52 protein-coding genes (1 of these 52 only partly in view) are annotated in these 47,903 nt (G+C 58.5%); 10 read left to right on the top strand and 42 right to left on the bottom strand.

Going from position 1 to position 47,903, the window contains the following annotated elements; translation table 11 throughout:
* Window positions 1-47 precede the first annotated feature (47 nt).
* Genes TSACC_RS21125 through TSACC_RS21100 form a run of 6 tightly spaced genes read right to left on the bottom strand, consistent with a single transcriptional unit; the run spans window position 48 to window position 10,527 of the window.
* Window positions 48-851 (bottom strand): hypothetical protein, encoded by an 804-nt coding sequence (locus tag TSACC_RS21125; protein WP_153811364.1) that lies wholly within the window; start codon window positions 849-851, stop codon window positions 48-50.
* Entirely contained in the window at window positions 851-1,330 is a 480-nt protein-coding gene (locus TSACC_RS21120) for a hypothetical protein (RefSeq protein ID WP_075079055.1), read from the bottom strand. The genes TSACC_RS21125 and TSACC_RS21120 overlap by 1 nt, the downstream gene beginning before the upstream one ends.
* Window positions 1,327-1,746 (bottom strand): hypothetical protein, encoded by a 420-nt coding sequence (locus TSACC_RS21115; RefSeq protein ID WP_075081422.1) that lies wholly within the window; start codon window positions 1,744-1,746, stop codon window positions 1,327-1,329. Before TSACC_RS21115 ends, TSACC_RS21120 begins: the two co-directional genes overlap by 4 nt.
* Window positions 1,743-3,077: a virulence factor Pgp3 gene (pgp3, locus tag TSACC_RS21110; RefSeq protein WP_075081421.1), complete on the bottom strand. Its 1,335-nt coding sequence runs from the start codon at window positions 3,075-3,077 to the stop codon at window positions 1,743-1,745. Before pgp3 ends, TSACC_RS21115 begins: the two co-directional genes overlap by 4 nt.
* A 53-nt stretch (window positions 3,078-3,130) precedes the next feature.
* The gene (locus TSACC_RS21105; protein ID WP_075081420.1) at window positions 3,131-8,914 is read right to left on the bottom strand and encodes a hypothetical protein; all 5,784 of its coding nucleotides are present in this window, start codon (window positions 8,912-8,914) and stop codon (window positions 3,131-3,133) included.
* Window positions 8,911-10,527, bottom strand: a complete 1,617-nt coding sequence (locus tag TSACC_RS21100; RefSeq protein WP_075081419.1) for a hypothetical protein — start codon at window positions 10,525-10,527, stop codon at window positions 8,911-8,913. The genes TSACC_RS21105 and TSACC_RS21100 overlap by 4 nt, the downstream gene beginning before the upstream one ends.
* 75 nt (window positions 10,528-10,602) lie before the next feature.
* Between TSACC_RS21100 and TSACC_RS21095 the strand changes: the two genes are divergently transcribed.
* Complete coding sequence (locus TSACC_RS21095) at window positions 10,603-11,040, top strand: hypothetical protein (RefSeq protein WP_075081418.1); 438 nt, start codon at window positions 10,603-10,605, stop codon at window positions 11,038-11,040.
* Here the strand turns inward: TSACC_RS21095 and TSACC_RS21090 are convergent.
* From TSACC_RS21090 to TSACC_RS21020, 15 genes are all read right to left on the bottom strand, one after another.
* A complete protein-coding gene (locus TSACC_RS21090; protein ID WP_169809735.1) occupies window positions 11,033-11,803 on the bottom strand; it encodes a hypothetical protein in 771 nt (256 codons plus the stop codon). The two genes, TSACC_RS21095 and TSACC_RS21090, sit on opposite strands and share 8 nt — an antisense overlap.
* 7 nt (window positions 11,804-11,810) lie before the next feature.
* On the bottom strand, window positions 11,811-12,566 hold the full coding sequence (locus tag TSACC_RS21085) for a hypothetical protein (protein WP_075081416.1): 756 nt from the start codon (window positions 12,564-12,566) through the stop codon (window positions 11,811-11,813).
* Window positions 12,556-14,823, bottom strand: coding sequence for a phage tail protein (locus TSACC_RS21080; RefSeq protein ID WP_075081415.1), 2,268 nt, complete (start codon window positions 14,821-14,823; stop codon window positions 12,556-12,558). The genes TSACC_RS21085 and TSACC_RS21080 overlap by 11 nt, the downstream gene beginning before the upstream one ends.
* 5 nt (window positions 14,824-14,828) lie before the next feature.
* Window positions 14,829-15,419 carry a phage connector family protein gene (locus tag TSACC_RS21075; RefSeq protein WP_075081414.1) on the bottom strand — a complete coding sequence of 197 codons (591 nt, stop codon included), beginning with the start codon at window positions 15,417-15,419 and terminating at the stop codon, window positions 14,829-14,831.
* A 70-nt stretch (window positions 15,420-15,489) separates the two neighbouring features.
* Complete coding sequence (locus TSACC_RS21070; protein ID WP_153811577.1) at window positions 15,490-15,951, bottom strand: hypothetical protein; 462 nt, start codon at window positions 15,949-15,951, stop codon at window positions 15,490-15,492.
* Between the two features lie 28 nt (window positions 15,952-15,979).
* A complete protein-coding gene (locus tag TSACC_RS21065) occupies window positions 15,980-16,885 on the bottom strand; it encodes a phage capsid protein (protein ID WP_075081412.1) in 906 nt (301 codons plus the stop codon).
* 215 nt (window positions 16,886-17,100) lie between these two features.
* Window positions 17,101-17,979, bottom strand: a complete 879-nt coding sequence (locus TSACC_RS21060) for a hypothetical protein (protein WP_153811576.1) — start codon at window positions 17,977-17,979, stop codon at window positions 17,101-17,103.
* A gap of 3 nt (window positions 17,980-17,982) precedes the next feature.
* Window positions 17,983-18,531: a hypothetical protein gene (locus TSACC_RS21055; RefSeq protein WP_075081410.1), complete on the bottom strand. Its 549-nt coding sequence runs from the start codon at window positions 18,529-18,531 to the stop codon at window positions 17,983-17,985.
* Window positions 18,528-18,842, bottom strand: a complete 315-nt coding sequence (locus TSACC_RS21050; protein WP_075081409.1) for a Bbp19 family protein — start codon at window positions 18,840-18,842, stop codon at window positions 18,528-18,530. Before TSACC_RS21050 ends, TSACC_RS21055 begins: the two co-directional genes overlap by 4 nt.
* Window positions 18,839-20,524, bottom strand: coding sequence for a portal protein (locus TSACC_RS21045; RefSeq protein WP_075081408.1), 1,686 nt, complete (start codon window positions 20,522-20,524; stop codon window positions 18,839-18,841). Before TSACC_RS21045 ends, TSACC_RS21050 begins: the two co-directional genes overlap by 4 nt.
* Window positions 20,525-20,659: 135 nt before the next feature.
* A complete protein-coding gene (locus tag TSACC_RS22185; RefSeq protein ID WP_075081407.1) occupies window positions 20,660-21,124 on the bottom strand; it encodes a hypothetical protein in 465 nt (154 codons plus the stop codon).
* Window positions 21,121-22,527 carry a hypothetical protein gene (locus TSACC_RS21035; RefSeq protein WP_153811573.1) on the bottom strand — a complete coding sequence of 469 codons (1,407 nt, stop codon included), beginning with the start codon at window positions 22,525-22,527 and terminating at the stop codon, window positions 21,121-21,123. The genes TSACC_RS22185 and TSACC_RS21035 overlap by 4 nt, the downstream gene beginning before the upstream one ends.
* A 164-nt stretch (window positions 22,528-22,691) precedes the next feature.
* Window positions 22,692-23,168 carry a terminase small subunit gene (locus TSACC_RS21030; RefSeq protein ID WP_075081405.1) on the bottom strand — a complete coding sequence of 159 codons (477 nt, stop codon included), beginning with the start codon at window positions 23,166-23,168 and terminating at the stop codon, window positions 22,692-22,694.
* Between the two features lie 312 nt (window positions 23,169-23,480).
* Entirely contained in the window at window positions 23,481-23,771 is a 291-nt protein-coding gene (locus tag TSACC_RS21025) for a hypothetical protein (RefSeq protein ID WP_075081404.1), read from the bottom strand.
* Entirely contained in the window at window positions 23,768-24,685 is a 918-nt protein-coding gene (locus TSACC_RS21020; RefSeq protein ID WP_075081403.1) for a hypothetical protein, read from the bottom strand. The genes TSACC_RS21025 and TSACC_RS21020 overlap by 4 nt, the downstream gene beginning before the upstream one ends.
* Between TSACC_RS21020 and TSACC_RS21015 the strand changes: the two genes are divergently transcribed.
* Window positions 24,684-25,439: a DUF2971 domain-containing protein gene (locus TSACC_RS21015; RefSeq protein WP_075081402.1), complete on the top strand. Its 756-nt coding sequence runs from the start codon at window positions 24,684-24,686 to the stop codon at window positions 25,437-25,439. The two genes, TSACC_RS21020 and TSACC_RS21015, sit on opposite strands and share 2 nt — an antisense overlap.
* Window positions 25,440-25,453: 14 nt before the next feature.
* Here TSACC_RS21015 and TSACC_RS21010 read toward each other — a convergent pair whose 3' ends face one another.
* The 11 genes from TSACC_RS21010 to TSACC_RS20965 form a co-directional block, all read right to left on the bottom strand.
* Entirely contained in the window at window positions 25,454-27,469 is a 2,016-nt protein-coding gene (locus TSACC_RS21010) for a DNA cytosine methyltransferase (protein WP_075081401.1), read from the bottom strand.
* Window positions 27,469-27,660 (bottom strand): putative quorum-sensing-regulated virulence factor, encoded by a 192-nt coding sequence (locus tag TSACC_RS21005; RefSeq protein WP_075081400.1) that lies wholly within the window; start codon window positions 27,658-27,660, stop codon window positions 27,469-27,471. Before TSACC_RS21005 ends, TSACC_RS21010 begins: the two co-directional genes overlap by 1 nt.
* Complete coding sequence (locus tag TSACC_RS21000; RefSeq protein WP_075081399.1) at window positions 27,657-27,986, bottom strand: Asp23/Gls24 family envelope stress response protein; 330 nt, start codon at window positions 27,984-27,986, stop codon at window positions 27,657-27,659. The genes TSACC_RS21005 and TSACC_RS21000 overlap by 4 nt, the downstream gene beginning before the upstream one ends.
* 48 nt (window positions 27,987-28,034) lie before the next feature.
* The gene (locus TSACC_RS20995; protein ID WP_075081398.1) at window positions 28,035-28,850 is read right to left on the bottom strand and encodes a DUF2303 family protein; all 816 of its coding nucleotides are present in this window, start codon (window positions 28,848-28,850) and stop codon (window positions 28,035-28,037) included.
* A gap of 30 nt (window positions 28,851-28,880) precedes the next feature.
* Window positions 28,881-29,228, bottom strand: a complete 348-nt coding sequence (locus TSACC_RS20990; RefSeq protein ID WP_237764045.1) for a YfdP family phage-associated protein — start codon at window positions 29,226-29,228, stop codon at window positions 28,881-28,883.
* 57 nt (window positions 29,229-29,285) lie between these two features.
* On the bottom strand, window positions 29,286-29,660 hold the full coding sequence (locus TSACC_RS20985) for a hypothetical protein (RefSeq protein ID WP_075081396.1): 375 nt from the start codon (window positions 29,658-29,660) through the stop codon (window positions 29,286-29,288).
* A 2-nt stretch (window positions 29,661-29,662) separates the two neighbouring features.
* Window positions 29,663-30,559, bottom strand: a complete 897-nt coding sequence (locus tag TSACC_RS20980) for a PD-(D/E)XK nuclease-like domain-containing protein (RefSeq protein ID WP_075081395.1) — start codon at window positions 30,557-30,559, stop codon at window positions 29,663-29,665.
* Complete coding sequence (locus TSACC_RS20975; protein WP_153811571.1) at window positions 30,556-31,431, bottom strand: recombinase RecT; 876 nt, start codon at window positions 31,429-31,431, stop codon at window positions 30,556-30,558. Before TSACC_RS20975 ends, TSACC_RS20980 begins: the two co-directional genes overlap by 4 nt.
* Window positions 31,432-31,674: 243 nt before the next feature.
* Window positions 31,675-31,989, bottom strand: a complete 315-nt coding sequence (locus TSACC_RS20970) for a hypothetical protein (RefSeq protein ID WP_075081393.1) — start codon at window positions 31,987-31,989, stop codon at window positions 31,675-31,677.
* Between the two features lie 2 nt (window positions 31,990-31,991).
* Window positions 31,992-32,159, bottom strand: a complete 168-nt coding sequence (locus TSACC_RS22020) for a hypothetical protein (protein ID WP_153811570.1) — start codon at window positions 32,157-32,159, stop codon at window positions 31,992-31,994.
* Window positions 32,156-32,365: a helix-turn-helix domain-containing protein gene (locus TSACC_RS20965; RefSeq protein WP_075081392.1), complete on the bottom strand. Its 210-nt coding sequence runs from the start codon at window positions 32,363-32,365 to the stop codon at window positions 32,156-32,158. Before TSACC_RS20965 ends, TSACC_RS22020 begins: the two co-directional genes overlap by 4 nt.
* Before the next feature lie 43 nt (window positions 32,366-32,408).
* Here TSACC_RS20965 and TSACC_RS20960 point away from each other — a divergent pair, with 43 nt between their 5' ends.
* Both TSACC_RS20960 and TSACC_RS20955 read left to right on the top strand, forming a co-directional pair.
* Window positions 32,409-32,672 carry a hypothetical protein gene (locus tag TSACC_RS20960; protein WP_075081391.1) on the top strand — a complete coding sequence of 88 codons (264 nt, stop codon included), beginning with the start codon at window positions 32,409-32,411 and terminating at the stop codon, window positions 32,670-32,672.
* Window positions 32,673-32,986: 314 nt separating this feature from the next.
* Window positions 32,987-33,199, top strand: coding sequence for a hypothetical protein (locus TSACC_RS20955; protein ID WP_075081390.1), 213 nt, complete (start codon window positions 32,987-32,989; stop codon window positions 33,197-33,199).
* An 8-nt stretch (window positions 33,200-33,207) separates the two neighbouring features.
* Here TSACC_RS20955 and TSACC_RS20950 read toward each other — a convergent pair whose 3' ends face one another.
* On the bottom strand, window positions 33,208-33,363 hold the full coding sequence (locus tag TSACC_RS20950) for a hypothetical protein (protein WP_153811569.1): 156 nt from the start codon (window positions 33,361-33,363) through the stop codon (window positions 33,208-33,210).
* 217 nt (window positions 33,364-33,580) lie between these two features.
* Between TSACC_RS20950 and TSACC_RS20945 the strand changes: the two genes are divergently transcribed.
* Window positions 33,581-33,934 (top strand): hypothetical protein, encoded by a 354-nt coding sequence (locus tag TSACC_RS20945; protein WP_075081388.1) that lies wholly within the window; start codon window positions 33,581-33,583, stop codon window positions 33,932-33,934.
* Window positions 33,935-33,955: 21 nt separating this feature from the next.
* Window positions 33,956-34,255: a DUF6794 domain-containing protein gene (locus TSACC_RS20940; protein WP_075081387.1), complete on the top strand. Its 300-nt coding sequence runs from the start codon at window positions 33,956-33,958 to the stop codon at window positions 34,253-34,255.
* A 112-nt stretch (window positions 34,256-34,367) separates the two neighbouring features.
* Here the strand turns inward: TSACC_RS20940 and TSACC_RS20935 are convergent, their stop codons facing one another.
* The 9 genes from TSACC_RS20935 to TSACC_RS20890 form a co-directional block, all read right to left on the bottom strand.
* Complete coding sequence (locus tag TSACC_RS20935; protein ID WP_153811568.1) at window positions 34,368-34,880, bottom strand: type II toxin-antitoxin system VapC family toxin; 513 nt, start codon at window positions 34,878-34,880, stop codon at window positions 34,368-34,370.
* A gap of 1,173 nt (window positions 34,881-36,053) precedes the next feature.
* The gene (locus TSACC_RS20925; RefSeq protein ID WP_075081384.1) at window positions 36,054-36,482 is read right to left on the bottom strand and encodes a carboxymuconolactone decarboxylase family protein; all 429 of its coding nucleotides are present in this window, start codon (window positions 36,480-36,482) and stop codon (window positions 36,054-36,056) included.
* Between the two features lie 25 nt (window positions 36,483-36,507).
* Complete coding sequence (gene alsS / locus TSACC_RS20920) at window positions 36,508-38,166, bottom strand: acetolactate synthase AlsS (protein ID WP_075081383.1); 1,659 nt, start codon at window positions 38,164-38,166, stop codon at window positions 36,508-36,510.
* A gap of 11 nt (window positions 38,167-38,177) precedes the next feature.
* Complete coding sequence (locus tag TSACC_RS20915) at window positions 38,178-38,540, bottom strand: cupin domain-containing protein (RefSeq protein ID WP_075081382.1); 363 nt, start codon at window positions 38,538-38,540, stop codon at window positions 38,178-38,180.
* Window positions 38,540-40,042 (bottom strand): malate dehydrogenase (quinone), encoded by a 1,503-nt coding sequence (mqo, locus tag TSACC_RS20910; protein ID WP_075081381.1) that lies wholly within the window; start codon window positions 40,040-40,042, stop codon window positions 38,540-38,542. The genes TSACC_RS20915 and mqo overlap by 1 nt, the downstream gene beginning before the upstream one ends.
* Before the next feature lie 9 nt (window positions 40,043-40,051).
* Complete coding sequence (gene fumC, locus TSACC_RS20905; RefSeq protein ID WP_075081380.1) at window positions 40,052-41,455, bottom strand: class II fumarate hydratase; 1,404 nt, start codon at window positions 41,453-41,455, stop codon at window positions 40,052-40,054.
* A 128-nt stretch (window positions 41,456-41,583) separates the two neighbouring features.
* Window positions 41,584-42,840, bottom strand: a complete 1,257-nt coding sequence (locus TSACC_RS20900; RefSeq protein ID WP_075081379.1) for a threonine/serine exporter family protein — start codon at window positions 42,838-42,840, stop codon at window positions 41,584-41,586.
* 148 nt (window positions 42,841-42,988) lie between these two features.
* Window positions 42,989-43,285 (bottom strand): RNA recognition motif domain-containing protein, encoded by a 297-nt coding sequence (locus tag TSACC_RS20895; protein ID WP_075081378.1) that lies wholly within the window; start codon window positions 43,283-43,285, stop codon window positions 42,989-42,991.
* A 237-nt stretch (window positions 43,286-43,522) separates the two neighbouring features.
* Entirely contained in the window at window positions 43,523-44,653 is a 1,131-nt protein-coding gene (locus TSACC_RS20890; protein ID WP_075081377.1) for a hypothetical protein, read from the bottom strand.
* Between the two features lie 382 nt (window positions 44,654-45,035).
* Here TSACC_RS20890 and TSACC_RS20885 point away from each other — a divergent pair, with 382 nt between their 5' ends.
* The 4 genes in view from TSACC_RS20885 to arsA are tightly spaced (at most 4 nt apart) and all read left to right on the top strand, a layout consistent with a single transcriptional unit that may run on beyond the window.
* On the top strand, window positions 45,036-45,398 hold the full coding sequence (locus TSACC_RS20885) for an ArsR/SmtB family transcription factor (protein ID WP_075081376.1): 363 nt from the start codon (window positions 45,036-45,038) through the stop codon (window positions 45,396-45,398).
* Between the two features lie 4 nt (window positions 45,399-45,402).
* Entirely contained in the window at window positions 45,403-45,921 is a 519-nt protein-coding gene (locus tag TSACC_RS20880) for an arsenate reductase ArsC (RefSeq protein ID WP_075081375.1), read from the top strand.
* Window positions 45,918-46,238, top strand: coding sequence for an arsenite efflux transporter metallochaperone ArsD (gene arsD / locus TSACC_RS20875; RefSeq protein ID WP_075081374.1), 321 nt, complete (start codon window positions 45,918-45,920; stop codon window positions 46,236-46,238). Before TSACC_RS20880 ends, arsD begins: the two co-directional genes overlap by 4 nt.
* Window positions 46,235-47,903 carry the 5' portion of an arsenical pump-driving ATPase gene (gene arsA, locus TSACC_RS20870; RefSeq protein ID WP_075081373.1) on the top strand. It continues 314 nt past the right edge of the window, so the window shows 1,669 of its 1,983 coding nt (coding positions 1-1,669); the start codon lies at window positions 46,235-46,237; its stop codon lies off the right edge, out of view. Before arsD ends, arsA begins: the two co-directional genes overlap by 4 nt.

The following is a 47,903-nucleotide window of genomic DNA, read 5'->3' as shown; positions in this document are numbered from 1 at the left end:
AACCCGCGCGGGATCAATCGCAACGATGCGCTGATAAGTTTGGAAACTCATAGCAATCCGAGATCCTTTCCGAGCGTCGAGCGATAGAGCTGATAGACCCCCGCCCATTGCGCCTGGCTCAGTCGCGTGGGGAAGTAAAGCGCTGCCGCAAAAGTTGCCGTTGGCGGATTGACCACGCCGCCGATATAGATTTGCTGCCCTAAAATACCATTAGCTGACGTAGGAAACTTTTGCAGAAACTCGCCATCCTGGAAAAATTCATTGGAAGGGATCGCCCGATTTCCGGAGAGCGCGAGGAAATGATACTTGTCGTCCTTGTAGTAACCCGATCCCTTATTTATTCCGCCTTCCGATCCGTTACCGGAGAAGGTGAATGGGTTCGATGGTCCCGCGAATGACGAGTTTCCGTTGTTCTGACTGCCAAAGTGCAGAGAGTAAGAGCCGATGGTGGAAAATCCTCCGTAGTCTCCAAACAGGTTGTTTTGCAGGACGGTCGTGCTGGACGGAATCATGCAGACGACCGCGATGGACGCCGCCGCTGCATTCTGAATGGTACCGGTCGCGATATATTGCGCGTTCGCAGCCGTCATCGTTAATCCCCGGCCCCATGTCGGCCCATTAACCAGCGTGCCGTTCGTCGAGTACAGCCCGCCAACGGTATGTGCTACCGATCCCGTGCCAGCACATTGCCCCGGGAGAAATGTCCAGCCGGCGCACTGCTCCCAAAGGGCCAGCCCCTTCAGCCCGCGCACCCAGTCCGACATCACGCGCCGATCCGTCGCCCCGCTTCGCAGGCAATACGCCCGCGCGTCGGGGTCAATACCAGAAGACCGCCGCCAAGGCACCGACATTACCACCCCTCCTCGAGTTCGAGCACGATGCGGAACTTCAGCCCCGCCGCCGTGTGTGTCGGAGTTCCCTGCGTCACCCCGGCGAGATAGAGGGTTTCACCGACGATCGAGAATCGGATGTCACAATCAGCCTGGCCGAATCGGCATCCGCCGAGATCCTTGCTAGCCGTGGCAGTGACAAACCCGATGATATTCTCGGCGTTCGCATCCGTGATCGACGGAGCCGCGTTCACCGTTCCCAGGCTCACATCAGCCTTGAGAAAATAGAGGTCCATCGCAATACCCTGATCGTCCTTGTCGAGTACACCGATCGAAAGGATTCGGCCCCGGATCTTCTGCACGGCACTCTGGCCCGGGTTCGCGTAGTTTCCAATGTCGAGCACAGTTCGATCAAACAGGACATCGCCGGCGGCATAGGCCGAGGTGTCCAGAGTCGGGACAAGATCAACGATTATGGTTCGGAAGTTTTCAACGATCATGGCTGTAGGAGTGGTGCAATTTCCGCGAGAAGCCCGGGAAGGGTGTAGGGTGCGTCGGGAGGAGTCTGGCCGGAGGCATAGGCGAGTTGTGCCGCGTTGATCCATTCACGAGTTGCCGCGCATTTCTGAGGCAGCGGAACGCCCTGGGCTGAAAATTTCGCCGCGGTATCGAGAAGGTTAACTAGCGCTATGGCGTCGAACCCAAAAGCGGCCAGATGCTCAGAAACCGATTGTGAGCGAACCGGCGCGATATAAGCCGTTGTCTCGTTCGACTGCGCCCAGGCGGAATACATAACCCGCCACCCGCCGGAAACGTCTGGCCCATCGAGCGGAACGAGCACGGCTCCGGCCTCCACCGTCTGCACCTCGACAGCGGAGCGTTCAACGTTCGCGTACCTTGCGGAAGTGATCGTCATCCCTTGATCTCCTCCAGAAAGAGAGTTGATACCGCTGTAGCGCCAAGCAGCGTTGAGAGGGATGGCGTCGAGTTCAAGTAAATCGTCGTTCCCCCGCTGGCTCCGACGCGAACGCTATAGGTCACAGGGCTTGTTGTGGACGGGGAATCAATGTAGACAGCGGTACGATTCTCCTGGCGAGCATATAGCTCGAAACACGTCGAAAAGATTGCATTCGCAGCGCCGCTAAATAGTGCAGCAATCACGTCTGGATCTGTTCCTGACTGACGAGACAACTGCAAACTCCATGACACCTTGATTTTTGACGAGGAACTTGATGGCGTGATGGACGCAGAAATAACCTGTGTTCCTTCGGTGTTCTGCGGGATTGTCGCGTCAAGAGGTATGGCTGTTGAAAAGCTGGATGAGGCCGATACCGAGGCGGACACCGTTTGAATAAGAGATCCTGCTGGCGCTATTGCTCTCCACAATCCCGAGGCGCAAAGACTGGAATCCACGAAGCCGGAAGCGAACTTACCGCGCCCCGTGGAGTCAGCCGTAAAGATACCCGCTCCGATCTTCGCCAGCGTGAGGAACGCATCAGCCATTTTTGCCCGACCCGTCGCATCGGCAGAGAGAACTCCATCGGCGAGCTTAACCGTTGAAATGGACCCGTCAGCGATTCCGGGGACGGGATCAGTCCAGTTCCCGGCTGATGTGCCATTGGCTACCCAAAGCGAGGCGTTATCCAGCTGCACCCCAACCTGCCCGAGGAAATCAGGCTTTGCCGAAGCTCGATCAGAGTTCGTAAGCCAAGTCTTTGTGCCCTGCCCAAAAACCTGCTGCGTCAGGTTTAGCCACACCGCAAGCTGCGCCGGAGTGAATGTCCGTGGCTGAGAGTCGCCGCCGAATCCGATCACCGAATTTGCAACGGTCGTAAGGTCGTTCTTCGCCCCGTCGCTCTCGCGCACCTTCAGCGACCGCCCGACCGTTCGGGAGTTCTGCTGCGCCAACATGGTTGCCCGATCCAAGGCGCGTTCGTGGGACTTAGCCGGAAAGTCGGAGTTCTCCTCATAAACCGTCGTTTGAGTCATTGGCACCTGACGGAAAATTGTCACCTTGGAAGTGTTCGGAATCGCCGCGGTCGTGGTGAGACTTCCGCCCGCTTCAACCCCTGCCCCGGTCACGGCGTAATCGGTCCCGAGAGCTAGCGTGGTATCGACTCCCCCCGAGGTTGTGACAACGACGCGCAAATCCGTGTCATCGAAGAAATAAAACGGAACCGGGTACGGCGTGACGGTCGACGCATTGCCGCTGTACTGGATTCGCGATGTGTCGCTCTGCACGCTCATGGGTCAGTCAATACAACAGCTTTGCTTGACAGGCAAGATTTCTTAGGCATCGGCTATTTCCCGGCTGCGTTCTCTGTGACCCCGAACAGGTCTTTTGCCAGGTGGGAAAGCGAAGCTGCAGCCGCTATGTTGCTATTCAGCAAACCCATCCCGGAAAGGATCGCGTCCACGTCTCGAAAGACGTCTTTCGCTTCAAAGTCACCAGCGAGATAGTCGTCAATACGGCGTACGCTTCCGGTAGCTCGATCGAGACCGGAAAGAATGTCTCCCTCCGGCGTCCAGACGCCGAACGCCCGCAAGACCATTCCTTGCGCCTTGTCGCCAAGGAACGGGATGCCAGCCAGCGGGTCGGTTGCAGCCTTGAGCGCCAAGGTCTTCGGACTCCAGTTCTTCGCGTCGAAAATTTCCTCGTCATCATCGTTCCGGGCATCCGCCCAGGCGCTTCGAATAATGGCAGCCATGACGCTATTTGCGATCCAGACGGCGGTAATGACGCGCGCGGCCTCTGCTGCTGGACGGTTTGCCAGCGCATAGGCCATCAGTCCGAAGTTTTTGCGAGCGTCCGAGGCAAAGGCCCAAGCGAGACGTACTGCTGGATTTGTCGCCGTGTTCTCGAAAAGAGACCGCGCCCCAGGTCGTGTCGGCTGGGCAATACGATCCACGGAACGCTCTGCCGCCTCTCGTGCCGCCCGCTCGGCATCGGCTCCGGTCAATCCGGACTCATGCGCCCGTTTCAGTTGGTAATCATGGACAATGGCGTACGTTCCCGCCGTCATCAGTGCATCAGTTCCGCCGATCAACTGGCCGAGTTTGGAAACTGCATATCGCAAACGATTCGGCTTCTCGGCCTGGATGCCTTCGACGGCTTGCCGGACGACGGGCGGCATTTCCTTCAACCGCCTCTGGATGTAGTCGGAATTGAAGGCCGCCTTCCAATCAAGTTGCCCGGTGAAAAGCTTCCCGAGTCGAGAAAGATACGAGCCTGTTTGCATCTCCGCCAGTCCGGCGGCAAGCTGCGTCGACTGAACGGCGATTGTCCCGATGCGCCCGACGAGCGCCACGGATGCCGCCCGGTTCATCATCCGGCCCAACCCTTGATTGAGCGCCAGAAACGCCCCGGCGTCGCGTGTCCCTCCCTTTCCAAAGTAGTCGAGCCATCCGCGAAGGACTTTGACGGCTTGCTCGCCACTCGCCGCCTGGACGCTGTTGCCCACGTCGCGGTTATTAAGCAAGGCCGTCGCCTCGTTCACGAACTTGGCGTACGCAATCCAATGCTCCATCTGCTTCGTGTGCGAGATGTAGACTTGCAGGGCATCGCGGAAATCCGGCTCGGCCACCCTGCCGGATCGCGTCCGAAGACTTCCCGGCGTGGTTGATGCTGTGGACATCGTATTGCCAGTTACCGGGTCGATGGTCTGTCCTGCTTGAGCCTGCTGGGGAACTACCGTGATGGGCGAGTAATTCGCGTTCTTCGGCAAGTTGATTCCATTCAACTCCCGATAGACAGGGTTCAGGCGGGCATACTCGCCGGCGTACTGCTCGCTCAGGAACGCCCGCACCTCCCGGGCCTCGGGCGTCAACTGCTTCTCGATATTGTCGATGAAGTCTTGATTGTAGTGCCAGGCGCTCACCGGCTTCCCTGAGTCGTCGAGAAGGCCAATCATGTGCCGCCGTCCGTCTTCCTGCCTCCAAAGCAGCGTTGCCGTGATGGCTTCAAGCTGGCTCATATGGAGCGATTCTTTCCCGTTCGTCAGCGGGGCCGTAATTGACTTTTGCGCCATCTGCCAGCGAAGGCGTTCACCCTTGAAGCGATCCCCGGCCAGCTTGGTAAAGAGGTCTTCCAGAGCCACGGTCTTTTCCGTGATGGAGTCCTCTTTCGCGTGGGATGCCTCGCGCTCCATGTCGGCCAGCCGTTGCGCCTCGATCGACTTGTCGCCAAACACCCACTTGGAGACTTGCTCAAAGTTGAGAAGTCCGAGGAGCGAATCTTTCCATCGCCCTTTCAGGCTGTTGTTTTCGAGCGCCTTTGCATCACGCTCCGGGGCCGTTCCGGCTTTCCCGGTGTCGGTGATAAGCTGCTGCCGGATGGCTTGCCTCCGCTCGCGCTCCTGGATCTTCTGTTCCTTGAACGCCCGATAGCCGCGGTCCCAAATCTCGGTTGCGCTGGCGACTGCCGCCGCCCGGCGCTCCGCATCGGCCTGCTTCCAACTAGCGACCAGAGGCACAAGCCCGATTTCCATCTGCGCATGGGCCTCTTCTTCTGGCGTCATCTCGCCCTTGGCAATCTGTGCCTCCAATGCCGTGACGTGCGCCTCTGCCCGGTCGATCGTCCAGTCCATCGCATCGCGCAGCGTGTCAAATAGCGCGTGCAGGTCTGCTCCTGCTTTGCCTTCCCGCTTCTGGCCTGACTGGTTCTTGGCTGGCTTGGATCGCTCCATCAGCTTTGCCATCTTCGATCCGTACTCGCGCTTCAAAGACCGCTCCAACTCGGTTCCGATCATCTCCACGCGCTTTGTGAAAAAGTCAGCCAAGGCCTTTTCGCCATTGCCGATTTTCGAGAGCACGGCGAACCCTCCGACTTTCCCGCGTATCTCCGGAGGAAAGACGGAAAGCAATGCGTCGAGTTCTCCGATGGATCGAATCAAGCGCTCCCGGCTGACCTTCTCCGCTCCAGCGTTTGACCACTTCATGCCTTCGATCGCGACTTGGTTCTCGTCCCGCAGCGCCATCAGTTTTTCCCGTGCCCGCTCAAAGAGACCGATTCGCCCATCAGGGCTCTTCATGTGCTTTTCGAGCGCATCGGCAACCATCTTGTCATGCAGTGCCGGATCAAGCTTGCGCGCTTCGAATCCGGTCACGTCCTCGGGAGGATTGATATTCGAAAGCTGCTCCGGAGGCTTACCGGGAATCCCGTCGAGTTCCTTCTCGATACGCTCGAGCATGGTCTTTGTCTCCTGCCCGAAGTCGCCCCGGAACGCGCCAGGTACCGCCCGCTTGATCTCCGCGATCGCTCCCCGCACCCATGCCGCCAACTGCTGAATGAGCCGGTCGAGGACGTTCGCCTGCACCTCCTCGTTTATCCCCCCCTGCCGCTTCATCTGCACAAGTTGGCGGATGAATTCACCAACGAACTTCACTTGCAGCCCTTGCCCTTCGATCTCGGAGAGAATCCCTCGCCAGTCCGCCCCGGATTTCACCGGCTGGGAAAGCTCGGAAAAATAGAGGTGATACGACGCTTGCACCGCCTTGCTGAGTTGCTCTTTCAGCGCATCGGGCGCGGCGTCGATCGTGCCGCGGATGTCGTCGAAAACCGCCTTATGCTTTGCGTCGAAGTACTCGGAAAACGCCCCGGGCTTTCCAGCGGCCTCCCATTGACGCTTGGTTGCCGCGTAGTCCGCGGCGTGAATCAACTCCTCGCCGAAAATGGCGCGGGTGTGCATCCCGGGTTCCACCCCGGCTTTGATGGCCTGCCCTTCCCGGCCTACAATGTCGGTTCCGTCGTACTGGAGAACAAGTCGATCCCCTCGGGCAATTCCGGCTCGGGTCGTGGGGCCGGCATGAATCTCGAATCCGAGTGATCGAAAGGCGTCGGCAACCCGAGACGCTTCGCCTCGCGCCGGGCCAATTCCCGATCCAGAGCCTTCCAGGTCAATTCCCGGCCGCGTCTGCAACCCGCTTCGTGAATTATCTCCGGAGGCTCCATTTGTCCCATCAGTAGCACCGCCATTCTCGCCAAACAAGGCGATTTCTCCCGCCTGCTTCCCGGCGCCTAGCTGTCCTTCGTCCGACTGCGCGGCCTGCTTATCGGCTGTTAGGCGGTCAAATTCAGCTTGGCGCGCGGCATCAATGTAAGCCTGTTCGGCGGCGGTTTGGTCAGCCGTCTCAAAATCAAGATTCCCATCAGCTCCGGTTACGCGCCAGACCCGCGAGCCATCCGCCTTGGTGATAGCCTCCATCGTCGGCTTGCTAGGGTCGTTCTGATCTTGCTCGACCTTGCCGCCAACCTCGTTTGCCTGCTTGCGCCCGGCGGCGATGTTCTCGGGCGTGCGCTTTGCCATTTCCTCACGAATCGCCGTGTCAAACTGCTCCGGAGTCGTCGCCGCCTTGATCCTCGCGGCCTGCTCCTCGGAGAACCCCCAGAACTTCAAAGCCGAATCAATTTCCTGAGTCGGGTTCTTGAAGTCCGCCACCGACGCAAACCCGGCGCCGATGAGAGCCAGCCAGCCAGTTGCCGCCATCGTGGCAGGGATGTCCCGAATGTACTTATCGAGTTCCTCACCGGCATTCTTCGGTGTCATGTCGGTTCGCATCGAGGCCGCGATCGTCTCGAGCACGGGAGCAATTCCGTTTTGAGCGAGTTCCTGCGCCGTCTGTTCAGCCCAGATTTTCCCACCCGTCGCGAGCGTCTTCCTCCATCCGTTCACCTGGACATGCTGCGCCAATCCAGCGAGCGCCGGAATCCGGTCAAGCTGCACCTTGTCAATGAGCGCATTCCCCGCGGCTTCCACGGAGGAAAGCGCCCAGGCTGCGGAATGATCCATGTCGGGATTCTCAACAAGCAGGCGGTTGTATTCGTCGGACTGATAAGCCGCGAATCCGAGCATCAGCCCGGCTCCCGGTACCGCCGTTGCCGCCAGGTATCCGGTTGACCCCGCGAGTCCGTACGCGCCTTGCTCGACTGCGCCGAGGAATGTTCCCGGCTTCGCGACCATCTTGATTGGATCGATCCGATTCTTCGCCAAGTCGTTAAGCTCTCGGACGGCCTGAAGCACTGGAAGCTTGCTTTCCAATTCCTTTGCAAAGGCCTCGCTATCGCTGGCGCTGAGCTCACCGGCCAAGGCCTTTTTCCCGCGATCGCTCGAAGCAAGCTGCTGTGTCGCATAGTCTCCGAGGATCTTCGATTTCACCTCTGATCCCGGGTCCCGCAGATATGCGGCCATCTGTCGTATTGCCGCCTCCTGCCCGTTCAGTTCGAAATTCCCCACAAATCCGAAGCTCCTTGAGACGGACTCGCCGAGGTTCTTTGCCACTTGAGCAAACGCCCCGCGGTCAACCCCGTTCGCCTCGGCCGCGATCGCTGCATAAGCGAAGACTTTTTGCCGTGCATCGCGCGGCATCGTGGCAATCCGTTCACCGAGTCTCGCGACATCTTGATCCCCGGCCTTCCCCTGTGTGACGGCGGTAAGCGTGTTCCACACATCCGCTGCGGGCTCCCGGTATTTCTCGATGTCCGCCAGAGTCCCCCGGTACGACTTGAAAGCCTCGGTCAAAAACGGGGATTCGTTCTTGTCGTCAATCAGCTTCCGGTTGGCATCCGCCCATTGACGGAATGCCGGGGCCAGCTTCGTCTGTCGACCGTCGAGCGCATCTTGCAAAGCCTGCGCCGTGGCCTTCATTTGAAGGTCACGCACCGCCCCTTCGCGTGCAATCTTCGTCTCGTACTCTCCCTTCACGATGTCGAAGAATTCGCCATCGCTGACCGTCTTTTTCCCGGTGACTTTTTGCGCGTAGGCGTCCCGCAACACAGGGTATTCCGTGCCCGAGATGTCCCGCCCCTCACGGAATGACAGAAACGCCCGATTGCTAGCCCCGATAATGATCGGCTCCGGGGATGGGTTCAGCTTCTCCGCCTGATGCAAGGCCGGGTCGGACTGCTGCTGCCTCAGATACTCGGGATTCGTAAAGAGGCTCTGGAAATGGTTCTCCTGCGCGTCTCGTGCCTCCTGATCCTTGGCCTTTCGCCATTCGGCTAGGTCGGCTCGGATTTTGAGTTGATCGGCAGGCGATGCCGTTTTGTAACGGTCGACGAGTCCAGTTACTTCGAGGTCAGAAATCATTTGATGAGTTGGTCAGGGTCCGCGTTCGTCGGGTCAGGCTCGGGAAGCTGCAGCACGGAATCCGCCTGCTTCTTCAGGTCTTCCAAGGTCGGCGGCGGGTTTGAGCGGAAACGCGACTCGCTCATGCCATTGGCGGCGCTGCTCGCCCAATCTCCCAGGGTATTCAGGAGCGATCCCGTCCACGCGCTTTTGACCCGGGCAGCGGCGCCGTCCTTGAGTCGTGCGCCCATGATGGAGTTTAGCTGCTTCTGCGCCTCGTCGGGGTTCGCCCTCGGGTTGTCTCGCAGCCATGCGCGCATTTGCTCTTTGTAGGTTTCGGCGTCCGTCCAGAGGGCGGCATTCTTCGCCTTGTCGACGACCTTCCCTTTCTTGTCCTTGCCGGTGTCTCCGAGTACTCCATCGTCAGCGAGCTTGTCGATAAACGACATGAGAGAGGCAGAGTACTTCTGCTCCGGCGTCTTCGTCTTTCCATCCCGTGAAGCGTTCCAGTTCTGGAAAAGACGGCTGGAGAAAGCGCCCTGCAGCCGCTTCGGAATGGTCGTTTCGATTCGGGTTTGCAGGCTGTTCAACTCGTCCGCTCCCTTCGGGGTCGAGAAGTCGGCATTTTCAATATCGGTGTTGAGCTTCGTAGCCGTCTCGGAGTCGTATTGAATCTCCGTGAACATCGCTTTGGTAAGGCTCTTGATTTCCGTCTCCCCGAGGTTGCCCGCTGCGCGCTTGCGAAGATCCGCCTCGCTGGTGATCTCGCCAGCGAGGATGGCGTCATGCAGACCCTTGCGGGTGTCGACCTGGACGCCTTCCCACTGCGATTTCGCCCGGGACGCCCAAAGCCGGGCTTGTTCCGGGGTCTGGATGTCGCCATCGGGCTTTCCCTCCTTGGCGACTCGGGCCGTGTACTCGGCGAATCCTTTCGGGTCGATGTTCAGCCACTGGTACAGCCTCGAGTCCCGCGCCTGCTGCTCGGCAGAGAATTGCTCGTTCTGAAACTCGGTGTCCGTGATGAAACCAGCGTCTTTCGCCTTCCCGAGCCGTCCGAATCCGCTCTCGTAATTCCCCGACACGAAGTCACGGCGAGCCGCCGACAAGATCGCCTCTCGGCCATCAGAAAACGCCCTCTTGCTTCCATCGACCGCGAATTGATTCCGCGTCGCGGCCTCCCGGCGCACCATGTCCGCCTCAAATTTCGCCCGGGCCTCGGGTGATGCGGTATCGAGGAGGGCGGAAAAGTTCTTCTGACGCTCCTGAAAGGCTTTGGTGAACGTCGGCTCCCATTGATCGCCAGGCAGGTTCGCCGTCTGCTTAGTCACATCCGCCGTGAGATTGTACCATTCTGCATCAATCTGGGCGTCTATGGTCAAATCCTGCGCCTTCTGGCGCCGTTCCGCCCAGTCATTCAATACGCCTGCCACCTTCCCTCCTGCCCCGGCCACCGCTGCCCCGACCGATGCCATCGCCTGCGCCGTTCCGGAGAAGGCCTGCGGGTTGATTGTCGATTGGATCAGGCTCCCGGCGGATGAAGTAATATCCGGCGCCGCCCCGGGACCTCGGGAGGTGACGGGATTGCCTCCGGCCTGCGGGGCGTTGGGAATCTCAGCTATAGGTACGCGCGCCATGGGTCAGTCAATACACGGGATGAGATTGATTTTCCAGCCTTGCTTTTTGACGCAACATTGCTTAGGCCGTCCGGCATGAAGCTTTTCCTTTCGCTCGTTTTGGCTCTGGCCTTCGTGGGGTGTTCCACTATGACCGGGAAGGAGAAAGCCCTTGAAGCTGCGCGAACGATGTCTCCTCAACAGAGAGAGACGTACTACAAGACGCTTTATTCTCAGGGAGTCATCAACGAGTCCGAGTATAAGGATTGGTCGACCGCGAACGCCCGTATCATAGCTCTTCAAAAGCAAGAAGCAGCCGAGTGGGCTGCAATGACCCCATACGAGCGAAAAATGGTGAAGCTGAAAGAGCAAGAGCTTGCCTTGCAACAGGCAGAACTTGACCAGATGCAACGTGATTCGATGATGGCTGGTGTTCGTCATTCGACCGGAGAAGCGGCAACGTTCGCTCGGTCGAACGCGGAGAACCTGAACAATTCAGCCAACGCGCAGACCATCGCAAACGCGGCTAGGTAACGCGGATTGCCTTTCGCACCGGAGCCAGCGGATTATACCGCCCTCCCGGCGTTGTCTTCGTAAATTGCGACCAGTCAGTTCCCCCAACTTGGCTGGCCATCGATGAGAACCCGCTTAGAAGCGTTCCATAAGCCGCCGTTCGCGTGGCCGATGACTCGCTCAGTCCGGCAGACCGGGTAAGGGCCGCCTGATCGAGATTGAGCGACAACCCGACCTTGGCGAGCTTGCCCTCGTAGTCGGCAATATGAGTATCAATCAGGTCGAAGGCGGATTGATACCGCTCCTGCTTCGCAGCCTCCCGGTATTGCTGCGCCTGCACGTCGGACTGCCATTTCGAATCCTGTACGGCCAATTCCAGCCGTCCGGCAGATTCCGCCAGGGCGATGATAGGCGATCCCTCGGTTGTGACACCAGACGCTGACACGGCCGCTCGCTGCGTGGCCAAGGCGGCGTCATTCTGCTCCCGCATCCGTCGAGCGGCCTCCCGGGCCTGAGTGTTGATCGCGTCGGCCTGCGCCTCGTAGGTCAGCGCATTCTCCTGCTTGGCCTTGTAGCCAGCCATCGCATAGGCCTTTTTGTACTTCGCCTGCTGCTGGCCGATCTTCGCCTGAATCTGCGCGTTCCGCTTCTGGATAGCGTAATTCTGGTTCGTGATAGCCGCCTGCTGTGAAGCCTGATCCTGAGCCGCAAAATAGCTCATCCCGGTTCCGACACCCGTCGCCGCCACGCTCACAACGGTTGTTCCGATCGCAGTCCACATCATCGACATATCAGCATCCTCCTAAAAAGCGGTTCCTTGGCGCATCCGTCACCCCGAGCACGATCTTCATGGGGTCGGTTTCTTTGGTGACGTGGTACGTGGTCCAAATGGTGTTCTCGTGCGCGTAGAGCATCCGCCGGGTTCCTGGCTTCGTGATGCCGGTATAAGGAGCCTTCAGCCGGGTCACTCCGCCCCCGGGCGTGACTACGGAAATATCCCCCATGGAAATCGTGAAAGGGTGCTCCGTCTGGTGAACCCTCGAGGTAAGCAGCGTCCCGGCCGGGATGAAGATTTCCCGGATGTACATGCCAGGCACAAACCGATGTTTGAGAGGCATCAGTTCCTCAGCCTTCGCAGACTCTGGATGAAGAGAGATCTCCGCCTCGATCGCGTCAAAGGCTTCTTCGTTCTGAAACGTGAAAGGCACGATCGCTTCCCCGGTGCGCGGAGTGTCGATGTCGAACAGCTTCCCCATCCGCTTCGCCTCGCCGCGGAAAAGCTCGACGAGTTCAAAGCGGGCTTCCGGGTACGGGTTTTCCGGTACCTCGATCAGGTTTTCCATCTTGGCCACGGGAGAGCGGTTGTTGATGTAGAACCACGCGCAAGCGACCTCCCGCCCTCCGTAGGTGCAAAACACCCCGTAGTCAGTCAATGCACCCTTGGCGATAGGTTCGATACCGGCAGCAAGACACCACGCCTCGATGATCGGGTAATCATTGGGCGTGTACCTGCGCAGTTCAACGTTCGGAATTACCTCACTCTGCATAAGCATCCCACTTTGCGGTCAGGGCCAGCACCGTCAGCGGTAACGGCTGTTCCTGCCTGATAACGATGTCTGCCGCCCGCGAATAGTCCGCCCCGGTCACAAGGTCTTTGTCACCCGTGAAAACCGGCGGACTGTCGTCCATCTGATCCCCGGTCGCCCGGGAGAGAATTGGCCAGAACTTTACGCCATTGGTTGAGTACTGCCCGCCAAGCGATTTGAGAAAGGACGCGAGGATCTGATGCACCCGCTTTTTGACGCCACGGCTGGCCCATGCCTGCATCTCAAGCTTCATCGGCTTGAGCGTCGACGTATACGGCAGGCCGACGAGGACGGTTTCCGCCGGTGCCTGGAGTGTGATTGCCCCGCCCGATACCGTGCGCTCTGGCGATACGGCGCCATCGGCCAGGATGTCGACCGTATGCCCCTCGAGGTGAGAAAGCCCGCTGACGCTCGCGCTCTTGGGAGAGTTCGTCACCCTGACCGCGCAATCGAGATACCACCAGTTTGCCTTGTCCTCGTTCTCGAAGACCTCGCGGAAGTCCGTGCGGAAGCGTTCAATATAGCGCACAGGTTGCCCGTTGACGGTTCTTTTGACGGAAAGCCACACTTCATCCCCGCCGCTCGCCCCGTACGTCGTGGCCACGCTCTCAAACTCGCCGTCCGTGGTGTGCCGGTGCCAGCCCACGACGTTCTGCAATCGCTCGTAGGTCAGCCCGACAAGCTGCCCTGCCCCGGTGATGGTCCAGTAAATGGCGTCCGGCTGCTGCTGAAACGCAGCCTCGAGGATGCCCCCCTTGGTGACATGCTCCGACAAAAGCGTCAGGTCTTGGGCAACGAGGCTCTCGGTCTGGTTCGAGTACAGAAGCTCCCTCACCTTGCGCCCCTGCCGCTGGACGAAAAGCACCACGTCATTAACGATCAGGGCGCGGAGCGACTTCGAGCCATAGCTCGACTCTTTCGAGGCCTTGACGTTTGTCGGCGTGATTGCTGAGTTGCTGTCCGTGCTGCCGAGGGTCCACTCGTCGCCGGCGGTTCCGATCACCAAAGACGCCTGGGAAATCATCCATTGAATCGGATTCGATTCCTGAGCGGATAGAGTGAAGAAAAGTCCCGAGTCATCCAGCGCGGAGAGCCGGAAGTTTTCAAAGTCGTCGATGACGCTACCCCAGAGGGACTGAGGCCGGTTCTTCGTCCCCGCGAAATAGAGCCGCTGGTCATGCAGGGCGACCGTGCGGGGGAAGCCTTGCTTTATCGACCATGCCCCTTCGTTCCAAATCTTTGTTGCGCTGGTACCGGCCAGGGAGTTGATGACATCTGCCGTCGCGTGCGTGGCGTCCGTAATCGCAGTGATTTTGACTACTCCATATTCCCGGGCATCGACCGCCTCGAGCCGTGCCGATCCGGTGCCGGATGTGAAGACCATCTTCATTCGAAGAAGCGCCTCCTTGCTCTCTTTCCCCGAGGCCGTGACATTTCGATTGCTGGCCCCGTTGAAGGTACGGAAAACCTCCCAACTTGTGCCACCGTCGAGACTCCGCTCAAGCTGCACCGTTCCCGACCATGTTCCGTAAGTGGTAAGTTCCCAGGTCCCGAGAATCGCGATACTGCTGGACGTGTTGTTTCCACTGAGGTCCAACGTCACCGCGGCATTCGCCCGGGCGTGCGCAATCTGCCAATATGCCCCGACGTGGCCGCCATCAAACAAAGCGGCCGAGGCTGTAAGGGTGATTCCCGTTCCCGTCGTCGCGCTCGGGGTGATCGTCGTCGCCTCCGTGTTCTCGTCAAGGAAGGTGGGCCAGTCCCAGGCGACGGGTGCAAAGGTCCAGTCGGTATCCGCCTTGCGCGTGAGCTTCATTGGCTCATGCGAGGGATGAGTGAAATACATCACGTCGTTGATCTGGATGTATTGCAGGTCGCGGAGCTCGCTCTCGAGATACGGCGTCGACACCTCCAGCGGCGAGCCTCCGGAAGTCACCTGCACCCCGTTGGAAAAGAAGCGGATGTATTGCTCCCCGAACTCGAGGACAAAGCGGGTTGTGATCGAGAAGTTAAACCCGATGAGGCGGCAGCGCTTTGTGGAGAGCTTCGCGGGCGCAATGAACTCGGTGCCAGGTCGCCGGTAGACTCCGCCATACGGCATGATGATGAAATTCTCGAGCGTCCGGCATCCTGCCGCGTACTTCTCGAAGTCGCTGCGGGCATCCAGATACGGCGAAATCTCGCCCGCGTTGAAGCTGGGAATGAGCTGATACGCCATGGCCCTTAGCCTCCGAAACGAGCACGCACGAAGCGGCTATTCGCCCAGGGCAATTTCACCTTGGATTTCCCCTCGGCGGCATCCTTGCGCACCGCGAGCGGCTTTGTAATCCGCTCGTACTCGGCCATAAGGCGTTCAACCTCGGAAGAGGAACCGCTCAGCGGCTTTGCCAGGCGGGTTGCAATCTTCAGCGCAAGGGCTTCAACGAAGAGCGGCGGGAAGAGCGTGGCATCCTCGACCCTGCGGATGTAGCGAACCTGCGCCGTCTCATCATTCGTGAGCATTTTGCCGCCCTCAATCTCGTACCGGGAATCCGGCTGATAAACCTCGTATCCGTTCAGTTGCAGGATGCGCAGACAGTCGGCAGGCAGTTGATACTGGTACGCCCATCCGAAAACAGGCGATTCCGCCAGCTGGGAAAGAGTCTGGCGCCGAATGGCAAAATTCCACGCGTGACTCTGCGTGACCTCATCGCGCGTCTGCTCGTAGAACTGTTTGCACAGGGCGGCAGACGGCGAATCGTCATCCAGAGACATGATTTCCGCCTTGCCGAGATGGGCCAAGGCCAGATTGCAAATAGAAGGCTGGGATGCCATGGCTGATTACCGCCTCCCCGGCCATGAGTAAACCGGGAAGGCGGGGTATCAACCAACCGCCAATCGGGCGTTAGGGAAGGATGTAAGCGATCGAGAAGCGGATCAGCTTGCCCGCCGTAACGTTCCCGCTGGTAAGGGCCACGGTCGCCTTGATGGTGTTCGTGGTCTTCGTTACGGGCGTACGGACCAGCACTGCGGTTGTATTGACAGCAGTAACCGCACGTGCTCCAGCGCTGGTCAGGTCAATGCTGGTCGCAGAGTAGCGATCATCGTCCTCCGCATCGCCGATCTTCGCGATCGCCGCGCCGGTGCCGCCAGAGGCTTCATTCGCCACCCAGGAGCGTTCCGGAAGCACGATTGCGCCGATCGGGAGTTGAACGATGTCGATGATATCGCCAGCCGCCAAACCCGCCGTTGTGGTGTAGACAGCTTCCGCAATGCGGATGTCTCCCGACACCTTGTTACTGTCGCCGCGATCTCGCACGCTATTCGAGCTCTGCGAGGTCGCCACATCTGTTTTAACAGTTGCCATATTTCAGGGTTCCTTTCTCCTTTGAGGGTTATACAGACTCGTCGCAGTAGATCACTCCGACCTTCTTTTCCTCATCGCGCGTGGCCCCGAGGAGGCCGACCGATCGAATCTGCAAGCAGTGCGACTGCGTAGGCAGAATGTCCATGTGGGACTGCTTTCCGCTGTCCGACAGTTTGATTCCGCGACGGCTCCAAAAGACAACGGACCGGATATTCCCAGACTTCGGAACGATGTCGCTGGACACCCGCTTGAACTCGAAGCCGAGGAACTTGTTCAGAGTTCCATCAACGAGAGCCTGGACGATGTTGTAGTCCTTGCTGGTTACTTCGGTGTACCGAAGCAGGTCCTCGATTTGAGCGGAGGTGACGGCGATGGTTCGCTGTTCATCATCCGGAACCTCGTTGTCATCGAGGATGCGCTTCGCACGGCGTAGCTTATCAAGGGTGAGTCCGCTGTTTGCGGCGCTGCCGGTCCGAACGAAGTCAACTGCGATCGTCTGCGAGGCTGGCAGCGTGATCGGGGTCATTCCGATTTCGCCAGTATAGGCAGTACCTACAGCGGCTTCGAGGATGATCTGATCGGCGAGACGCCCATAAGCGGCGGAATGCTCAACCAGAACGTCGCTGTCCGGCTTCGAGACATCTCCGAGAAACTTCTCGTCCCATTCGTCCTCGTAGTGAGCGGCATCGAACGGGTACGGGCGAAGCCACCGCTTGCTCGTGGTGATGTCTTGGATTCGCGTTGCTCCAGCCCGCTCTGTGATGCGCTGAAACTGGACGCCTCCGATTTTGCTGTACGACTTTTCCTTGCCTTCGACCGTATCGAAGGCGACTTGCCCCTTGAGCCTGGAAATCATCTGTGACGACAGATGTTCCCAGTTCGTCGCATACGCGGTCACGTAGTGCTCAGGGATGCTTCTGAGTGCATTGGACATAAAAAAAGTTCTCCTTTTGAGTTTTGAAGTGAGGTTCGCCCCTTCGGCACCTGGATTATCTGCAACCGTGCAGGTCCCAGCTTTCGGGTTTGGGGCGGGCTTCAAAGAAGTTGTCCGCGCAGTCTTCTTAGAACATGGACTAGGTAATACGTCAACGCAAAAGAAAGGCCCGGCCTAGGATTCATCCAAAGCCGGGCCAGCTATGCCAAGCAATCCTATCCCTGTTTATACAGGCTCAAGACGAGCGCGTGCGTATCCTTATCACCATCGTGATACGCCTTGTACTTCGGGTGCTCCGGGTTCGTTTGGATCTCTCGAGCCTCAGCCGCGCCACCCTTTCCACCGCCCGCACCAGAACCGCCAGGGTTCACAAACTGATCGTCGCTGATCTTCTTTGCGAGGTTCACAAATGCCATGACGGTTTGCGGGTCGGTGAATCCAGGTAGAGTCTTCGCGTCCACTCCGGCAACCTTCGCCGCCGAGAGAGCGAGTTTGATATTAGCATCATACTCCCCTCCCCACTGCTCGCGGAGGTATTTTGTTCCCTCCTCAAGCTGCGCCTTGGCGACAGCCTCCGTTGCCGTCTGCTGTAGCGACATATTCGCTCCAATGATGTCACGCAAAGCGGCCTCCGAGACATTGTGACGGTGCGCGGCCTCGAGTACTGGCTTCAGCGCCTCGTCAGCGGGCCAGGTGAAACCTTCGGGCAACTGCTCTGGCTTCACGTTGTACTTATCCGGGGCCTCGGGAATCCCCGCGGCCTTGCGGTATGCCGCCACCTCTTCGGGCTTGGCGTCCTTCCCAGGAACAAAGACACCCTTCGCCCCGAGGGTTTTCTCGAGCTCGCGATACCCCTTTGCCAAATCGGGGACCGTCTTGAACTTTCCGAGACCGTCGCGAGCGTCGCCGAATTCCTCCGGCAGTCGCGACGTCCAACCATCCGCGAAAGCTCCGTCAGCGCCAACCCAAGGCGTCGCTTCCGCCTGCTGCTGTTGCCCCTCGCCGCCAGAAAGGAGCGTTGCCGCCGGAGCGCTGCTGCCTCCGCCGGGAGCGCCATCGCCTTCGAAGAACATCATTCCATGTAGTCGCTTCATGGCTTAGTTCACCCCCCTGTGATGGTAGCGCTTGGCGAACTCCTCGGCGGAATGATTCGCGCGGAACCACTCGATATATGCCGGCGTCAGGTCGCCATACTGAGGATCTTTGACCGGCTCGGGTGATCCGGGAGCCTGCGGAAGAGTCGCGGGCGGCTCGCCCTGGAGAACCGGAGCGGGATCAACGAACGACGCAAATGCGCCCCCCTGCTCCTTGTCGAACTTGCCCACGTCCTCACCGTCGATCCAGACAACATCGTCCTTGATTTCGATTCGGTGAAGATTTCCGGTCGCGTCCGTGTAGAACACCGGAAATTCCGGTTTCCACCGCTCGGGTTGAGAAGCTGTCGCAGCGTTGGCAACGGACTGCGTAACCTCCTCCGGTGGCTTCTCCGCGATCGGCTTGCCGGATTCACCAGCGAGGAAATCCTCGACCGCCCGTTTCTTCGTCCAATGCAGGCCAGCGGCGGGAACAAATATGCCCCCGTCTCCGATGGTACCCACGTTCTCGCCATCACGAATGACGGCACCGTCCTTGATTTCAATGCTCATGGCTTTGTTACAGTTATGGTTGGTTCTTCGATGTTGGCGTCACCCTTTACGGTTGCCGCCGAAAGTCCTTTGAGGTGCAGCACTACAGCCCTCGCCCCATCGGCCAGCGCCGCCGTGATCGGGTCATATGCGTAAACGTCGGCACCGGAACGAACCGGGGTGAATACCCGCTCGTTAACGCGGAATGTCTCCTCGAGGTGCGCCATCAATACGCGCCCGTCCTCGCTTTCGAGAACGCGCCGCGCGGCATTCACCAGCCGTTGCCGCTCGCGGGCGCGCTCAATTCCTCGTTGCTTGGCTGCTTCGCTCATGCCTGCTGTTGTTGGACAGCCTGACCAGCCAGGCTATCGGGTTTGACGCTCCCCGCCTTTTGGGCGACCTCGGCCGCGGCGAGAGCCTGCTGTTGCGCCGCAGCTGCCTGTTGCGCTTCCGCCCGGGCTTTACGTATTGACTCCACCTTTTCGGCAGGCAAAAGCCAGTCAGCCGGGAGACCGTCATTGCGCGCCCCGTCGCGCGTGATGCGGTCAACGTCGTAGTGGTCGAGCACTTCGGGCCGGAACTGAGCCAGCATAATGCTCCCTTCCATAGAGCGGCTTGCGGCGAGGTTGGCTTGTGCCTTCATGGCGAGCGCCACCCGGGAGTTATAGGAAATCTCCGGTTCAGCCAGGTACGCCACGCCGTCAGGGCCTTGCTCGACCATCCCCGCTGGCGGAGGCGGGAACATGCCGCCTCGAAGGTGAATGTTAAACACGCAACGAAGGAGGGGCGTCAAAAGCTCCGTGGTCTTGCGGGTAAAGGCCGGGGTGAACTGGTTCAGCTTCTCCGCGCTCCGCTCCGCAACCTCTCGTGCCGTCATCTGCCGCTCGATCTGTGAGAACATGTTGAAGAGCGGCACGTGGTAGGCGCGTTCGATCGCATCCTGTTTCCGCTTCTCGCGCTCGAGGCCGATATTGTAGTCACCAGAGGCCGCCCATTCGCGCGGTATCGCCTGCGGGTTGGACGGGTCAAAGAACGTCACGCCGGACGCGCCGAGGTCCATCTCCCCTTCCATGTCGCCCGGGGCGAGGATGCGCGGCCACGCCTTAACCTCAGCCAAGGCATCCATGCTCTTGACGAGTTCATTCAACTGCCGCGCCTCGGGCAATGCCATCCACGACGGAGAGATTCCCCATACCTCCGATCCCCACCTGGCATGACGGGTTGCAAAAAATGGCTTCTCGTCGAACCCTCCGACCGAAACGACATGACGGCTATCGGTCTCGATGTACACCGAGGCGAAAGCCTTGTTTTTGCCGTCCATCTTGCCGGGTTCACGTTCGGACGCCCTGCGCGGATAGACGGCATGGAGAAAGCAATGCTCTTGTTCGCACCCCTTTCCAGTCTCACGGATCTTCGCCAGTTCTTTCCGCAGCTTCTCGCTCAGTCGCTCCTCTCCGAACCTGTCCGCCGCCTGCTCCGCCGTAAGCTTGAGTTCGCGAAAGAGCGTATTGACGAGCCTCTCGTCGTCCTCGGCGATGCAGTAGGAGCCGATTTGAAGCGCCTGGAAGTTCAGGGCCGCGCTCTTGCCCGGGAGAGCAATCAGCGTCCCGGTACCGAACCCTCCATCGTCAAAGTAAAGCTCGTGAATCTCGGAGTAGAAATTCGAATTCGCGAGGTTGCGTTGAACGATCTCGGTACAGCGCTGGAGCCACTGCGACACTTCATCATCGCTTTCCCGGGAGGCCGGAGGCGAGAAGCTAAACCACTGCCCGTCAGCGGGCGTCATATAGGCCAGCATCCCATTTGCTAGCGTCTGGTTGGCATAGACCGCCGTCGTGTCGAAAAGCTGCGCGGTATCATTGGCGGCGCCGGTCGAGCTCCGGTTGATCTGCGCCTTACGCGGCATGACGTAGTCCGCGATCCTTTGCCAATAGCCGTCCCAGGTGGAACGCTTCGCCTTCATCGAATCCCACCGGGCGAGGATCGGCTTTGCGTCAATGGAGGGCGTTGCCATTAGCCGAGGAGGTTTTTCTTGCCGGAGCTCGCGGGCTGGAATCCGCCCGTTTCACCGGCAATGAGAGTTGCCCGCACACCCTTGCGGCTTGCCGCCTGCTGGCGCTGATCGCTCGCCGCCTGCTGCACCTCTGCATTAGTCGCGGTGGGCGGCGGGGGAATCGGGTCCGCCTTCGGGGGATCGGGAATGACGATATTCGGAGCCTGCGGGATCTTGATAGGCTTTTGTTCCGGTGGCTTTGGAGCTGATGGCGAGCGCATGTCTTTCGAAGGATTCGAGGCTATGGAAACGGAGGCCGGACTTTATTCCGCGCTCCCAGCCAATCCACCTATGCCGAAACGGGATAATTTGCAAGGCTGTATTGACTGCGCCCGCGTAGGCCGCGACGTACCAAGCGTTACGCTCCCCCTCTGGAAAGACATACCAAGGGTCGATGATTTGTTCATGCGTGGCCCAGCGGTTGACCTCCCGGCCCATGATGAAGGCCAAGGGAGTGCTGATCACCCAGCCGTATTGCAAATGGGCGTCGAGTTCCTCTTTGAACGACACCCGCACGGGATGCGTTTGGTACATCGCATGAACGATCTCGGCGGGGCTCATCGCTTCACGACCAGCCGCCGGCGGGCTGGCTGAAAATAGGCGTCGACCGGATCAACTGGCCGTGACGTCTCCCCTCCCCGCTTCACGACCAGCGAGCGAGCCTTGTACCCTCCGGCGTCAATCATCCCGTGCATGTCCGCCTCTGCCATCATACGGAGGGCGTCCGAAGCATGGCTCGACCAGTCGTGTACCGGGTCATCAGAGGCCTTGCCGCTGCCGCTCTCTGTGCGCGTGTGATAGTTGGTCAGCGCGTCAATACCTGGCTCGCACGCTGGAAGCCGGAATGCCAGCCGCGGGAAAAGCTGCCGGAGGTGATTGATTCCCACCCACACATCAGCCGTGCGCGGGATAACCTTGATGTTCGTCAGCCCCACGCTCGCCAGTTCACTCTGGAAGGTCCGCCCGCTGCGCTCGGTGACCGCTGCGTCATGCGGCAGGTAGTTGTTGCCCAGGGGATACCCTTTGCTCTTGATGCGGGCCACGCGCTGCACTGGAGTGAGGTCTATCGGGTTGTCATCCGTCGACATGTCCACGTCGATAACGCGAATCTCCCGCCCTACGAACTGGACGTACCAGACGACAGTATTGAGCGGACTGCCCAAGTCCCAGAACGTATGAACGAGCCCGGAGCCGTCCACGGGGAAAGCACAAATGCGCCCCTCCGCCCGGGCCTTGTCGATGTACGAGGCATAAATGGCCCCGTCGATCGGTGCGCGAAAGCACTCATCAAACGTAGTGGGAAACTCGCGGTAGATGAACGCCCCGAGCGACGCCCACCGCTGCTTGTACCAAAGGCGTTGCCCCGGGGTGAATCTATGCCCTGTCTCGGCCTCCTTCTCGGCAAAGTACTGCATGAGCTCCGGCTCGGTGACTTCCGGCCCCTCCCGGGTATAGGTGGGATCGTTGTACCACGGGAAAAAGAAGACGAGCCAATCGTCTTTCGTCCGTTTGTCGGCTGGTACCGACTGCGCCTCTTTCACGAGGTTCCAGAGGTGCCCCTTACGCCCTCCCTTCCAGGTCGTTTCAACGATCGTCACGCCATGCTCTGCGGAAGGTAGAGCACCGGTGAGGATTTCCTCCGATCGCTTCGGGTCGTCTGCCTGAATGACGCCCCACTCTGAGACGTGGAGGATCTGATTCGTTCCGCCTCGGGCGTTCTTGCCGGCGTAGATAGCGCTTCCGATGAACTTCCCTGATGCAATCTGCACCTTCCACGACTTGTCATTGTCACGAACTACGACAATACGCGACCTGATCTCATCCGGCATCGAGTTATAGGCAACCTTGATGATGTTCTGCAGCTTCTTGCTCGCGTCATCCTCGTTCCGGTCGACGATGCTGATTTGTCGACCCGCGTTGAAAATCGCATCATCAGCCGCATATATGCCGATCGCGGTACTCATGCCAAGGCGCCGGGCCTTCAATATGATGATTTTCCGATACCCGGCCTCAAGAGCCTTGAACACCTTCATTTGCTCAGGGCGCGGATGGAATCTCCGAACCTGCCCCGTCTCAGCGTCCTTGATGGAATACAGGTTCTGTAGGCGCCAGAGTTTATCTCCGAGGCTCATTTCGATCCTCCCAAAAGCTTTTCGAGGAATTCGGTCAAGGTGTCTCCAGCCTCAACGACCTTCTTTTCTGGGACATCCCACCCGAGCATTTTCGCCAGGCGTTCGGCTGCCTGTAGCTTTGGGGGAATCTTGATCTCCCGCATACCCTCAGTGAACTTGAACGACTGGCAAAGCTTATGCTCCTCATCCACCATACCCGCCGGGGTTCTGATCACTTCGGTGAGGAATTCAAGAACCTCCTGCCGTGTTGCAACTAGGTCCGATTTGGCATTTTCGGCCACTTCCCAGCGTAAGGCCTCAATAAAGCTCGCGACCTTGGGGTTCTTTAGGAGTTTGCTCCCCTCTGTCTCGGCGGTTTTTTCAGAACGGCATCGAGGAAACGCCTCAAAGTAAGCGGCTTTTGCAGTGGCTCCACCTACAATGAGTTCGGCGAACTTCCGTTGCCTATCATTCAGTTTTTCCTGCGATTCCATGCGGATACGTCAATACACGCTTGACAGGGTGTTTTCGAGTAGATTAATCAGCGAAGCGCTAGCGGAGCGTGCGACGGTTGGCGTCATCAGAGATTCTTCCCTCTGGGCTTTCCCTCTCTCTACCACTCTTCATCATCTTCTCCGTTCGGATTCCTTCGGAATTTCAGTTTATCGATCAGGTCACGAGCCCGGTCCAGGGCATCAAAGCAGGCGTTCCCATCGCCAGATAACACCTCCTCGAGGATATCAATTGCCTCGTCCTTTTCTTCTGTGTGTGCGTATTCGCTGAGCATAGTCGTTTAGGGTGGTTGGTTACTTCGTGAACCTTGCTGCGAGCCACTTCCGCAGCTCGTGGTTGGGTGAGATTTTGTTGATTCGGCCACTCTGACCGGTCTGCTTGTCGCAATGCGGGCAGCATGGGTCATGCAATGCCTTCGTCATCGCGGCGGTTGTCACGCCGTACTCGCGTCCGAGTTCGACGGGCTTCATCCATTTGGCCCCGGGAGGCGTAACGGTGAAGCCAAGGGCCTCGAGGATGGCCCGCATCTTCGCGGTCATGTCATCGACGCTGCGAAAGCTGATGGTCGCGCTGTCGTCGCTCATCGCTTCTGCGCCCTACGGTATTCGGATTGCACAGGCTCGGGAGCGTCAGCGTAGGCGATTCCCGCCTTTTCCGGGTACTCCTCTGCGACCCATGCCGCCCAGCCTGCGGGATCTGGCTCTTTCGGCTTCTCGCCCTTCGGGGCCTTGCCGCGTGGCGCATCGTCCCAAATCAGGTTCTTTGCGCCCTTGGCGATGCTGAAGGCGATTACCTCTATTGCCCGGGACGCACCCCGCCGCCCGCATTCGTGCAGTACGGCTGTTTCCTGCCCTCGCGTCATGGGCTTCTCAAGCTCGGCCAGATGAGCGCGCCAGTCACGCCAGGCGGCGCAAAAGGCCTTGTCTTGCCTCAGGACATCCCGAACGGGATCACCACCCGACAAAGCTGGAGCGGGAGAGGGTTCGCGTTGCGCTCCGCTCTCTCTCTGGTTCTGTTGGGTTGGGTTGGGTTGGGTACGGTCGGACGGTGTACGGACGTCCTCCGCCTGTCCGTTAGATGTCCCTTGGACGTCCTGCGGTTGTCCGGTGGACGTCCGGCGGACATCTTGCGGAAATCCCTCGGATGTCTCCCGTCTGTCCCTCTGACGGGCGGCGCGTTTCCGCTCCTTGTCCCGTGCTCTTTCCTCGATCAGCTTTCCCGCGTAGTCAGCCCAATCATGGACGTTCATGCCGTCGAGCCAGCCGACCTCTTGCAAAGCGTTGAGGAAGCCGTCAGCGTCCCCCGACCATTCAGCCGCCGCGCCAATCTCATAAGAAGTGTAAGCCGACAAGTCCCCATCGGGAGCATAGTCAAGAGTCCACCACCATAAGAGGTGCAGATGCCCAATTGCCTGAGCTTTGTTGATTTTCAGCCGCCCGGCGAGCCGAAGCGTCTTCGGGTGCCGTGCGAGTTGTTGATGAGATTCTATCCAGGCCATGATTCTAAAGGGCTTGATGCCCGACTTTGCCTTCTGCTATGGCCTGACCTTCGTGATCCTTTACAGATACCTGTCGGCAGAGAATGCCCTGAAGAGCCTTCAGACGAACCGATTTCGCGTGAGCCCGCTGGGGATGCTCAACGACATCTTCGATTGCGCACCGTTGATCGTTAGAGAAAAATCGCAAGGCCAGGAAAACCCTGAGAAAGATTTCTGGTTTACGGATTTCGTTTTCGCCCAGCTTGGCGTAATTTGCTTCAGCGAGGAGTGGGATAATCTGCTCCTTTGGGCACACTACGGCTCTGGATATAGTGGCATTGCACTCGGATTCGAATCCGAAGAGCTGGCAGACACTCACAGAAAGCCATTCCTGCGAAAAATCGACTACAGTTCTAACGACCGCCCTATCGTAGTCGAAGATGAAATATATAAACTTCCAGACACTGGCGGAGCGAGGCGCGATTACCTCATTGATCGCTATTCTAAAAAGGGAAGGAATTGGGAATACGAAAAAGAGACTCGCTTGTTCGTTCCATTCCTTGATTGCAAGCCGATCGGAACGGACTTCTTCTGTGAATTCCCACCAACTTCGCTGAAGAAAGTCATTCTCGGTCCAAAGTGTAATTTGGGCCGGACAATTGTTGAACGATCTCTCGAGTTTAGAAGTGACGGGGGCTTCTATGAAGCTCAGGTACTGAAAGCAGTCCCCAAGGAAGCCACGTTTGGCCTCGAGGAAGAGCATGTTTGGCTTTAGCCACTCTTGATTCTTCACGCCGCCCGCTCTCCCTTCTCCCAGGCTGAGAGCTCCGGGACGTTCGCGGAAACCAGAGCGGCCGCGATTGGCGGGCAAACCGAGTTGCCGCACATCCTGACCTGAGCGGCCTTCGAGAGCCGCTTTCCGTTAATGATCGGGGCGATGATGTACCCGGGCGGGAAGCCCTGCGCGGCGTAAAGCTCGTGAGGCTCGAGCATCCGCATTCCGATATCAGCGATCGCGTAATCTTCTCCGCCGACTGTCACCAATCCGACCCGATCTTTCGCCGTGACGGTGTGCATCGGCTCGGTGGGAGCGAATCCGTCTTTCTCGTTCCCATAGTATTTGATGAGGAAGGCGCGAACCTCGGCGTAATGCAGGCCCCCAGCCTGTACGGTGTGCAATGGCTCATCCGACGCCTGGCCGTGCTGGCAGGTGCCTTTGAGCTTCGCCAGATGGGACGTAACGAGCCCCGTCTTTCCTCCCCCTCCCGCGGTCACCGTGCCGACCGGGGCCGAGGTTGAGCTCCCGACGCTCTCGCCGAACTGGCGGACGATGTTCGCCGTCACAATCGCGTTGCTGTCCCGCGTCTTGACGGTGGGCGCTGCGCCGTCCAGAGGCGCGCCCTGCACTTCTCCTTCGTGCCGCTCGCTTTGATGCTTCGCGAGAAAGGCCGTGCACAGAGCCGTGTGATTCTCCGTCGTCATGGTGCCGTGCGGCTGGTCGACGGGCTTAGGCTTCCCGCCGTATGTCGGGCCACCCGCCCCGATGAGCGTTGCCGAGACAACCGCGTGTTTCTGGCCTCCGGCAACGGCTGTCCCGAGCGGCTTCTCGATGCCAGGCGCGCGCGGAGCTTGCCCTTCTCGCTCTCCGTACCCGGTTTGGACGAGCGTTGCCGCCGCTACCGCAAAATGCCCGCCTTTGACGTTCGCGCATTGCGTCCGCAAAGGCTCATCCAGCGCGATATTCCGTTGGTTGGACGAGTTCGCGTGTTCGGTCACAAACGGCGTGACGAGCGAGAATTCCGGCGAGGCCAGAACGGTAGGCAATGGCTCCTCTGTCGGATGCTCCCCGCGTCCCCGCTTCTTCCCGGTCTTGTCCCGCTCACCATGGGCCACCCGGGCGACGAATGGCGTTGCCATCCCGTACCCATGTTTCGAGGTGATCGTCTGCAACGGATCTCCGAGAGACTGGCCGCGGAAGCCTTCGCTCGCCCCGTGGTTCACCTTCACAATGAAGGGCGTCGGCGAATCGATTACGAATTTCTGAATGCCCCGGGCAATCCGGCGCATCGTCGCTTCAGCAAGAGGCCGCTCCCGCTCAAAGATGGATCGGGTCGGGATGCTCCAGTCAATGCACTCCGCCGCCGTGCGCCATGGCAGTAAGCGCCCCGCCCGTACGCCCTCGCTGTTCGGCGCGCCGTGAGTTGGCTCCGGCCACACGATCGGGCGACCGTCCCGCCTGGCGATGAGAAAAAGCCTCTTGCGGATGGTCGGAGCGCCGTAGTCGCAAGCGCGCAACTCCCGATGTTCGACGGCATACCCGAGCTTCTCCAGTTGCCTTACGAACGAGCGGAACGTCTGCCCGGCGCGCTTCTTGCACGGCGACCCATCGGCGAGAAGCGGCCCCCAGGTGCGGAATTCCTCGACGTTTTCGAGGATCATCACTCGGGGCGAGACAGTTGCCGCCCATCGGATCATGACCCACGCGAGGCCGCGAATTTTCTTCGAGCGAGGCTTCCCTCCCTTCGCTTTCGAGAAGTGTTTGCAATCGGGGCTGAACCACGCGAGCCCGACCGGGCGACCGTTTGTCACCTCGAGGGGGTCGATGCTGAACACGTCCTCGCAATAGTGGCGCGTCTGCGGATGGTTCGCCGCGTGCATGTCGCAAGCCTCTTCATTGTGGTTGATGGCGATATCGACATTTCGCCCGATGCCGAGTTCGATACCCGTTGAGGCTCCGCCGCCGCCGGCGAAATTGTCGACGATCAGCTCGTCGTTAAGGTCCAGTCTGAATTGGTCGCGGATCATCAGTCTTCAAAGATGTGGTCGGGGCATTCGGATTTGATCGCTGCCCATGAGTTTTGGATGTAGCCGGACACGCCGGGATGACTGCACCCCTGCTCTTTCAGCCAGACGAAATAACTGGCTGGCACGTCGGCCATGCGCTTGCCCTTGTGCTTCCCGAAGGGCATCGGGTCTTCGTCGGTCAGGGCGCTCATTCGACGTTCTCCGGCCCCTCGACTTTAATATTCACATTGATCCCTGATGCCTCACGGATGGCCTTTGCGATATTCTCCTGTACCTCTGCCGTGATCTCTGGCGCCGGGCCGTCAGGAATCCGGATAGACGCCTCGAGCTGAGGCTTCATGAAAAGCCCGACAGGGAGCTCGAGATTCAGGCGAATCGCGACCGTATTCGGGCCGGTAGTCGGTGGATTCTTTGAAACGGCAAGTGTCGGCTTACCATTTTGGAAATGCGTCCCAAGCCCAGTTTTTTTGAATAACTGCGTTACCGACAGGTAGCATTGAAAAGAGAATGTCTCCATGGGAAGGGATGGCGGGGCAGAAATCACCTACCCCGCCGGGGTTGATGGTTAGCGATAGACCGGAAGTCCGGTTTGCGTGGCGATGGCGCCGAGAATCACGTTGAGCGCCTCCTCGATAGCCTCCTCGACGAGTTGAAGCTCGTAGGTGAATACGGGCTTGTCTTCGTCGATGCGCGGACGGAGGAACGCCTTGATTTGCGTTCTCTCCCGGTGCCGCTTGAACGGCTCCAGTTCGACCGTGAACGAGTTCGGAAGATCCACGCCCGCCTTGCCACCCTTCAAGCTCTGCTCCTGATTGAAGGAGAGAGTATTCGAAGCGCGGCTCCCGCGAACGATGCTCTTAACGGACAGGTTGCGGGTCACGTGGAGTTCTTGAGCGAGTTCGAGGATCTCGGCCGCTGACGGCTCTTTGATCTCCCGGGAACGCTCCTCGAGGAACTCGGCGAAACGAGCCTGCGCGAGCTGGCGGCTGTTCGAATCAATCCACTTCCGCAGCGGCTCGCTGTGGGTCACGTTGAACGAGACGCGGTGATCGTGCCAGGCGAGCTTAGTCTCCGAGCGATGATCGAGTTCCGCCGTGATGACGTACCCGGTGCTGTTCGCGGTGACGTAGATGCTCGAGTCTGCCGACTTGAACCGCTTCACGTACTCGTTGAAGGCTTCGAGCGTCGCAACCTCTCGCTTCTGCGGAAGACGCTTCGGAGCTTCGAGCAAATGCTCGAGGTTCTTCAACTCTCCGCTCGCGGGGTTGATGAGGTGAGGAATACCCTCGATGCCTTCAACGCGAACGTTGGCACCGAGGCCGGCGAGGAATCCCGCGGCGGCGTTTGTCGTCGCTTCGGGAAGGGTTTCAATTACTGACATGGCGTTTTGCTTTTTCGTTTTGCCTCCGCCTTACTGAGCGGCGGCAATGGGCGGGGCTTGCTGCCCGGCCTCGGTTTTCCCGCCTTCGACTTCCTCAAATGCAAGGTCGCCTTGGTTGGGATCGTCGCGGGATACCCGGCCATCTTCCGTTGTGAAGAAGAGTGCCGACTTGCGGATCGGGTTCGCGGTCTTCAGCGTGATCGAGTCTTCGATCTGCACCGTGTCACCGTCCATATCCTGCGGACGAATTTTCAGCTTGTAGGTAAGCTCGGCAGTCTTGCCCGTGATGCGCACCTGTTGAACGGCGCGCGCCAAGGCCTCGTCGAGCTCCGACACCGACCCGCGCTTGTTAAGCTGGCCGATAGTCTGAATGAACATGCTCATTTGCTATTGTTCTCCTGTTGGTTTTTCTCCGGCACTGCGCCGGAAAAGTCGTTAGCTCGCGAGGCCACTTGCTCCGCGTTTCGCCTGGCACTCCGGGCAATCGCACTTGTCACCGAGTTGCTCTTGAAGCTCGTAGAGCCGCTTCAAAGGCAGGCATCCTTTTTCGATTCTCTCGCGTGTCTCATCGAGGACCTTGGTGAACTCGATAACGTCGTCTGCGCAGATCTTCTCGGGGGATTCAGGCGCAAAGTCTTTCGAGTTGTCCTCGATGTATTCGCGATAAAACTTCGTGTCCTCCGGTTTCAGCACGGCAAAGCATTTGAAGAGCTCTCCATTGATTCGACCTATGATCTCGGCAATTGCACGAGTGCGATACCCCTCGGGAAGCTCCGCGAGGCTGTTAGCTTGGATTTTTGTTATGTTCATGGCTAGAGGCTGGTGCCGAGGAAATCGACGATTTCGCCTCGGGAATATTTCGGGAACTTGATCGGCTCGAAGTCGCTGAAATCGGGCCACTGGTTCCGAGTGAAGTGGTAGGCAAATTGCGGCATTGCCTCTGTGATGAGCTTGCGGGCGTATTGCATCGCGTCGCTCGTCCAGTCGAGCGTGTAGGCGGCTACGCAGTACGGCGCCGTGTTCTCGACTACGACGAAGCTGAAGGACGACTTCTTCAGCCCGAGCGCGCTGCAAAGCATCAGGTAAAACGCGGCTTGGATGTGGTAGCCAAGGTCCCAGGCCGATTTCCCGAAGGCTTTCCCCGAAGCGTCGCGGCTGGTCTTCAGGTCAAATAGGTACTCTGTATTGTTGGAGAACAGGTCGACTTCGCCTTTGCACGGGTAGCCTTCGATCTCCGCTTGCAGCACAGCCTTCTGGCAGTACTTCCAGACATCCGTCGTCTTCTCGTCCTTTTCGAGCGCCTCACGCATCGCCAGGACGGTCTGCTCCTGCTTCGCCGTCAGGATGTCTTTGCCAGCATTCGCCGATTCAAAGGCTTCCATCGCCGCTTTCCCTGCATTGGTGCGCAAGTTGAGTCCGGCAGGGGCAACCGCGAATTTCGACTCGAAGGCTCCAGGCTCGAGGATCAGGCAATCAAGCGCCGACCCGAGAAGCAGCCCTTCCGTCTTCTCCCCATCGTTGCGGGTGTCAAACCAGTGCTTAAACTTCCGGGGACAACCGCCACCGACCATCACGATTTCAATCCACTTTTTCAGGGTCGACTGATTGATCGACGGCAGGCGGTCGTATTGCTCCCGGGAGAGGCCCCGGAGTATCCCGGGGCCAAGGTCCAGCGGTTCACCTTGAGCGAGGTAAGGAAAGGCCTTCATTTCCCAGCCCGGTCCTCGTCTTTGGCTTCCTTGATGCGGATGAAATCAAGGATCTCATCAAGCCCTTCCTCGAGGACCCGCTCGCACACTTCTTCCGGCAGCTGCGGAACGATCGTGATTCCATCAGCAACCTTGCCGGGGTCGATACGACGAAGCCCAGAGACAAAGCGCTCTTGAGAAAAGTCGAGGTCACGAAGAGCAACGGCGAGCTTTTCGCGCGCGTTCGCCGGAACGAATACCGGCTCCTTTTTCTCGGGTGCAGGCTCCGGCTTTTGCTCCTTGGGTTCCAGAGTATTCTCTTCTGCCACTACGGGGGCGGGGCCTTCGGGCTGAGGCTCGGTGAAAACTGGCCGAGCCTTTTGCTTTACAGTCTTCTCCTCAGCGGCCGCGCGCTCGTTCATGCGCTCGATATCGTCATCCGTCACAACGCCGAGAACGATCTCGGGACAATACCGGCGAGCCCACTTAACGGCGCCGGAGTAAACGAGCTTTTGCTCCGGGTCTTTCCGCCACATGTCGTTTCCTGTCTTGGCTTCGCCGACAGATAGAGAAAGCTCGCTCGCCTCTTCATCGCCAGGGAATTTTCCGGAAACGGTAATCGTAAAATCATCGCTCCCTTTCTTTCCCTTGAACTCGTATTTCAGCCGCCCCTCGAGGCCCGCACGGGCGTTGACGACTGCGGCGATGAGTTTGCCTTGATAGGCCAGCTTCCCGCCTACGACGTAGGTTTCCGGCATCACCGCGAATGGGTCCATCCCCCAGCGAACCGATTGATTGACGATCAGAAAGCAGTTTCCGCGAACTTGCTCAGGTTCGAACACGCCTTGCTTATTCCGCCAAAGATGTTCCGGCAACAGGCTTGCCGCTGCCATCGCTCCAGCGATGCGGTAAAGGTGATCAAACCGCGCGGTATCGAAAAGATGGGCCAGCGGCCCGCTATCCTCGACGACTCGAAGTTCTCGGGTGGGTTTAGGTTGCGCAAGTGCGCTCTGTGTGGTTGTACTCATGTGTCGTTTTTTGATTTGCCCGCCTTGGTTGCAGCCTCGGCGGGCGTTTTTTTGAAAGTGTCTGTCTTGACTCTTCCGCGAGAGTCCGACGGGGAACGGAAGGGAGGTTTAGTCTTTTGTCTCTACCCGGCCACCGCCGAGGAGGTTGCGGACTTCGCGCTCGAAGTCGCTTTTGAGCTTGGCGAGGATGTCTTCCGCCTCGGCGTATTCCTCGTCGGTAAGGTCGATCTCGTCGCCCTCGGCGTACAGATATTCGCCTGTATGCTGGAGTTCCAATCCTCCGTATCGAGTAGTCCAGTGTTTCTCTTCCACGTCTTGCGACACGGTGGCGATCAGGTCGCCCTTTTTGCCTGTCGTGATCTCAACGGGGAACTCGTATTCGATGCCGCTCTCTTCGCGGATAATGAATAGGGTTGCGATCATGGCTAGATTCCTTTCTTGGGCTTGATGCGGCGGGTATTGCGTCCGTCGTCATGGCCTTTGGTGTATCCTGCGGCGAAAAAGCAGACGCAAAGGACAGCGACGAGAACGAGAGCGATTTCGAGAGCGCTCGACGGGTTGAGCGGATACTCGGTCATGGTCGCGAGGATCATTGCAGCAGCCCTTTCTTGATGAGCGCACGTGTCGGAGCGTTCGCTCCCTGAGCACGTTGCCGGTTGCGATATGCCGGAATGGCCGAGGGCTCGATGACCCATGAGCGGCCTGCCTTGTAGGCCGGAGCGATTTTGCCCTTGTTGCACTTCTGGCGCACCGTGAACGGCGCAAGTTTCAACTCGGCGGCGGCTTCTTCGACGGTCATTTTCCCGTTGCCTCCCCGGCGGTTGAGTGGTTGCCTTCGACGGATGAAACTTCCTCCGTGGTTTGATCCTCGCCAGATTTACCAGCTTCAAGGGACGATTCGCCGCGAAGGGCAGACCCAAATGTTTCTTGGCGATCTGCAATACGACGAAGGGCAATTCTGGTTTGTTCAGGAGTGGCAGACTGTAAACGGGACAAGAATCCCCGCAGTTCGCTGGAATCTGGACGCGCAACTCTTAGAGCCTCCTGTAGCTCCGAATGCAGAGTGGTATTATCCCAAGACTTTGGAAATGTCCCAAGAATCGTAAGTCCCGGACTGCGCGGCTCGAATGGCGTTGGATCGCTCATTTCGACGCGGCCTTTGGTTGTGGTGCAATGTCCTGCTCAATCAGCCATCGGACGTAATTTGAGAACGACCGGCCTTGAGCCTTTGCCTTTTTCTTCGCCTGCTTGGCGAGAGGTTCTGGCATTCGTATTGGCGTCAGCTTCATGCGTCAGATGTATAACGCATGTATAACGCTTGTCCATCGCTTTTTTACAGAAATGTCACAAGCGATACCTTCTCAATTGCCGCAACGTTGCTTGACAATGTATAACACAACGATATACATCCACTCTTGAAATGAAGACAAAGCAGACCGCAATTCGCCTCCCAGACGACTTGAAATCAGCTGCTGAAAAAAAAGCGAAGTCCGATCAACGGAGCCTCGCCAGCTATATAAAATCCCTCATCGCCCGCGACCTAGGATGGACAATCGAACAGCTTGAGAAATCGGGCGAGGCCGATCTTGCAAAAGCCGCGAATCTGAAAAAACAGGCTTCCCGCAAAAAGTAGCGTCCGCTTCACTTCCCACCTCCCGCCTTGATGGCCTTGGCAACTTCGAATGCCTGGGCACCAGTGACGCGCGCCAATACCCTTTCCGCCAAGTCCTCTTCCTTCAGTTTCCACACCATCGCGGCGATCTTCAGCGCCAGCGGAATTCGAATCTCCCTTTTCATGTTTGGGAGGTTCGCAAGCCACATCGGACATACCATGTCCGATGCCCCTACCATGGGGCATTTTCTTATTCACAGGCTTGGCGCAAGTTGTGAATAACTAGGCACTTACGCACCAATACGCAACCCATCCCACCCGTTCACGCTGAACGACTTCCGCCCTTGTAGACGATTTCTTTTCCGCTTCAGATTTGGACCCTTTCGGTGTTCAATCCGGCCCATGAAAAGACTCCTGCCGCTCGTGGCCCTGCTCGTGGTCCAAGCCGTTGCCTTCGCGGGCGAAACGATCACGCCGGAGCAGGCAAAGGACTACGTCGGCCAAACCGTCACCGTTACCGGGAAGGTCGCCGAAGTGACCGAGCACAACGGGAATATCTTCATCAACTTTGGCGCGAAATACCCCCGGCAACCCTTCTACGGCTTCGTAGCCTCCCGGGACGCCAACTACCTAGACGGCAAGCTCACCTTCCAGGCCCTCCAAGGTCAAACCGCCTCCATCACCGGCGAAGTGAAGCTCTACAAGGGCAAGCCCGAAATCGTCATCACCAAGGAAGACCAGGTAAAGGCGGACTGATTACGCCCCCGACCCGAACGTATGAGCACTCCGAGCGCGTTCGAATCCGCCGTCGCAACTCTCCTCGCGGCATTGCCCGAAAGGGATTCCGCCCTGTTGAAGAAGGCGAACAACTTCGACTTGTCGATGCAGCACCTTGGAATGGGGGCTTGGGTCAGAAACAACCTCGGGCTCTGGGGCGATCACTCGTCCCTGAAAGATGAGATGCGCGCCCACGGCATCAACGACGAAGACGCAATGAGTCACTTCATCATTGCCGGAGCCCGGGCGGTCTTGAACGGTCGTACCGCTGAATCCGCTCTTTCAGAGGATCTCGACTAGATCCTCACGCCTCAGTCCGAGGACTCGGCCAGCAATTCAGAAAGGCGGTCCAGCTTCACCCCCGAACGGTAGCACCGCCCGGGGATCAGGGGTCAAGGCATATCGCGATAAATCACGATTGAGCTGATGCCGTTTCAGACTTCTTGCTCAAATAAGCAACAATCACATCTGGACTGACAACGAAAGGAGTCGTCGAGAGGTCTTGTTCCATCATACAGAGCCGAAGCTGCTCATCTGGCAAAGCGTTCAGCGAATTTCTGAAGGTCAGAATCAAGTCGCAACCCAGAACAGCAGCTTCCGCCGCTACCAGACCGTCATTCAGTAGTCCGTCTCCATCTAGGATTCGCAGAAGCCTTTTTGCGGCCTCGTATGCGAATCCATTATCCAAAGAACCGAGCGGAGCATGAAGAAATCCCCACGAAGGGATTTCTTCGAGGACTTTTCTAGCAATTCCTCCAATAGCTCCACCCTCCCTCAACAGGTCATCCAGCTCTTGAAAAACAGTTGGAGTAACTAGAGGATGAATTTTATTTTTCATCAGCCAGTCGATTGCCGCCTGGCTGTTTTCATCACTGTTCGCTAAAAATAGGAGAACAGACGTATCAATTGCGGAATACCTTCTCACCACGGGACTGTAACATCAAGGCCCGGGCGCGAGCTTCGGCACGTTCACGTTGGTCGTCAGTGTAAGCGCTCACGCGCTCACGAACTGCGTCCGCCGCCTGAAGAAGAGCTTCTCGGGTTAATTTCATAACGTCAGTGGTTGTCGATAAAAGATATTCAGGTGTCAACGACATTCAACCAAATACTTGGAGCGCGCGAGGGGGGCCCCTCGCGCGCTCCAAGTGATTGAACATGAGCAACTAACCCATCGGCCCTAGCCTCCCCTATCAGTCGTCGGCTATGTCCGAATTTTAAAAACGTTTTGTGTTTTGTAAATACAAAACTGTTTGCCCATTGGCGTCCTTCGACCCAACTTTTTGAAATTGAGATACATCCGACGTCGATCCTTACGGATTCCTACGCAAATGACGTCAAGTAAGGTGCCGCCTTCGGGTGAACACTCAAGCCTAAAAAAGCTCCCCTTGCGGCTTCTGTTTCGGCGGAGGAGCGGGCTGAGGCGGAATGACGTCGATCTCCCCGTCTGGCCGTAGTTGGCCCAAAAGCGGGAATCTTGGCTGCCGGAAGTAGGCGGCTTGGTCGGGAGTGGCCGCGGTGGTCACAAGCTTGGCGAGTCGGTATTCCTTCCCCGGCGGAGGCGCTTGGATCACGAACAGGATACGAGCCCCTTCTGGAGCCGCGCACCATTGCAGTTCTCCGTCATCCTCGGCGGTCTCGGATATTTCGACTACATCCTCGGTTGTCTGTGCCAGCAAGCTCCCAGGCTCCCGAAGCCAGAACCTCTTCAGCTTCTCAACGGTGGCGCTTCCAGCCCATTTGCCCCGGTAGTACGCGCCGCCGACAACTTCAAGCTCCAGCTCTTGCCCAGCCCTCCATTCGGCGCTAACCGTTCGGAATCGGTTACACATGTAACTTACGCTCCCCTTCGATGGGGTAAGAAGCAACGGGATTTCGGGGCAATTTTGAGCGAAATGGACACAAACAGACACAGCATTAGATTCTCCCTCTATCACCGAACGACTCGAAATCGTGCGACCCCAAAAGGGTCCGTGGGTTCGAATCCCACCCCTTCCGCCATTTTAAGCCTCCATCATTCCCCTTGGTTTTGATGGTGAGCGAGCTGAGCAACCTTCCGATACCACAGAACAGCTCAGCCTCCTGAGTTCGAAAGCAATCGCTACTTCGCTGGTGGCTTTTGCGGCGTCCCCTCACCGTCCAGATCCTCAAAGATGGATTTGGCTGTGAGCAAGGCATTGGTCGCTGCCGGGAAACCGCAATAGGCGATCATCTGCGTGATGACTTCAACGACCTCTTCGCGGGATGCCCCGCAGCGCAGGGCCGCTCGGATGTGAAGCTTCAGCTCTGGAATCGAGAACCCTTGCACGGTCAGCGCGGCCACAGTGCAAAGTTCACGTGTCTTCAGATCGAGCACGTTCCGGGTATAGAGCTCGGCAAACGGAAAGGTCACATTCACCCAGGCAAATTCCGGCGAGAGCGACTTGATATTCTGAATGTAGGCATCCGCCATCGGCCCCAACTGCTTGCAAATCTCCTCCATGCCGCGCTGGTAAAGCTCGGAATTCTCGTCGTGTACGGGTGTGGACATAGCAGACAGTCAGGCAGGGAGCTTCCTATTGGAGAGCAGCCTCGTGGACTTCCTCCATGAGTGCGAGATTGCCCGAGTAATCAATCGGGATGTTGATGATAACGGGGACCGTCGAGGCAAGTGCCTCGCGCAACGCTGGCGCCAGTTCGTCGGGGTGATTGATCTGCACGCCTCTGCACCCGAATGCCGCAGCGAAGGCGACCACATCGATCTGGCCAAGCGTAATCCCCGCCGTGCGTCCTCCATAATGCGCCTCTTCCTGAAACGCTACCATGTCATAGGAGCCACTATCCCAGATGAGATGGACAAAGCGGCTGCCGATCCGCCTGGCCGTCTCCAGCTCTGCAGCGCTGAAAAGAAATCCTCCGTCTCCCGAGAGCGAGATAATCGGCGAGTCGGGTCGGGCAATGTTCGCGGCGATGGCCGAGGGCAACGCCACGCCCAGAGTCTGCTGCCCGTTACTGATCAGGAACTGGCGCGGGAATTTTGCGGGGAAATACCGTCCCATCCAGATGTACATCGAGCCGATGTCCAGTGCGAGGGTGGTACGGTCCGTCACGACCTGGCTAAGCTCGTGGATCACGCGTAGTGGATGGACGGGAAATCCGGAGTAACGGGCGCCGACAGATGCGATCTCTGCCAGCTCAGTATCCGCTTTGGCCACCGAATCGCGATAGTCCGGTGCGAACTTCGTTTTGCCGAGGAGCGGAAGCAAGAGGTCCAGACTGGCGGACAAATCTCCCACGATTTCAGCGTGAGGCAGGAAATTCCGATCCTGATCCGAGGGAATGACGTCGATCGCAATCAGACTACCTGTGCGAGTGGAGTTCCAGAGCGACGTATCGTACTCGATCGGGTCATAGCCGACCGTGATCACACAGTCGCTGTCCTGCAGCAAGCGGTCTCCCGGTTGATTGCTGAATATACCCACCCGCCCCCCGAATTGCGTGCGCTCCTCCGGCCCGGCCCACTTCCCGGCCCCCTGAAAAGTGGACACATAGGAAAAGGAGGTACCACGGACAAAGTCCTGAACAGCCCTCTGATCCCGGGAATCGGACGAGAGCATACCGAGTAGGATGACAGGCTTGGTGCTCGCATTGATCAGCGCCGCCGCCTTTTCGATCTCCGACAAGGCACCCGGCCCTTGCTTGAGCGGCCTCCCGAGCGACGGAGGAATTTCACCCTCAAATGGAGCAAGCCCAATGTCCTTGGGGAGGCTCAGAAATGCGGAGCCGGGACGTCCCGACTCGGCTGCCCGCACGGCATTGCCGAGAATATCACCGAGTTCACCAGGAGTGACGACCTCGGCCGCGAATTTCGTGACAGGTCGCAGTACGCTCACCCCATCGAAGGATTGATGGGTTTGCTTCAGCCGGTCCGCGAGCGGCACCTCCCCACCGATCGCGAGCACGGGACTGCCTTCCGAGGTGGCGGTGAGGAGCCCTGTGGTCAGATTGCTCACCCCAGGTCCGGAAGTCACAAGACACACGCCAACCCGACCCGTCAGACGCCCCATCGTCGCCGCCATAAAAGCGGCATTTTGCTCATGCCGGCAAACGACGAGTTTGATCTTGGAATCGAGCAATGCGATGAAGACCGCATCGATCTTCGCACCGGGAATGCCGAAAACATGGGTGACTCCCATGCTTTCCAGCATGCGAACGAGAGCCTCAGCACAAGTCATGGCGACAGAATCTAGGCGGGATCGGGAACGAAGTGCGTGTCCACGCCTTCCTTGAAAATGACGTATGCCCGCTTCCAGGGATCATCCGTCAACAGACGCCATTTATGGCCGGTGCCTGTATGATCGATCGCCAGCAGGACGTCACCAGGGTGCAACGTAAAGGTCTCGCCACCCAGGCAGGTAAACTCGAGCACTCCCGCCAGGGTGATGACATACTGGGGAGTCGGGTCGTTGTGCCAGTCGAAGGATGCGTGCACCGGTGATTCCTTGAATTCGATCGACTCCGCTCCAATCAAAAACCCCGGGCTGATACTCCCCGTCTCGACGTGGGAGTTTCCATCCGGACCGGTGAAAAGTTTATAGGCCTTGATCATTAGGGCTGTTGGTTGAGGTTGAGGACGGTGGCGGTTTCCGCTCGCACCTTCTTGCAAAGCTCGGCGTCGTCGATCAGGGATTGCCCATAAGAAGGAATGATCTCCTTCAGCCTTGCCTCCCAGCCGCCATTTTTCAGTTTGTCGCCAAAGCATTTCTCGATCACATGAATCATGATCGCCGCTGCGGTGGAGGCCCCGGGCGATGCGCCCAGCATTGCAATGATCGAGTGATCCGCTGCACCGACGAGCTCCGTGCCAAACTGCAGCACCCCGCCGTGCACGGGATCCTTCTTGATGATTTGCACGCGCTGACCCGCCTCTTCCAGGCGCCAATCCTTCTCATTCACCTCTGGATAAAATTCCCGAAGCAGGGCAAAACGAGCCTCCATGCTCTCGATCACCTGCCCGATGAGGTACTCGGTGAGCGCCACGTTATCACGGCCCACCGCCAGCATCGGCAGGAGGTTTTCAGGATCGATGGAGCCGAAGAGGTCCAGATAGGAACCATGCTTGAGGAATTTGGACGAAAAGCCCGCGTAAGGTCCGAAAAGAAGCGCCGTCTTGCCTTCGATGTGACGTTTGTCGAGGTGAGGCACCGACATCGGCGGCGATCCCACAGAGGCCTTGCCGTAAACCTTGGCATCATGCCGTCCGGCCAGCTCCTCATTATCGCAGCGCAGCCAGATGCCGCTTACCGGAAATCCCGCATACCCCCTGCCCTCGGGAATACCAGAGCGTTGCAGGAGATGCAGCGATCCGCCACCTGCACCGAGGAAGACAAACTTTGCGTGCACATACTTGTGCAGTCCGGTCTTTTCGTCGCGGATCTTGACATTCCACCCGTCACCGTCGCGTTCCAAATCCTGCACCCGGCTGAAGAAATTGATCGAGAAGCCCGGCCGTCCCTTGAGCGAATCCAGGAGAACGGTCGTTAACGCCCCGTAGTCCACGTCGTTGCCGATGACCATCCGCGTCGCGGCCACGACCTCGTTGGGATCCCGGCCTTCCATGACGAGTGGAATCCACTCGGCGATCTTTGCCTTGTCATCACTGAACTCCATCCCGTGATAGCAATGGTGCGCCGTGAGGGCATCAAAACGCTTCTTGAGGAATTTTACATTCTCCTCACCGCGTACAAAACTCATGTGCGGAACGGGGTGAATGAATGCCTGCGGGTCCTTGATTGCGCCCTTCTTTGTCAGGTACGCCCAGAACTGCCGCGAAAGGTCAAACTGCGTATTGACGTCCAGCGCCTTGGAAATATCCACGCTGCCATCAGGCTGCTCCGGGGTGTAATTCAACTCGCAAAGCGCGGCATGCCCCGTGCCTGCGTTGTTCCAGGCGTTTGAGCTTTCCTGTGCCTCGGAACCTAGCACCTCATGGATATCGATCTTCAGCCCGGGCTCGAGTTCCTTGAGGAAGACTGCCAGGGTGGCGCTCATGATGCCAGCGCCGACCAGAAGGACGTCGGTTTGCTCGGTCGGTGTGGGGGATGTTGTCATATTTCGATTTTAAGCTTTTGCCACGTAAGGTTGCGTCATCTTGGCCGGGTCGACCACCCGGTCAAACTCCTCCTCAGTAACGTAGGCCAGCTTCAGTGCGGCCTCCTTGAGGGTGAGATCGTTATCCATCGCGTAATGGGCGATCTTCGAGGCCTTGTCATAGCCGATGACTGGAGCAAGTGCCGTGACGAGCATGAGAGACCGATCCACATACTCCTGGATCTTCTTGAGATTCGGTTTGGTGCCCTCGACCAGAAACTTGCGGAAGTTTTCGCACCCGTCGGTCAGCAGGGTGATGGAGTGAGTGATATTAAAGATGATGAGCGGCTTGTAGACGTTCATCTCCAGATATCCGCTGGCACCTCCGAAACCGACCGCCACATCGTTGGCCATGACCTGCACTCCGATCATTGTGAGCGCCTCGGCCTGGGTGGGATTCACCTTGCCAGGCATGATCGATGATCCCGGCTCGTTCTCCGGAATCTTGAGCTCGGCAAATCCCGCACGCGGGCCGCAGGACATGAGCCGGATGTCGTTGCCGATCTTGTAAAGAGAGACCCCCAGCGTGCGCAAAGTGCCGGAAAGCTGCACCAGTGCATCATGCGCACCCTGCACCGTGAATTTGTTCGGCGCGGTGACAAAGGGCAGCCCGGTGAGCTTCGCAATCGCCGCTGCCGCTTCCTCCGCAAACCCCGGGGCAGAGTTGATCCCCGTGCCGACCGCCGTGCCGCCGAGGGCAAGCTGATAGACGCCCTTCAGCGCATCCTCGATGCGGGCAAGTCCATCGGTCAGCATCCCGGCATAGCCCGACCACTCCTGCCCGAGGGTCAACGGCGTGGCGTCCTGCATGTGAGTGCGCCCGATTTTGACAATGTCTTTCCACTCTTCGGCCTTGGCCGATATGGCGTCGCGCAATGAGGTTACGGAAGGGATCAACCTCGAGGTCGTATTGACCGCTGCGGCGATATACATCGCGGAGGGAAACGAGTCATTGGACGACTGCGCCATGTTCACATGGTCATTCGGGTGGACCGGCGTCTTGCTTCCGAGGGCCGTTCCGGCCAGCTGGCAGCACCGATTCGAGATCACCTCGTTGACGTTCATGTTGAACTGCGTGCCGCTGCCCGTCATCCAGACATGGAGAGGGAACATGTCGTGATGCTGGCCGGCGAGGATTTCGTCGCACACTTTCACGATCAGTCCATACTGCTCGTCGGGCAGGCGCTTGTCGGCATGGTTCGCAGTGGCGGCCGCTTTCTTCAGGATCGCATATGCCGTGATCATCTCCCGCGGGATCAGATCCTTGCCGATGCTGAAATGCTCGAGCGAGCGCTGTGTCTGGGCTCCCCAGAGTTTATCGGCCGGTACGTCGACCTCTCCGAGGCTGTCGGTTTCTTTGCGGATATCAGCCATAAATTGACCTTAGTTTTGAAAGCGGGGGGACGCGAAACTGGAGAGATCAAATCACACTCACGGAGCGAATCCCAGCGATTTCACAAGGATTCTCCCTGATTATTTGCTCAGGGTGCTTTCTTATAGGGTCAGGCAGTTTTCGCCCGCGGGTTCTTGATTAAGATAGCCGGTGCAGCGACTCCGATGGCTATGGCCAGCACCATGAAGATACAGGTGGCGCTCAGCGCAATCGTCTCCGTAAGCAAAGCCATCGGAGCGCCCGTGCCCGCGCTGATAATCCCCAGGAAACCGATCACCGCCCGAAAGGCATAAGCTCCCGGGATCATCGCCACCACCCCGGGGAAAGCAAAAGCACTGGCTGGAGCACGGAAGACGCGGGCAAAGAAAAACGCCAGAAACCCGGCAGCCAGCGCGCCGATCAGCGAACCGGCGACAATGTCGATATGGTGCTGAAGACAGAAAGTCCGCGTCGTGTGACTCGCCACTCCGCAGACAACGCCGACCCAGGCCAGACGCCACGGCACGTTGAAAAGACACAGGTACCCAAGAGCCGCGCAAGCCGAGAAAAGCGCATCTCCCATGAGAGAAGGCAATACAGAGCTTTCCACCACGGGGATCTGGGCACCAGTCACGGCAGTGGCCGTAAAAAGCCCCACGGCGATCGCCAGGGTGATGAGGATTGCGAATCCCAGCCGGGAGACGCCGATCGCCATGTGATTCTTGATCATGTCCTGGACGCAATTTACGAACGGTACACCGGGCACGAGGATCATTCCCTGCGTGATCAGGCAAAGCGCCGGCATTGAGCTGAGTTTGAAATATACAGCCACTCCGGCCACAGCTCCACTGGCGAAGGCAGTCACCAGCGAGTTCAGGAAAATATTCACCCCGCGCCGGCCCATTTCCAGGCGGATCGCGGTCCCCACGACTCCGGCAAAGAACGCCACGAAAAAAGTCGGCCAGTCGCCCCCGAATAAACGGCTCAGGCTCGCCGCTGTGAGCGCCATCCCCAGCACGACCATCCAGCGCCTGTAAATCGGCGGCTGCCGCTCGATCTCATCGAGTCGCGACCGAATCTCCGCCAACCCCAGTCCCTTTGCCTCCGCCTCATCCAGCAGGGCCTCCACGGCCGCGACCGCGGCCATATTCACAGCCATGGTCGGCACGCGATGTCCTGTCTTCGTCCGGAAACCTTCGTGCGAGCTTACCGTCAGGAGCAGTGTCTCGTAAGTAACCAGCGGATGGACCTCGCAGCCAAACAACCGCCCAAACCGTTCCACGGCGCATTCCACCGCTTCAGTGTCGGCGTTATTTTGAAAAAGAATCCGGCCGACTGAAAGCGCCAGATGCGACACCTCCTCGATGGGAGCGGGATCCACAGACATCCTGCCGATTCCTAGGCAAAGCCCCCGTCAGGAATCAAATCTTTTCTCTTCTCCGACTGCAAATGAGGAAGCCCCCGGATCGTGCCGCACCTAGTTCCACCGCGCCGGGCGGTTGCTCCTACCCAGCGAGTGAAGGAGAAGCCTCCGGCTAGTAACGACGGTGCACCGTGGGCCGCTCGGAACGAGTTCCTGAGAAAACCTCCTCACGGGGACGAGCTGCATTGACGGTGAGCTGACGCCCATCGACCTGGGCACCATGCAGCGCATTGATGGCGCTCGTTCCCTCCTCCGAGCTGGACATCGTGACAAAGCCAAAGCCACGCGAGCGGCTGGACATTTTATCCGTGACGACCAGAGCGTCCATGACGCTCCCGTGCGGCGCGAAGAGGCCCTGAAGATCGCTGCGGGTAGTCTGGAAGGAAATATTTCCGACGTAGAGTTTCATAATGATGATTTCTTGGGAGCTCGACTGACAAATCTCATAGCCGTTCCCGAGAACCGGGTTTCGATCATCACTGGGGCTTCCCACCTGACAACTACCGCGCAACGAACGTGAACAATTTACTCGCCTGACAGGGTCGCCCACTTTCCCGGATGCGCAACCTTTTTCTGGAGAATTCCCCCTACCCGTTTTCTTCCGTCCCTCGGGAAGAGGAAAAACAAGCCTCGTTTCCGCCTGTGATCAGGCCACCCGTGTGATCGGTTTTTCGTAGATGGCGTAGGACTTGGAATGCGTCGCTCCCATGAGCTTGATGAGCTTGATGACCGTGGCATTATTGGCCTCGATCCACGAAAGCTCGGCAGAGTGAGCCGTCTTCTGCGTACGCCGGACCATGTCATGGCAGAGGAGCCCGACCAGCCCGGTATCTCGATGCTCGGGAGCGACACCGAGGATTACCTGGCGAACGGTCTGGATCTTGTACGTTTTCATGAGCCACAGGATGGCGGGCAGACGCAGCCACCGGGGGATGCGCTTTGTGCGCATGAGGAGTTCATTGAAATTTGGCAGTGTGAGCATGAAACCCACCGCCTCGCCATCGACCTCGGCAAAGACAAGGAAATCGGGATCGGCAAAGGCCTTCAGGTCGTCGGCGGAGGCGAGCAGGTCATCCAGAGAAATCGGAACGAACCCCCAGTTGCGATCCAGGGTCACATTGTACAGGCGGTGAGCCAGCCGCAGCTCCTCATCCAGGCGCTTCATGTCAAAGGACCGGATATTCACGTTTTTCGATCGTTCCCGGATGCGCCCGGCCATCTTCTCAATGCGCGACGGGATGCCGATATGGAGCGGCAGATGGAATCCAAAAAGATTCCGCACGATCTCCTGGGAAACACTCTCCATCAACGCTGGGTAGTAGGGAGGATTCCAAGGCATCGAGATGCTCGGCGGCTCATGGTGGCCCTCGGTGAGAAGACCACATTCCTCATTGATCGAGGGATTGTAGGGACCGCGAACCGAGTCGCATTCCAGCTTCGCGAGAGTTTCCTCGACATGAGCGAAGAGCGCCTGCGCGGTTTCCACATTGTTCTCGCAGGCAAAGAAGCCAAAAAAGCCCACCCGATCGTTCCAATAGGCATTGTGCGAGCGATTCTGGATCGCAGCGATACGGCCAACAGGCTTTCCGTCACGACGTGCGATGAATCCCGTGATAGAGCCATCCTGCCGGTTGAAAAGGCTGTCGGGCTTCAGGAACTTTGCGATGCTTCCCGGCACGGGCGGAACAAAGGCTGCGTCCGATCCATGCAGCATCTCGGGGATGAGCTCAAAGAGTGTTCGATCAGCAGCGGAGCGACAGGGTGTGACTAAAATCATAAATGGTGGTCTCTGACTTTCGGGCAAGACGTAGGACGGAGATGTATCCGCCAGATGGTATTATGCTTCCACTCGGGGACAAGGCAGGCTTCAGCCGCACCAAGAAAACGCAGGAAGGCCGGAAAAAAAAAGCCCCCTCGAGCCAATAGAACAGAAGGCTTTGTAATGGGAATCTTCAAAATGTTTCGGCCGACCGACAACTGCTGGCGTTTCGGCGGGAGCAGACTCCGCCCGGAGAGACCCGCTGTCAAACTCCATCATTGAATTTCCGATCCACCAGCATCTCTCCCCAGAACGCCCCTTGAAGGGCCAATTTTCCAACGATCGAGCACCCGATATATTCGCGTTGCCAAATATATGAAAAGGCGAATATACTCCTGCCATGGATCTCATTCAGATCTACCAATGCCTCTGCGACCGTACCCGGCTGCGCATCGTTAACTTGCTGACACATGGTCCGTTGTGCGTGTGTCACTTTCAACAGATCCTTGACATCCCGCAGGCAAAGGTCTCCCAGCATCTCGCCTACCTGCGCAAGCATGAGATGGTGGAGACTACCCGCAAAGGCACCTGGATCATCTACTCTTTACCAGAAAGACCGACCCGGGAACTCGAGGCCAACCTGAAATGCCTGCAGGATTGCACGGCATCCGACAAGATGTTCCACGAGGATCTCACCCGCCTCTCAAGAATCCAGAAGTGCTCCGACTGGAAAGAATACTGCGGCCCAAAGTCCTGCTGCTAACACTATGTCCACCAAATTCCAAATCCTCTTTCTCTGCACGGGAAACTCCGCCCGCAGCATCCTCGCAGAGTTTTTGCTCCGCAAAATCGCGCCCGATAGATTCGATGTCTTCAGCGCTGGAGCCAGCCCCAAACCCGCTCCGCACCGGTTGGCGCTGCAAGTCCTGCGCGACCATTACAAGATCGATGTCTCCGAGGCTCGCAGCAAATCGTGGAGCGAGTATCAGGGAAAACGCTTCGATTTCGTCATCACCCTTTGCGACAACGCAAAGGAATCCTGCCCGGTATGGCCGGGCCAGCCGATCATCGCTCACTGGCCGTCCCCCGACCCGGCGGAGTTTGAGGGCGGCGATACCGAGAAAGAGCGCGCTTTCTGGCAGGTTGCCCAGCAGATCCGACGCCGTCTGGAGCTTCTCGCCTCCCTGCCGTTTGAAAAGCTCGATTCGCTCCGTCTTGAAGCAGCAATGAAAGACATTGGCGCAAGGGAGGCTCTTGACCTCGATCAATCCGTTGCAACGATATGAAATCCCTTCAAGTTTACGACCCGGCAATGTGCTGTTCCACAGGCGTCTGCGGCCCGGATGTCGATCCGGTGCTGGCCGCCGTGGCGGGATGGCTGCATCAGCTCAAGGACTGCGGAGTGCGCGTGGAGCGCTACAATCTCGCCCAGCAGCCGATTGCCTTTGCCCAGAATGGGCAGGTAAAAGATCTCCTTCAGAAAGAGGGCATCACCGTGCTGCCACTGGTCTTTGTCGATGGAGAGATCGCCTTCAAGGGCGCCTATCCTGATGAAGCCACCCGGCAGGCATGGCTCACAGCGGAAAAGGCCCGGCTGCCATGAGCGTGGATTTCTCGGATTTCCTGTCCTCGGCCACTCGGTTCCTGTTTTTCACCGGCAAGGGCGGAGTAGGAAAGACATCACTCGCCTGTGCCACGGCGATTTCTCTCGCTGACGCCGGAAGGCGGGTACTGTTGGTCAGCACAGATCCGGCCTCGAATCTCGACGAGGTCCTGGAGACGCCGCTTTCCCACGAGCCGCGGCAGATTCCGCGGGTGCCTGGCTTGTTCGCGCTGAACATCGATCCCCAGGAGGCCGCCCGGCAATACCGCGAGAAGATCATCGGCCCTATGCGCGGCATTCTGCCCGACGCCGCCCTGGAAAACATGGAGGAGCAGCTCTCCGGCGCATGCACGATGGAGATTGCCGCTTTTGACGAGTTTTCCCGTTTCCTCGGCGAGCCCACATCGACGATGGGATACGATCATGTCATCTTTGACACCGCGCCGACCGGACACACGTTGCGTCTGCTGACCCTGCCCAAGGCTTGGACGGGATTCTTTCAGACCAACACTTCGGGAACCTCATGTCTCGGTCCGCTCGCCGGACTCGACCAGCAGCGCTCAGTCTACGAAGGCGCGCTCAAGGCTCTGACCAACCCCGCACTTGCGAGCGTCATTCTTGTCAGCCGAGCGGAAATGGCTCCCCTGCGCGAAGCCCGGAGAACACACGAGGAATTGCTCGCTCTCGGAGTCTCCAATCAACGCCTCGTCCTGAATGGCCTGTTCACCTCCAGCGTGGACGGAGATCGCATCGCGACGGCGATGGAGGCTCGAGGAAAACGTGCGCTCGCCCATTTCGCGGATTTCCTGAACCAGTTGCCTGTCTGCCACATACCTCTCCGGCCGACAAATCTCATTGGACTCAATGCCTTGCGCGCCATCACAGGAACTGCTTCGGATCTGAAAGCGGCTCCCGAGGCACCAGTCATCGCGATGCCCCTCTTTGAGAATATCGGCGACTTTCTTTCCGAGCTGGAACAAGCTGGTCGTGGCATCATCATGACGATGGGCAAGGGAGGAGTAGGCAAAACCACCCTTGCAGCCGCCATTGCCATGGAGCTTGTGAGCCGGGGCCATGCCGTGCACCTATCCACCACCGACCCGGCGGCGCACCTGCTGGATACCCTGCAGGGAAACTCCCAGGGCCTCGCCGTCAGCCGCATCGACCCGCAGGAGGAAACGAGCGCCTATGTCGCGCAGGTCATGGAAACCCAGGGAGCCCAGCTCGATGCAGAGAGCCGGGCCCTGCTGGCCGAGGATCTGCGCTCGCCGTGCACAGAGGAAATCGCCGTGTTTCGAGCGTTCGCGCGTACGGTGGCGGCAGCCAGCGATGGATTTGTCATCCTGGATACCGCCCCGACCGGGCATACCCTGCTGCTGCTCGATACGACCGAGGCCTATCATCGCGAACTCGGCCGACAGTCGCGCGACACGATTCCGGAGGATGTCCGCACCCTGCTACCGCGCCTGAGAGATCCCGATTTCACCCGGGTGATCCTGGTCACCCTGCCCGAGGCCACCCCGGTCCATGAAGCGGCTCAACTCCAAGACGATCTCCGCCGCGCAGGCATCGAGCCTTTTGGCTGGGTCGTCAACCAGTGCCTTACGTCACTCGGCTCCAACGACCCCGTGCTAAGACACCGTGCAATCAATGAAGGGCCTTACC

The organism is Terrimicrobium sacchariphilum, from assembly GCF_001613545.1.
Lineage (GTDB): Bacteria > Verrucomicrobiota > Verrucomicrobiia > Chthoniobacterales > Terrimicrobiaceae > Terrimicrobium > Terrimicrobium sacchariphilum.
This window is presented reverse-complemented; position numbering and strand designations above follow the sequence as displayed.

Excerpts from the sequence above, each read along its gene's own strand:
- TSACC_RS21085 (WP_075081416.1), bottom strand. The coding sequence starts at position 12,566 with ATGCAGAGTGAGGTAATTCCGAACGTTGAACTGCGCAGGTACACGCCC.
- TSACC_RS21090 (WP_169809735.1), bottom strand. The coding sequence starts at position 11,803 with ATGATGTGGACTGCGATCGGAACAACCGTTGTGAGCGTGGCGGCGACG.
- TSACC_RS20965 (WP_075081392.1), bottom strand. The coding sequence starts at position 32,365 with ATGACCGTCGAAGAAGCCGCCGCCGAGTTGAAACTTGCGCCGTTCACG.
- TSACC_RS20900 (WP_075081379.1), bottom strand. The coding sequence starts at position 42,840 with ATGTCTGTGGATCCCGCTCCCATCGAGGAGGTGTCGCATCTGGCGCTT.
- TSACC_RS20950 (WP_153811569.1), bottom strand. The coding sequence starts at position 33,363 with ATGAAAAGGGAGATTCGAATTCCGCTGGCGCTGAAGATCGCCGCGATG.
- TSACC_RS20955 (WP_075081390.1), top strand. The coding sequence starts at position 32,987 with ATGAAGACAAAGCAGACCGCAATTCGCCTCCCAGACGACTTGAAATCA.
- TSACC_RS20895 (WP_075081378.1), bottom strand. The coding sequence starts at position 43,285 with ATGAAACTCTACGTCGGAAATATTTCCTTCCAGACTACCCGCAGCGAT.
- TSACC_RS21035 (WP_153811573.1), bottom strand. The coding sequence starts at position 22,527 with ATGAGTACCGCGATCGGCATATATGCGGCTGATGATGCGATTTTCAAC.
- TSACC_RS20885 (WP_075081376.1), top strand. The coding sequence starts at position 45,036 with ATGGATCTCATTCAGATCTACCAATGCCTCTGCGACCGTACCCGGCTG.
- TSACC_RS21050 (WP_075081409.1), bottom strand. The coding sequence starts at position 18,842 with ATGAGCGAAGCAGCCAAGCAACGAGGAATTGAGCGCGCCCGCGAGCGG.
- TSACC_RS21095 (WP_075081418.1), top strand. The coding sequence starts at position 10,603 with ATGAAGCTTTTCCTTTCGCTCGTTTTGGCTCTGGCCTTCGTGGGGTGT.
- TSACC_RS20960 (WP_075081391.1), top strand. The coding sequence starts at position 32,409 with ATGAAACTTCCTCCGTGGTTTGATCCTCGCCAGATTTACCAGCTTCAA.
- TSACC_RS21025 (WP_075081404.1), bottom strand. The coding sequence starts at position 23,771 with ATGAGCGACGACAGCGCGACCATCAGCTTTCGCAGCGTCGATGACATG.
- TSACC_RS21065 (WP_075081412.1), bottom strand. The coding sequence starts at position 16,885 with ATGTCCAATGCACTCAGAAGCATCCCTGAGCACTACGTGACCGCGTAT.
- TSACC_RS21020 (WP_075081403.1), bottom strand. The coding sequence starts at position 24,685 with ATGGCCTGGATAGAATCTCATCAACAACTCGCACGGCACCCGAAGACG.
- TSACC_RS21045 (WP_075081408.1), bottom strand. The coding sequence starts at position 20,524 with ATGGCAACGCCCTCCATTGACGCAAAGCCGATCCTCGCCCGGTGGGAT.
- TSACC_RS20995 (WP_075081398.1), bottom strand. The coding sequence starts at position 28,850 with ATGTCAGTAATTGAAACCCTTCCCGAAGCGACGACAAACGCCGCCGCG.
- TSACC_RS21055 (WP_075081410.1), bottom strand. The coding sequence starts at position 18,531 with ATGAGCATTGAAATCAAGGACGGTGCCGTCATTCGTGATGGCGAGAAC.
- TSACC_RS20985 (WP_075081396.1), bottom strand. The coding sequence starts at position 29,660 with ATGAACATAACAAAAATCCAAGCTAACAGCCTCGCGGAGCTTCCCGAG.
- TSACC_RS20945 (WP_075081388.1), top strand. The coding sequence starts at position 33,581 with ATGAAAAGACTCCTGCCGCTCGTGGCCCTGCTCGTGGTCCAAGCCGTT.
- TSACC_RS21010 (WP_075081401.1), bottom strand. The coding sequence starts at position 27,469 with ATGATCCGCGACCAATTCAGACTGGACCTTAACGACGAGCTGATCGTC.
- fumC (WP_075081380.1), bottom strand. The coding sequence starts at position 41,455 with ATGGCTGATATCCGCAAAGAAACCGACAGCCTCGGAGAGGTCGACGTA.
- TSACC_RS20890 (WP_075081377.1), bottom strand. The coding sequence starts at position 44,653 with ATGATTTTAGTCACACCCTGTCGCTCCGCTGCTGATCGAACACTCTTT.
- TSACC_RS21115 (WP_075081422.1), bottom strand. The coding sequence starts at position 1,746 with ATGACGATCACTTCCGCAAGGTACGCGAACGTTGAACGCTCCGCTGTC.
- TSACC_RS21080 (WP_075081415.1), bottom strand. The coding sequence starts at position 14,823 with ATGGCGTATCAGCTCATTCCCAGCTTCAACGCGGGCGAGATTTCGCCG.
- TSACC_RS21120 (WP_075079055.1), bottom strand. The coding sequence starts at position 1,330 with ATGATCGTTGAAAACTTCCGAACCATAATCGTTGATCTTGTCCCGACT.
- TSACC_RS21015 (WP_075081402.1), top strand. The coding sequence starts at position 24,684 with ATGATTCTAAAGGGCTTGATGCCCGACTTTGCCTTCTGCTATGGCCTG.
- TSACC_RS20970 (WP_075081393.1), bottom strand. The coding sequence starts at position 31,989 with ATGATCGCAACCCTATTCATTATCCGCGAAGAGAGCGGCATCGAATAC.
- TSACC_RS21030 (WP_075081405.1), bottom strand. The coding sequence starts at position 23,168 with ATGGAATCGCAGGAAAAACTGAATGATAGGCAACGGAAGTTCGCCGAA.
- TSACC_RS21005 (WP_075081400.1), bottom strand. The coding sequence starts at position 27,660 with ATGAGCGCCCTGACCGACGAAGACCCGATGCCCTTCGGGAAGCACAAG.
- TSACC_RS21105 (WP_075081420.1), bottom strand. The coding sequence starts at position 8,914 with ATGATTTCTGACCTCGAAGTAACTGGACTCGTCGACCGTTACAAAACG.
- TSACC_RS22020 (WP_153811570.1), bottom strand. The coding sequence starts at position 32,159 with ATGATCCTCGCGACCATGACCGAGTATCCGCTCAACCCGTCGAGCGCT.
- TSACC_RS21125 (WP_153811364.1), bottom strand. The coding sequence starts at position 851 with ATGTCGGTGCCTTGGCGGCGGTCTTCTGGTATTGACCCCGACGCGCGG.
- TSACC_RS20980 (WP_075081395.1), bottom strand. The coding sequence starts at position 30,559 with ATGAAGGCCTTTCCTTACCTCGCTCAAGGTGAACCGCTGGACCTTGGC.
- TSACC_RS20990 (WP_237764045.1), bottom strand. The coding sequence starts at position 29,228 with ATGTTCATTCAGACTATCGGCCAGCTTAACAAGCGCGGGTCGGTGTCG.
- TSACC_RS20915 (WP_075081382.1), bottom strand. The coding sequence starts at position 38,540 with ATGATCAAGGCCTATAAACTTTTCACCGGTCCGGATGGAAACTCCCAC.
- TSACC_RS21075 (WP_075081414.1), bottom strand. The coding sequence starts at position 15,419 with ATGGCATCCCAGCCTTCTATTTGCAATCTGGCCTTGGCCCATCTCGGC.
- TSACC_RS21000 (WP_075081399.1), bottom strand. The coding sequence starts at position 27,986 with ATGGAGACATTCTCTTTTCAATGCTACCTGTCGGTAACGCAGTTATTC.
- TSACC_RS20925 (WP_075081384.1), bottom strand. The coding sequence starts at position 36,482 with ATGTCCACACCCGTACACGACGAGAATTCCGAGCTTTACCAGCGCGGC.
- TSACC_RS22185 (WP_075081407.1), bottom strand. The coding sequence starts at position 21,124 with ATGAGCCCCGCCGAGATCGTTCATGCGATGTACCAAACGCATCCCGTG.
- TSACC_RS20940 (WP_075081387.1), top strand. The coding sequence starts at position 33,956 with ATGAGCACTCCGAGCGCGTTCGAATCCGCCGTCGCAACTCTCCTCGCG.
- arsD (WP_075081374.1), top strand. The coding sequence starts at position 45,918 with ATGAAATCCCTTCAAGTTTACGACCCGGCAATGTGCTGTTCCACAGGC.
- mqo (WP_075081381.1), bottom strand. The coding sequence starts at position 40,042 with ATGACAACATCCCCCACACCGACCGAGCAAACCGACGTCCTTCTGGTC.
- alsS (WP_075081383.1), bottom strand. The coding sequence starts at position 38,166 with ATGACTTGTGCTGAGGCTCTCGTTCGCATGCTGGAAAGCATGGGAGTC.
- TSACC_RS21100 (WP_075081419.1), bottom strand. The coding sequence starts at position 10,527 with ATGGCGCGCGTACCTATAGCTGAGATTCCCAACGCCCCGCAGGCCGGA.
- pgp3 (WP_075081421.1), bottom strand. The coding sequence starts at position 3,077 with ATGAGCGTGCAGAGCGACACATCGCGAATCCAGTACAGCGGCAATGCG.
- TSACC_RS21070 (WP_153811577.1), bottom strand. The coding sequence starts at position 15,951 with ATGGCAACTGTTAAAACAGATGTGGCGACCTCGCAGAGCTCGAATAGC.
- TSACC_RS21060 (WP_153811576.1), bottom strand. The coding sequence starts at position 17,979 with ATGAAGCGACTACATGGAATGATGTTCTTCGAAGGCGATGGCGCTCCC.
- TSACC_RS20880 (WP_075081375.1), top strand. The coding sequence starts at position 45,403 with ATGTCCACCAAATTCCAAATCCTCTTTCTCTGCACGGGAAACTCCGCC.
- TSACC_RS20975 (WP_153811571.1), bottom strand. The coding sequence starts at position 31,431 with ATGGCAGCGGCAAGCCTGTTGCCGGAACATCTTTGGCGGAATAAGCAA.